The organism is Burkholderia sp. AU30198 (assembly GCF_020419825.1).
Taxonomy (GTDB): Bacteria; Pseudomonadota; Gammaproteobacteria; order Burkholderiales; family Burkholderiaceae; genus Burkholderia.
Window position 1 is genome coordinate 1 of the sequence record NZ_JAIZSA010000026.1, and the last position, 56,812, is coordinate 56,812.

Annotated in this window: 51 protein-coding genes (1 of these 51 cut by a window edge); 24 read left to right on the forward strand and 27 right to left on the reverse strand. The window is 66.0% G+C overall.

Annotated elements, in window-relative coordinates:
- The 3 genes from LGN19_RS35795 to LGN19_RS35805 form a co-directional block, all read right to left on the reverse strand.
- Positions 1–265 (reverse strand): efflux RND transporter permease subunit (locus tag LGN19_RS35795; RefSeq protein WP_226219836.1); only part of this gene is annotated, 265 nt, incomplete at its 3' end.
- Positions 266–280: 15 nt separating this feature from the next.
- Entirely contained in the window at positions 281–1,519 is a 1,239-nt protein-coding gene (locus tag LGN19_RS35800; RefSeq protein ID WP_226219837.1) for an efflux RND transporter periplasmic adaptor subunit, read from the reverse strand.
- Between the two features lie 231 nt (positions 1,520–1,750).
- Entirely contained in the window at positions 1,751–2,635 is an 885-nt protein-coding gene (locus LGN19_RS35805) for a LysR family transcriptional regulator (protein ID WP_226219838.1), read from the reverse strand.
- A 594-nt stretch (positions 2,636–3,229) separates the two neighbouring features.
- Here LGN19_RS35805 and LGN19_RS35810 point away from each other — a divergent pair.
- On the forward strand, positions 3,230–4,198 hold the full coding sequence (locus LGN19_RS35810; RefSeq protein WP_226219839.1) for an AraC family transcriptional regulator: 969 nt from the start codon (positions 3,230–3,232) through the stop codon (positions 4,196–4,198).
- 10 nt (positions 4,199–4,208) lie between these two features.
- On the opposite strand, the gene LGN19_RS35815 is transcribed toward LGN19_RS35810, so the two are convergent.
- From LGN19_RS35815 to LGN19_RS35830, 4 genes are all read right to left on the reverse strand, one after another.
- A complete protein-coding gene (locus LGN19_RS35815; RefSeq protein ID WP_226219840.1) occupies positions 4,209–4,445 on the reverse strand; it encodes a hypothetical protein in 237 nt (78 codons plus the stop codon).
- A 39-nt stretch (positions 4,446–4,484) separates the two neighbouring features.
- The gene (locus LGN19_RS35820) at positions 4,485–5,456 is read right to left on the reverse strand and encodes an aliphatic sulfonate ABC transporter substrate-binding protein (protein ID WP_226219841.1); all 972 of its coding nucleotides are present in this window, start codon (positions 5,454–5,456) and stop codon (positions 4,485–4,487) included.
- 234 nt (positions 5,457–5,690) lie between these two features.
- Positions 5,691–6,632 carry a LysR family transcriptional regulator gene (locus LGN19_RS35825; RefSeq protein WP_226219842.1) on the reverse strand — a complete coding sequence of 314 codons (942 nt, stop codon included), beginning with the start codon at positions 6,630–6,632 and terminating at the stop codon, positions 5,691–5,693.
- A 298-nt stretch (positions 6,633–6,930) separates the two neighbouring features.
- Entirely contained in the window at positions 6,931–8,229 is a 1,299-nt protein-coding gene (locus LGN19_RS35830) for an adenylosuccinate synthase (protein ID WP_226219843.1), read from the reverse strand.
- Between the two features lie 140 nt (positions 8,230–8,369).
- Here LGN19_RS35830 and gcvA point away from each other — a divergent pair, with 140 nt between their 5' ends.
- Positions 8,370–9,275 carry a transcriptional regulator GcvA gene (gene gcvA, locus LGN19_RS35835; protein WP_226219844.1) on the forward strand — a complete coding sequence of 302 codons (906 nt, stop codon included), beginning with the start codon at positions 8,370–8,372 and terminating at the stop codon, positions 9,273–9,275.
- Between the two features lie 181 nt (positions 9,276–9,456).
- Here the strand turns inward: gcvA and LGN19_RS35840 are convergent, their stop codons facing one another.
- Together LGN19_RS35840 and LGN19_RS35845 are read right to left on the reverse strand one after the other, a co-directional pair.
- Positions 9,457–9,765: a DUF4148 domain-containing protein gene (locus LGN19_RS35840; protein ID WP_122950234.1), complete on the reverse strand. Its 309-nt coding sequence runs from the start codon at positions 9,763–9,765 to the stop codon at positions 9,457–9,459.
- A gap of 185 nt (positions 9,766–9,950) precedes the next feature.
- On the reverse strand, positions 9,951–10,196 hold the full coding sequence (locus LGN19_RS35845; RefSeq protein ID WP_164462905.1) for a hypothetical protein: 246 nt from the start codon (positions 10,194–10,196) through the stop codon (positions 9,951–9,953).
- Between the two features lie 2,158 nt (positions 10,197–12,354).
- Between LGN19_RS35845 and LGN19_RS35850 the strand changes: the two genes are divergently transcribed.
- The gene (locus tag LGN19_RS35850; RefSeq protein ID WP_122950233.1) at positions 12,355–13,671 is read left to right on the forward strand and encodes a replication initiation protein; all 1,317 of its coding nucleotides are present in this window, start codon (positions 12,355–12,357) and stop codon (positions 13,669–13,671) included.
- 94 nt (positions 13,672–13,765) lie between these two features.
- Here the strand turns inward: LGN19_RS35850 and LGN19_RS35855 are convergent, their stop codons facing one another.
- The 4 genes from LGN19_RS35855 to LGN19_RS35870 form a co-directional block, all read right to left on the reverse strand.
- A complete protein-coding gene (locus LGN19_RS35855; RefSeq protein WP_226219845.1) occupies positions 13,766–14,797 on the reverse strand; it encodes a ParB/RepB/Spo0J family partition protein in 1,032 nt (343 codons plus the stop codon).
- Complete coding sequence (locus tag LGN19_RS35860; RefSeq protein WP_122950231.1) at positions 14,790–15,485, reverse strand: ParA family protein; 696 nt, start codon at positions 15,483–15,485, stop codon at positions 14,790–14,792. The genes LGN19_RS35855 and LGN19_RS35860 overlap by 8 nt, the downstream gene beginning before the upstream one ends.
- A 1,814-nt stretch (positions 15,486–17,299) precedes the next feature.
- On the reverse strand, positions 17,300–18,295 hold the full coding sequence (locus LGN19_RS35865) for an AraC family transcriptional regulator (RefSeq protein ID WP_226219846.1): 996 nt from the start codon (positions 18,293–18,295) through the stop codon (positions 17,300–17,302).
- A gap of 121 nt (positions 18,296–18,416) precedes the next feature.
- Complete coding sequence (locus LGN19_RS35870; RefSeq protein ID WP_226219847.1) at positions 18,417–19,541, reverse strand: MBL fold metallo-hydrolase; 1,125 nt, start codon at positions 19,539–19,541, stop codon at positions 18,417–18,419.
- An 83-nt stretch (positions 19,542–19,624) separates the two neighbouring features.
- Between LGN19_RS35870 and LGN19_RS35875 the strand changes: the two genes are divergently transcribed.
- From LGN19_RS35875 to LGN19_RS35885, 3 genes are read left to right on the forward strand one after another with little or no spacing between them, the layout of a single operon-like run.
- The gene (locus LGN19_RS35875; RefSeq protein WP_226219848.1) at positions 19,625–20,278 is read left to right on the forward strand and encodes a TetR/AcrR family transcriptional regulator; all 654 of its coding nucleotides are present in this window, start codon (positions 19,625–19,627) and stop codon (positions 20,276–20,278) included.
- A gap of 47 nt (positions 20,279–20,325) precedes the next feature.
- A complete protein-coding gene (locus LGN19_RS35880; RefSeq protein WP_226219849.1) occupies positions 20,326–20,466 on the forward strand; it encodes a hypothetical protein in 141 nt (46 codons plus the stop codon).
- Between the two features lie 6 nt (positions 20,467–20,472).
- Entirely contained in the window at positions 20,473–20,964 is a 492-nt protein-coding gene (locus LGN19_RS35885) for a flavodoxin family protein (RefSeq protein ID WP_174962315.1), read from the forward strand.
- A 127-nt stretch (positions 20,965–21,091) separates the two neighbouring features.
- Here LGN19_RS35885 and LGN19_RS35890 read toward each other — a convergent pair whose 3' ends face one another.
- A complete protein-coding gene (locus LGN19_RS35890; protein ID WP_175223295.1) occupies positions 21,092–21,676 on the reverse strand; it encodes a DUF2889 domain-containing protein in 585 nt (194 codons plus the stop codon).
- A gap of 755 nt (positions 21,677–22,431) precedes the next feature.
- Between LGN19_RS35890 and LGN19_RS35895 the strand changes: the two genes are divergently transcribed.
- Both LGN19_RS35895 and LGN19_RS35900 read left to right on the forward strand, forming a co-directional pair.
- Positions 22,432–23,130, forward strand: a complete 699-nt coding sequence (locus LGN19_RS35895; protein ID WP_226219850.1) for a ProQ/FinO family protein — start codon at positions 22,432–22,434, stop codon at positions 23,128–23,130.
- A 501-nt stretch (positions 23,131–23,631) separates the two neighbouring features.
- Positions 23,632–24,693 (forward strand): DMT family transporter, encoded by a 1,062-nt coding sequence (locus LGN19_RS35900; RefSeq protein WP_122950222.1) that lies wholly within the window; start codon positions 23,632–23,634, stop codon positions 24,691–24,693.
- Between the two features lie 546 nt (positions 24,694–25,239).
- On the opposite strand, the gene LGN19_RS35910 is transcribed toward LGN19_RS35900, so the two are convergent.
- The 7 genes from LGN19_RS35910 to LGN19_RS35940 form a co-directional block, all read right to left on the reverse strand.
- Positions 25,240–25,830, reverse strand: coding sequence for a nitrogen fixation protein NifQ (locus tag LGN19_RS35910; protein WP_122950651.1), 591 nt, complete (start codon positions 25,828–25,830; stop codon positions 25,240–25,242).
- An 84-nt stretch (positions 25,831–25,914) separates the two neighbouring features.
- Positions 25,915–26,340, reverse strand: coding sequence for a TOBE domain-containing protein (locus LGN19_RS35915; protein ID WP_122950221.1), 426 nt, complete (start codon positions 26,338–26,340; stop codon positions 25,915–25,917).
- A 151-nt stretch (positions 26,341–26,491) separates the two neighbouring features.
- A complete protein-coding gene (locus LGN19_RS35920) occupies positions 26,492–28,009 on the reverse strand; it encodes an efflux transporter outer membrane subunit (RefSeq protein ID WP_226219851.1) in 1,518 nt (505 codons plus the stop codon).
- Positions 28,006–29,001, reverse strand: coding sequence for an efflux RND transporter periplasmic adaptor subunit (locus LGN19_RS35925; RefSeq protein WP_226219852.1), 996 nt, complete (start codon positions 28,999–29,001; stop codon positions 28,006–28,008). The genes LGN19_RS35920 and LGN19_RS35925 overlap by 4 nt, the downstream gene beginning before the upstream one ends.
- Before the next feature lies 1 nt (position 29,002).
- A complete protein-coding gene (locus tag LGN19_RS35930; protein ID WP_011350409.1) occupies positions 29,003–29,215 on the reverse strand; it encodes a DUF1656 domain-containing protein in 213 nt (70 codons plus the stop codon).
- A 34-nt stretch (positions 29,216–29,249) separates the two neighbouring features.
- Complete coding sequence (locus tag LGN19_RS35935; protein ID WP_226219853.1) at positions 29,250–31,382, reverse strand: FUSC family protein; 2,133 nt, start codon at positions 31,380–31,382, stop codon at positions 29,250–29,252.
- Positions 31,379–31,858: a MarR family winged helix-turn-helix transcriptional regulator gene (locus tag LGN19_RS35940; protein WP_043185339.1), complete on the reverse strand. Its 480-nt coding sequence runs from the start codon at positions 31,856–31,858 to the stop codon at positions 31,379–31,381. Before LGN19_RS35940 ends, LGN19_RS35935 begins: the two co-directional genes overlap by 4 nt.
- Before the next feature lie 308 nt (positions 31,859–32,166).
- On the opposite strand from LGN19_RS35940, the gene LGN19_RS35945 reads away from it, so the two are divergent.
- From LGN19_RS35945 to LGN19_RS35955, 3 genes are all read left to right on the forward strand, one after another.
- Positions 32,167–33,027, forward strand: a complete 861-nt coding sequence (locus tag LGN19_RS35945) for a MaoC family dehydratase N-terminal domain-containing protein (protein ID WP_226219854.1) — start codon at positions 32,167–32,169, stop codon at positions 33,025–33,027.
- 212 nt (positions 33,028–33,239) lie between these two features.
- The gene (locus tag LGN19_RS35950; RefSeq protein ID WP_226219855.1) at positions 33,240–33,527 is read left to right on the forward strand and encodes a DUF1330 domain-containing protein; all 288 of its coding nucleotides are present in this window, start codon (positions 33,240–33,242) and stop codon (positions 33,525–33,527) included.
- Between the two features lie 58 nt (positions 33,528–33,585).
- Positions 33,586–34,047, forward strand: a complete 462-nt coding sequence (locus tag LGN19_RS35955) for a hypothetical protein (RefSeq protein WP_226219856.1) — start codon at positions 33,586–33,588, stop codon at positions 34,045–34,047.
- A 136-nt stretch (positions 34,048–34,183) separates the two neighbouring features.
- On the opposite strand, the gene LGN19_RS35960 is transcribed toward LGN19_RS35955, so the two are convergent.
- The 3 genes from LGN19_RS35960 to LGN19_RS35970 all read right to left on the reverse strand — a co-directional run bounded on the left by LGN19_RS35960 (position 34,184) and on the right by LGN19_RS35970 (position 38,451).
- Complete coding sequence (locus LGN19_RS35960) at positions 34,184–35,884, reverse strand: dihydroxyacetone kinase family protein (RefSeq protein ID WP_226219857.1); 1,701 nt, start codon at positions 35,882–35,884, stop codon at positions 34,184–34,186.
- 249 nt (positions 35,885–36,133) lie between these two features.
- Positions 36,134–37,222 carry a sigma-54 interaction domain-containing protein gene (locus LGN19_RS35965; RefSeq protein WP_226219858.1) on the reverse strand — a complete coding sequence of 363 codons (1,089 nt, stop codon included), beginning with the start codon at positions 37,220–37,222 and terminating at the stop codon, positions 36,134–36,136.
- A complete protein-coding gene (locus LGN19_RS35970; protein ID WP_226219859.1) occupies positions 37,219–38,451 on the reverse strand; it encodes an acyl-CoA dehydrogenase family protein in 1,233 nt (410 codons plus the stop codon). The genes LGN19_RS35965 and LGN19_RS35970 overlap by 4 nt, the downstream gene beginning before the upstream one ends.
- 45 nt (positions 38,452–38,496) lie before the next feature.
- Here LGN19_RS35970 and LGN19_RS35975 point away from each other — a divergent pair, with 45 nt between their 5' ends.
- The 6 genes from LGN19_RS35975 (at position 38,497) to LGN19_RS36000 (ending at position 43,953) form a co-directional block, all read left to right on the forward strand.
- Positions 38,497–39,021, forward strand: a complete 525-nt coding sequence (locus tag LGN19_RS35975) for a hypothetical protein (protein ID WP_226219860.1) — start codon at positions 38,497–38,499, stop codon at positions 39,019–39,021.
- Positions 39,022–39,067: 46 nt separating this feature from the next.
- Positions 39,068–39,628, forward strand: a complete 561-nt coding sequence (gene msuE, locus LGN19_RS35980; RefSeq protein WP_174959819.1) for an FMN reductase — start codon at positions 39,068–39,070, stop codon at positions 39,626–39,628.
- Positions 39,629–39,665: 37 nt separating this feature from the next.
- A complete protein-coding gene (gene sfnG / locus LGN19_RS35985; RefSeq protein ID WP_175969043.1) occupies positions 39,666–40,769 on the forward strand; it encodes a dimethylsulfone monooxygenase SfnG in 1,104 nt (367 codons plus the stop codon).
- Between the two features lie 174 nt (positions 40,770–40,943).
- Positions 40,944–42,179, forward strand: coding sequence for an SfnB family sulfur acquisition oxidoreductase (locus tag LGN19_RS35990; protein WP_226219861.1), 1,236 nt, complete (start codon positions 40,944–40,946; stop codon positions 42,177–42,179).
- Positions 42,180–42,213: 34 nt separating this feature from the next.
- Complete coding sequence (locus LGN19_RS35995) at positions 42,214–42,492, forward strand: hypothetical protein (protein WP_226219862.1); 279 nt, start codon at positions 42,214–42,216, stop codon at positions 42,490–42,492.
- Between the two features lie 12 nt (positions 42,493–42,504).
- Positions 42,505–43,953, forward strand: coding sequence for an APC family permease (locus tag LGN19_RS36000; protein WP_226219863.1), 1,449 nt, complete (start codon positions 42,505–42,507; stop codon positions 43,951–43,953).
- Between the two features lie 96 nt (positions 43,954–44,049).
- Here the strand turns inward: LGN19_RS36000 and LGN19_RS36005 are convergent, their stop codons facing one another.
- Complete coding sequence (locus LGN19_RS36005; protein ID WP_226219864.1) at positions 44,050–44,697, reverse strand: LysE family translocator; 648 nt, start codon at positions 44,695–44,697, stop codon at positions 44,050–44,052.
- 110 nt (positions 44,698–44,807) lie between these two features.
- On the opposite strand from LGN19_RS36005, the gene LGN19_RS36010 reads away from it, so the two are divergent.
- Positions 44,808–45,659 (forward strand): LysR substrate-binding domain-containing protein, encoded by an 852-nt coding sequence (locus LGN19_RS36010; RefSeq protein ID WP_226219865.1) that lies wholly within the window; start codon positions 44,808–44,810, stop codon positions 45,657–45,659.
- Between the two features lie 22 nt (positions 45,660–45,681).
- Here LGN19_RS36010 and LGN19_RS36015 read toward each other — a convergent pair whose 3' ends face one another.
- Positions 45,682–46,572 (reverse strand): LysR substrate-binding domain-containing protein, encoded by an 891-nt coding sequence (locus LGN19_RS36015; protein WP_122950203.1) that lies wholly within the window; start codon positions 46,570–46,572, stop codon positions 45,682–45,684.
- A gap of 152 nt (positions 46,573–46,724) precedes the next feature.
- Here LGN19_RS36015 and LGN19_RS36020 point away from each other — a divergent pair, with 152 nt between their 5' ends.
- Positions 46,725–49,784, forward strand: coding sequence for an FAD-binding and (Fe-S)-binding domain-containing protein (locus LGN19_RS36020; RefSeq protein WP_226219866.1), 3,060 nt, complete (start codon positions 46,725–46,727; stop codon positions 49,782–49,784).
- A gap of 323 nt (positions 49,785–50,107) precedes the next feature.
- Here LGN19_RS36020 and choX read toward each other — a convergent pair whose 3' ends face one another.
- Positions 50,108–51,055: a choline ABC transporter substrate-binding protein gene (gene choX / locus LGN19_RS36025; protein ID WP_226219867.1), complete on the reverse strand. Its 948-nt coding sequence runs from the start codon at positions 51,053–51,055 to the stop codon at positions 50,108–50,110.
- Between the two features lie 311 nt (positions 51,056–51,366).
- Between choX and LGN19_RS36030 the strand changes: the two genes are divergently transcribed.
- The 5 genes from LGN19_RS36030 to LGN19_RS36050 all read left to right on the forward strand — a co-directional run.
- Positions 51,367–52,509, forward strand: a complete 1,143-nt coding sequence (locus LGN19_RS36030) for an aromatic ring-hydroxylating oxygenase subunit alpha (protein ID WP_226219868.1) — start codon at positions 51,367–51,369, stop codon at positions 52,507–52,509.
- Positions 52,510–52,657: 148 nt separating this feature from the next.
- Positions 52,658–53,587, forward strand: a complete 930-nt coding sequence (locus tag LGN19_RS36035) for a 3-keto-5-aminohexanoate cleavage protein (RefSeq protein ID WP_122950199.1) — start codon at positions 52,658–52,660, stop codon at positions 53,585–53,587.
- A gap of 44 nt (positions 53,588–53,631) precedes the next feature.
- Positions 53,632–55,059 (forward strand): gamma-aminobutyraldehyde dehydrogenase, encoded by a 1,428-nt coding sequence (locus LGN19_RS36040; protein ID WP_226219869.1) that lies wholly within the window; start codon positions 53,632–53,634, stop codon positions 55,057–55,059.
- Between the two features lie 77 nt (positions 55,060–55,136).
- On the forward strand, positions 55,137–56,117 hold the full coding sequence (locus LGN19_RS36045) for a PDR/VanB family oxidoreductase (protein ID WP_226219870.1): 981 nt from the start codon (positions 55,137–55,139) through the stop codon (positions 56,115–56,117).
- A 66-nt stretch (positions 56,118–56,183) separates the two neighbouring features.
- Positions 56,184–56,812 carry the 5' portion of a 3-hydroxyacyl-CoA dehydrogenase NAD-binding domain-containing protein gene (locus tag LGN19_RS36050; RefSeq protein WP_226219871.1) on the forward strand. 373 nt of this gene lie beyond the right edge of the window, so 629 of the gene's 1,002 nt are visible here — the first part of the coding sequence; the start codon lies at positions 56,184–56,186; its stop codon lies beyond the right edge, outside the window.

The following is a 56,812-nucleotide window of genomic DNA, read 5'->3' on the forward strand; positions in this document are numbered from 1 at the left end:
TCGCGTTGCCCGAGTCATCGCTCGTCGACGACATGTACAGGAAGTTGTCGAGACCGCTCATCTGCTGCTCGATCACCTGCGTCACCGTGTCTTCCACCGTCTTCGCGGAAGCGCCCGGGTAGTTCGCCTGGATCTGGATCGTCGGCGGTGCGATCGTCGGATACTGCGCGATCGGCATCTTGAAGATCGATGCGACGCCGGCCAGCATCAGCACGATCGCGATCACCCACGCAAAGATCGGGCGATCGATAAAGAACTTGGCCATGAAACGGACTCCTTGTTATTGCGCGGCCGACGCAGCGGTCGAACGCGCGGCGGCATTGGCGGCGGTGCTCGCCGGCGCGACGCTTGCCGGTGTGCCGGACGCTGCATCCGGCGCCGGCGCGAGCTGCGCCGCGACAGTCTTGACGGTCGCACCCGGGCGCACCTTGTCGACGCCCTGCACGATCACGTGATCGCCCGCTTCCAGACCGCCTTCGACGATCCAGTCCTGACCGTAGGTGCCGGCCGTCGTCAACGGACGCGTCTCGACCTTGTTGGCCGCGTTCACGACCAGTGCGATCGCCTGCCCCTTCTGGTCGTGCGACACCCCGATCTGCGGCACCAGGAACGCGTTCTCGTTCACGCCCTCCTCGATCCGTGCGCGCACGAACATCCCCGGCAACAGCACGCGGCCCGGGTTCGGGAAGATCGCGCGAATCGTCACCGAGCCGGTGGTCTGGTCGACCGTCACGTCCGAGAATTGCAACTTGCCCGGCTCCGAATAGGTCTTGCCGTCTTCCAGGATCAGCGACACTTTTGCCGCGCCCGGGCCGCTCGTCTTCAGCTTGCCGCTCTGTACGTCCTGGCGCAGCTTCAAGCCGTCGAGGCTCGACTGCGTGAGGTCGACATACACCGGGTCGAGTTGCTGCACCGTCGACATCAGCGTTGCCTGGCTCGCCTGCACGTACGCACCCGGCGTCACCTGCGAAATGCCGACGCGGCCCGAAACCGGCGACACGACATCGGTGTAGCCGAGGTTGATCTGTGCGGTATCGACTGCCGCCTTGCCGGCCGCGACGTCCGCCGCGGCCTGGCCTTGCGTGGCCACCGCGTTGTCGTAATCCTGCTTGCTGACCGCGTTCGCGGCCACCAGCACCTTGTAGCGTGCGACCAGCGCGTTCTGCGTGACGAGGTTCGCCTGCGCCCTCGCAAGCGTCGCCTTTGCACTATTCAGCGCAGCGACGTACGGCGCCGGGTCGATCTTGTAGAGACGCTGGCCGGCCTTGACGTCGGTGCCTTCGGTGAATTCACGGCGCAGCACGATGCCGTCGACCCGCGCACGCACCTGTGCAACGAGGAACGCGCTGGTGCGGCCCGGCAGTTCGGTAACCGCGGGCACGGCCTGCGGCTGGACGGTGACGACGCCGACTTCCGGTGTTTGCGGCGGCGGTGCCGATTCTTTTTTTCCGCACGCGGCCAGGAAAACGGCAGCCGTTGCAGCAGTGATTAAGCGGTATGGAACCCGTTCGACGCGCATGGAGCGACCTCTCACAAATAGACGACCTTCAATGGGAATCACCAGATCTCCTCGTGACCTGCACGCGCGGCCGGAATGCTGTCGCTTCCTGTTTGCCGCGGATGCGGTCGCGTATGTCGGGCGTGCGTTGCGCCCTGTGGAGCGTTCGTTCGTCGAACTGCTTCCGTGGAAAAAGAACGATGAGCCCGCGACTCTGGCGGGCCTGCGTTGCTGGGGCGACCAACCGGGCCGCTAGCTCGCGGGCCGGAACGCGGCGCCGGCGAATTCGACGAATGCCCGCGCAGCGGCCGGCAGACGCGCGGTACGCGCATGCGCGAGCTTCAGCGTGACGGGCGCGAGCGGGCGGACCGGTGCAACGCGCACCAGCGTGCCGGCCGCCAGATCGGCGTCGACGAGATACGCGGGCAGCACCGCGGCACCCATGCCGGCCACAGCGAGCCGCCGTGCCATCTCCAGATGGCCGACACCCGTGCTGCCGCCCGGCGTCGCATCGGGTCGAAGCGCAGCCGCATCGTCGTCGCCGGCCGCCGGCAGATCGAGCCGCACGGCCGCGATGTCCGGCCAGTCGCCCGACGCGGCCGCGCCGCCGTGCGCGGCGACATAACCCGGCGCCGCGACGCGCACGGATTCGTATGCGGCCAGCGTGTGCAGCGCGTGTGCACCGGACACCGGCATGCCATCGGTCAGGAACGCGACATCGATGTCTTCGGACGTCAGATCGACATGGGTATCGGTCAGCGTCACGGTCGGCCGCACGTCCGGAAACCGGTGCACGAAACGATCGAGCAACGCACTCAACTGGCTGAGCCCGAACGCGACCGGCGCGGCAATGCGCAGCGCACCTTCCGGCTTGCTGCCCATCGCGACGAAACGGCCGTCGATCTCGTCGATCGCGCCGAGAATCCGCTCGACACGCGCGAGATACAGCTCGCCGATTTCCGTCAGCGACTGGTGGCAGGTGCTGCGTTGAAGCAGACGTGCGCCAAGGCGCGTCTCGAGCGCATCGACCAGCCGGCTCGCCATCGCCGTCGACACGCGCAGCCGGGTTGCCGCCCGGCGAAACCCGCCTTCCCTTGCCACCGTCACGAATGCCCGAATCGATTGAAGTTGGTCCATTTGTCCGGATTCCTCTGCGCGGTCGCCTGCCTTGAAGCCTCCACCCGTCGCCGCGTCGCGACCGACATGCAGCGGCCCGGCCAATGCGGCGGCCCCGACGCCGGCTATGCCGGGTCGGTGCCACGCTCGCGCCAGGCGCGCACCGGCATGCAACGGACGCAAGCCGGCCTCGGCTGGCCCGATGCACGAACAGATGAGTAGCAGTCCTGAGTCTTTTCCAGCGCTTCGCAACGGCAATGCCGGCGGATACCACCGGCCATGCGACGGTCAAACCCGCATCGCCCGTGCGCACTGGAATACGTTTCTTTCAGCAGGTGCAATGGTATGAAAACCGCCGGAAAATCGCTTGCCCGATCCTCCGATTGTTTTGCCTTAATTTCCGAATTTGTGCGCCGCACACCGCGCAACGACGGGCCATGCGGTCGCCGGCCGTGCAGATCCGGATGATCGGGCTAATTTCCGACAGGTTTAGGCAATCGCGTGCACGCGACTCGCCGTACGATGTGACCGCCGTGCCGGCCCCCTGCCGGGACACCCACCGGGAATCGCCGCCGCGTACCTTGCACCGGCCACTCCGCCATCCGCTCACCCAATATGGAAATCGACGCCCGAACGCTGCCGCTACAGCGCATCACGCCCACTCACGCCCCCCGGTCGCCCACGGCCCGGCTCGCTGCGCTGATCGCCGCCTACGCGCCGCACGACGGCACGTTCGAGCTTCCGGTGCGTGGCATGCGCGTCGCGCGCGCGGCCGCGTCGCCGCCGCACTGGAACCATGGCGTGCATCACGCGTGCGTAAGCATCGTCGGGCAAGGCGCGAAATCGATACGGGTCGGCGACGACACCTACGAGATCGACGAATCGCGCATGCTGGTGGCGACGGCCGACGTGCCCGTCACCGGCCGCGTGACGTGCGCGAGCCCGGCCGAGCCGTTCCTTTATATGCAACTGGAACTCGACCCGGCCCGCATCGCGGCACTCACCCCACGCGTGTTTCCGCGCGGACTGCCGAAGGCCGTCGACTGCGGCGCACTCGACACGCACGATGCGCCGCCGGAAATCGTCGACGCCGTCGTGCGGCTGATGCAACTGATCGCGCAACCCGACGACATCGACCTGCTCGCGCCGCTGATCGTCGACGAAATCCTCATTCGGCTGCTACGCGGCCCGTCGGGTGCGCGGGTCGCGCAGGTCGGCCAGGGCGATTCGACGACGCAGCGCATCTCGCGCGCCGTCGCTTGGATTCGCGACCACTACCTCGATCCGATGACGGTCGAATCGCTCGCGCGACAGGTGGACATGAGTCCGTCGACGTTCCATCACCACTTCCGCGCGGTCACGTCGATGAGCCCGTTGCAATGCCAGAAGGTGCTGCGGCTGCAGGAGGCACGCCGCCTGATGTGCCTGTCGGCGATGGATGCGCGGCAGGCGTGCCGCAGCGTCGGCTATGTCAGCGCGTCGCAGTTCAGCCGCGAATACGCACGCCTGTTCGGCGATGCGCCGGGCCGCGATGTCCTGAAGCTGCGCGACGCAGCGGTGCCGCTATCCCGCGTCGCGCCATAGGCCGGTTACCTCACGCGCGCGGCGCACGCGAGCGCGTGCCGCGTTTCGTTCCGACGGCATTCGCATGCTCGGCCTGCACGGCTTCATCGATGCAGCGGAAGAAGTATTCGGCCGACGACGCGAGCACTGTGCTGTCGCGGAACAGCAGACAGAAAGTGCGCGCGGATGGCTGCCCGACGAGATCGAGCAGCGCGGCGGCCGGCCATGCATACGCCTGATTCCGGACGATGTCACGCCGCCGTTCCAACGTTCCGCCGTTGAGCTGTTGCCCCGGCCGGCTGCCCCGTCACGCGAGTGCGGGCGGTGCAGCCTGGCTGACGTCGACGCGTTTCGGCAGAACGCCGGCCTGGTAGAACACGTCGGCGATGCGCTGCTGATAAGCGAGCGTGTCGCGCGTGACGGGCTCGACACCGAAGCGCGCGCGGCGAAATGCGAGCGCCACCGCCGGCTCCGGAATCCCCCAAAGCTTCGAGAACTCGGCCGCGCCCTGCGCGCGGTTCGCATCGAGCCAGCGCTGAACCGCCGTCAATTCCGACACGGCCGCATCCAGCACGTCGGCATTGCGCTGCGCATACGTGCGCGACGCAAAGTAGTAGCCGCGATTCTCGACGAGCCCGGTGCCGTCCGCGACGATGCGCGCGCCGAACGCCTGCTGGACCACCGCGAGAAACGGATCCCAGATGATCCACGCATCGACCGAGCGATTCTCGAACGCGGCCCGCGCATCGGACGGCGACAGCCAGACCGGCGTGATGTCGACATAGTTGAGCTTGGCGGCCTGCAGCAGCCGGACCAGCAGGAAGTGCGTGTTCGATCCCTTCACCAGCGCGATGCGCTTGCCGCGCAGGTCCGCAAAGGTCCTGACCGGCGAATCCTTCGCGACCACCACCGCCTCGGCCGCGGGGCCGGCCGGCGTCTGCGCGTAATAGACGAGCGGCGCGCCAGCCGCGAGCGCAAAGATCGGCGGTGCCTCGCCGACATCGCCGAAGTCGATCGATCCCGCATTCAGCGCCTCGAGCTGCGGCGGCCCCGACGGAAACTCGGTCCACGTGACGGTCACGCCGAGTGTCGCGAGCTTGCTCTGCAACGTGCCGCGCGCCTTGAGCAGGCTGAGCGGCCCTTTCTGATAGCCGATGCGCAACGTCCGCGCGCCGGCCGTGCTCGCGAGCGCGAAGCCCGGATGCGCAGCGGCGCCCGCCGCGATCGCCAGGCCGGCATGCAGAAGCCGGCGGCGGGTTGTGGAGTGTTGGTCTGCCATGTCGTATCGGGTTCGATGAAGGGGATACCGCTTGCGCACGCATGCGATGAAGCCGGTCGAACCGATTCTAGAAGGTTGGCGCCACGTATCGAACCAACGATGTTCGATATGGAAAGCAAGCGCTTTCATAAGGGCACGCAGGCTGCCTGGACATCATTGCCCGGGTCCGACAGGACTCCATACTATTTGTTCGATTGATGCGCAACGTCGTGCTCACCAGCCGACGAGGCGACCTCAGGACTTGCAGGAAGCGTGCAGTTCAGCCTCGTCGATGGCCAGCATTTCGGGCACGCATTCGCGCAGGAAATCGACGAACGTGCGGATCTTCGCATCGAGATACTGACGCGACGCGTACAGCGTGTAGACCGTCAGCTTCTGCAACCGGTAGTCGGGCAGCACGCGCACCAGCGCGCCGCTCGCCAGCGCGGGGAGTGCCGACGACATCGGCAGCGAACCGATGCCGAGGCCGGCGCGCAGTGCGGCGCCGAGCGCATCGGCGATGTTCACCTGGAAATCCGGCGACGGCAGGTCGAACGTCTCGGGACCGTCCGGGCCGTCGAGATGCCAGCGATCGCGTGGAAATACCGGCGTGACGATCTGCAGGCACGCATGGCCGTCGAGCTCGCGCACCGTGCGCGGTGTGCCGCGCTCCTCGAGATACGCGGGCGACGCGCACAGCACGCTGTGTACCTCGCCGAGCCGCTGCGACACGAGCCCCGAATCGGGCAGCTCCGTCGCGCTCAACTGCAGCGACACGTCGTAGCCTTCGTCGATGATGTCGGGCACGTGCTGCGACAGCGTCAGCTCGACCGCGACCGATGGATAGCGTTGCCGGTAGCGCACGACCGCGGGCACCACGTAGGCCTGGCCGAAGCTCGTCGTCGCATGGACATGCAGCCGTCCGGACGGCTTTGCCTGTGCGTCGGCCGCCTCGGCTTCCGCTTCGTCGATATAGCCGAGGATGCGCTGGCAGCGGTCGAGATAACGCTGCCCGGCATCGGTCAGCGCGATGCGGCGCGTGCTGCGGTTGAGCAGACGCGTGCGCAGATGCGTTTCGAGCTGCGCGACCGACCGCGATGCGTAGGCCGTCGTGATGTCCAGGCGCTGGGCCGCGCTCGTGAAGCTGCCCTCCTCCGCCACCCGGACGAAAATGCGCATCATCTGTAACGTGTCCATCGACCTGTCCCCGGGATTGAGATCACGTCGCGCCACCGTGCGGCCATGGTGCCGGCGGCTCCGGCGCAGGCCGGTCTGGCGCGAATTGTGCGGAACAGTACAGCAGCAGTGCGAACGTGTCCAGTTCGCCGTAGCGGCGTGATCCGGATGCCGAACCGTGTCGCCGAGCCGCCGTGCGCGCGGCGTACGGGCCGGGCGCCGACGCGACCGGACGCCCCCGCACGCGAACGGCACCGGATCGGCAAAAACGACCCGGCGACCATGGTGCCGCCTCGCGATTCACGTCACGTATCGCACATTACGCCGTGGCGACCGCATCGAACGGGTTGCGCAACACGATCGTGTCGTCGCGCTCCGCGCCGGTCGTGATCATCGATACCGGTGCGCCCGCGACCGCTTCGATGCGCGCGATGAAATCCTGCGCGGCGCGCGGCAGTGCCGCACGTTCGCGGATCCCCTTCACGGTGCCGCGCCAGCCGTCGAACCGCTCGTACACGGGCTTCGCGCGCGACTGCGCGTCGAGGCTCGCGGGCAGATGATTGACCCGCACGCCATCGAGTTCGTAGCCGACGCACAGCTCGATCGACTCGAAACCGTCGAGCACGTCGAGCTTGGTGAGCGCCAGCGAATCGATGCCCGAGATCCGGACGGCCTGACGCAACTGCGCCGCATCGAGCCATCCGCAGCGGCGCGGCCGGCCGGTGTTCACGCCGAATTCCTGCCCGCGTGCGCGCAGCGTTTCGCCGGTCGCGTCGGACAGCTCGGTGAGGAACGGACCGCCGCCGACCCGCGTCGCATACGCCTTGGTGACGCCCAGTACGTGACCGAGCTTCGACGCGCCGAGCCCCGTACCGGCCGCCGCCGCCGAGGCAACGGTGCCGGACGACGTCACGAACGGGTAGGTACCCCAGTCGATGTCCAGCATCACGGCCTGAGACCCCTCGAACAGGATGCGCTCGCCGCGCTCGGTCGCGTCGTTGAGATCGGCCCAGACGGGGCGCACGAACGGCAGGATCCGCGGCGCGAGGTCGACCAGCGTCGCGAGCATCGCGTCGCGGGAATACTCATCGAGCCCCAGGCCACGGAACCACGCGTTGTGATGGTCGACGAGCACATCCAGTTTGGCGGCGAGCTGGCCCGGTTCCGCGAGATCGCCGACGCGCAGCCCGCGACGCCCGACCTTGTCCTCGTAGGCCGGCCCGATCCCGCGCAGCGTGGTGCCGATGGGCTCGCGGCGCAGGCGCTCCTGCGCCTGGTCGATTGCCCGGTGGATCGGCAGCACCAGCGTCGCGTTCTCGGCAATCGACAGGTTGTCCGGCGTCACCGACAGCCCGAGCTCGGCCATCCGCCCGATTTCCGCGAGCAGCGCTTCCGGATCGAGCGCTACGCCGTTGCCGATCACGCCGCGCTTGCCGCGCACGACACCGCTCGGCAGCAGCGCGAGCTTGTACGTCTTGCCGCCGACGACCAGCGTATGACCCGCGTTGTGGCCGCCGTTGTAGCGTGCAACGAGATCGGCCTGTGCTGCCAGCCAGTCCACGACGCGCCCCTTACCTTCGTCGCCCCATTGGGCGCCCACGACCACCACGTTCGACATGCTCCGCACTCCGTGTGAGAAATTCAGACAATTTTTCGGCCGAGCCGGCCGTTTGTGTGCCATATTGGCGGAGCTTGAGCACCCGATCAAACGATTAAACCTGAACTTTCGTGTGAGTAAATATCACACGAAACGACGCAATGGCCCGACGACTCCCTCCGTTGAATTCGCTGCGCGCGTTCGAAGCCGCCGCGCGCCTCGGCAGCTTCACGCTGGCCGCCGACGAACTATGCGTGACCCACGGCGCGATCAGCCGGCACGTGCAGCAGCTGGAGGCGTGGCTCGGGCGGCCGCTGTTCGAGCGCCATAACCGGCGGGTCGAGCTGACCGACGCCGGCCGCGCGTATCTCGCCGAGGTCGGCGCGTCGTTCGACCGGATCGCGCTCGCCACCGCGCAGCATTTCGGCCATGCGCAGCAGCGCGTGCTGCGCGTGAGCGCACCCGCGACGTTTTCGTTGCGCTGGCTGGTACCGAAGCTGTCGTCATTCCAGGTCGCCCACCCGGCCATCGAGGTGCGGCTGTCGACGTCGAACGAGCCGATCGAAAAGCTGCGCGACAAGGTCGACCTGATCGTTCGCGGCGGCCCGCAGGCCGTCGACGGTTACGTTGCCGAGGAATTCCTGTCCGAAGTCCGGCTGCCGGTGTGTGCGCCGAAGCTGCTGGAGGGGCGCCCGTTGCATACGCCCGCCGATCTCGCCGGCTTCACGCTGCTGCACGCGGCTACCTATCCCGGCATGTGGCCCGAATGGCTCGCGGCAGCCGGACATCCGAATCTCGTGCCGCGACAGTCGCTCACGCTCGAGCATTTCTATCTGACGCTGCAAGGCGCACTCGACGGGCTCGGCATCGCGATGGGGCCGATCGCCCTCGTCGCAGACGACATCGCCGAAGGCCGGCTCGTGCAGCCGTTCAGCGAACCGGCGCTGCCGCCGTGGCGCTACTTCACGTACGTGGCCTCCGCACGCGCGAACGACGACGCGGTGCGGGCGTTCAAGGACTGGTTGAAGGTAACGGGCAACGCGGCTGCGCCGGGCGGGCGGTACTGACTGCGTTTGCGTACCGGTCGTGCGCGTCAAGACATGCAGGAATGCGAATCAAATAACGCAAGCGTATGAACACGTTTGCCGTTGTGGATACCAGATACCAGGAAGGTTGCTTTCGATGTGCGCCGCGGGTCCGCGGCGCACCCGGCAAGCCGCGGACCCGCGGCTTGCCGCCGGACGACGCTTACTGACCAGCGCCGGCGGCTTTCTTCTCCGCGTTTTGCAGGTTCTGCGGATAGTTCGGATCATTGGCCGCCGGCTTGTAACCGGCATCTTCGAGTTTCTTCAGCTCGGCGCTGTTCTTGGCACGCGCAGCCTTGCGCTCGGCCTTGTGTTGGGCCCTGGCCGCCTTGCGTGCCTGGCTCTTGGCCGCCTTGGCGTCCTGTGCGGCGGGCGCGCTGGCGTCGGTCTGCGCAAACACGGGAACTGCCGAGCCGAACAGGAACGCGGCTGCCGTAGCAGCCAGCGTGAGTTTTCTGATCTGGATTCGCATCGCTGAACTCTCTTTTCTGGTTTATCACGGATTGAAAGACCATCGAGATACCGCCCCTGCCCCGATCGGTCGTCATGCCGCAATCGGGACCTGTGCATCATAACCGCGTCTCGAAAAATGTGGCGTCATCGTGGCAGCAGAATTGGGATACACGTATGGGAGAAGATGTGAATATCGCTCGACCGTCACCGGGAGGACAGCTGGAACTGTGTATCGCGCTGTTGCGGTAACAGGAAACGGTCGATGTAGCCACGCTTCCGTGACGCGGATCGGTAATTTACGCACAGCGCGGTGCGGTGCGACGTACCAATGACTGTTTCGTCGGCGGTGTTGCCGGCGGGCTTGTGCTTGACCTGCCCGTCATCCGACCCATCGCGATCACAGCCGCAGCAGTCGACCTGTGCATCACGTTGCCGGTCGCCGCGGTTCAAGCGACGGTTCCCTCCCATAAACGACCACGCATCGGTTTTACGGCGATCGAGGCACGCGCAATCGCATTGCCACAGCGCGCGGCATTCGACCCAGCAACCAATCGATGAACTGTGATGCGCCGGGAGACCTGAGCCGGTACAACGCGCCGCGGTGTGGTGTGGTCCCGTGGTCCGTCTGACAAAAGGCGTGGACGCGTTGCCTGCGGTGAAAACATCCGCCGGAATCATTTCACGACCACGCAGACGGCGCCGCACCGATGTTGCGATGCTCGCCGGGCGAGCGTGGCACGTAGCGTCGAGGTCGCGGGTACGTCTGTGATCCGCCTGATTCTGCTCGGAAACGCATCGCGCAACGTGCGCGAACCACAGGTTTTTGATTGTGCGGCTTTGACCGCCGGCATCCCGACGGGTGTTGCTGCCCGCACAGCGAGCCGATACCGGTGGCCTCGTCTAGTTGGTGAGCTTTTACAGGATTCGGAAGCGTCCGAAGGTGAGAACGTTCGGGATCATCGCTCGCATTCGGTTGCGGTGAGCTTCGTGGGCGCCCGCATTTTCACTTTGGCTCGTGTCGTGCATCAGATCGCTTCAGGAGCCGGCCGCATGTTGCGGACGGCGCCGACCCCCGGTTCATCCCCGGAAGCCGTTCCTGGATGTCTTCTCGCGACCCGGAGGCACAGCATTGCTCTTCGGTTGGCGGGTTCAAAGGTAGAAAGTTGGAAGACTTTGGGGCGGTGAAGTGACGCGTGTCGATTTCCTCTGTGCACAGCTCACAGGCTAAATCTGACGAGAGGCGCGGGCAGGCAGTCGGAAAAACTTGTCTACAGGCAGGGGGCCCATGAGTGCAAAAAAGCCCTTCGCCCGCGATCCCGGAAGATTTCAAACTGCTGTGAACGAAATCGAAGAGATCATCGTTTCCGGTCGCTGATTGGCTTGGCTGCTCGACAAGCGCTGCTCGCGAGGTTGCGGAGCCGGTTTTTTGATCCCATAGACGGGAACCTGTGCCTGTAAAGAACAGTTTTCTTCCCGTTTTTCTCCCATAGGTTTCTACGTTTCCGTTGATGTGAGTATGTACTCACCTCTTCTGGAAGCCTTGTCGGGCCTGGAACCACTGTGGAACGGGGAGCCAGACCATCGTTTACCAAGCCTGAATCGAAGCATCGCAATGCTTGCTGCACCATAGACGGCTACCCATTGGTAGCGGTTTATGGGGCTCGTCTTTTTGTGGAGGCGCACGTGTGTTTACATCTTTTGTAAACCACGTTTACTTCTTTAACTACTTTTAGACGGCTCACAGCCTTATCTGACAAGGGTTTGATGGGTGTTCGGTACCCATTTATGGGAGCACAGGTGGAAGGGTCTGGGGTTTCAGGTCTGTGGATTTGGGGTTTGGGGTACCGCGTTGTGGGGAATCGGGGTTGTGGATATGGGGTAAGCGTACCCGGTTATGGGAAATTGGCCTGGAAACGTGTTGGGTAGTCTTCTATGGGAATCCCTGCAGGTAGCCTTTTATGGGGCACGTTTTTCGATCCGTGAATGGGGAGGTGCACAGCGATTTTCTTGTGGTAGCCGGTTATGGGGCACCTCAAAGGTAGCCGGTTATGGGTGGTATTTGAGGCCGCTCGATTGCATTTCACCGAGATTCCCGGTGGCGGGTTCCCATGGACAGGATCGATGGCGCGAGCAGGTAACCTTTTATGGGGAAAACAACAGGTTGCCGTTTATGGGAGCGTTGTCTGCCTTCCGGGCCAAAATCAACGCCGGCAACGCGGCTGACGTCGCTCGATAGGTACCCTCCTGTGGGAATCGATGAAGGTAGCAAGTTATGGGAAGAAAACGCGACTGTGCTGCAGAGCATCACGAATTTGCCCAGCGATCTCGATTCTGCGCATTTGCTTCCCATGGATGGTTACCTTCCCGAGGGCAAATCTCGTGCCGGGTTTCCGTGTCCGGGTACCAAAGGTAGCGGCTTGTGGGAGGCATTTTTGTCGAAAGGTAGATGGATATGGGGTTCCGCACAGATTGTCCGATTGTGAATTTCCCTTTCGTATCTGCAGGTTAGCCGCGATAGTGCAAGTAAAGCAGCAACCGAGGCGTTGCCCGTTGACGCGAAAAGGTATAAAGTCCGCTCTCAACAAGGTCACCTTATCCGGACATTACGATGCCGCGCAAGCCCGCAAGCAAAGGCTCAGACAAACAGGTTTCGCTGTTTCAGACACCCGAGCCTCCCGACTTGCTGCGCAAGGCGGTCCAGGCGATTCATATCGCGCCCAAGTCCGGAAAGATCGGTCTGCAGCAACGCAAGATGTTCAGCTCGCTGATCAAGAACGCGCTTCGGCAGGAGGCGTTCGAGCCGGGCCGGACGAGCTTCTCGATCTCGATCGCGTCGCTTTCGCACGAGAGCGGGTTGAACAGCAACAACACGAAGTACGTGAAGGACACGGTCAACTCGCTGATCAGTACCGTCGTCAACTGGGACTACCTGGCCGCGGATCGCTCGACGGTCTGGAAAGCGTCGGGCCTGCTCGCCGGCGCGGAGCTCGAGCAATCGGTGCTGAAGTACAGCTTCTCCGACCAGATTCGCAGCGAGTTGCTCAATCCCGAGATCTACGCACTGATCGATATGCGGATCGCCCGCGAGTTCCGGCGGTCACACTCGCTCGCGTTGTGGGAAAACACCGTGCGCTACGAGGGGATCGGCATCACCGCGAAGATCCCGCTGCCGAAATTTCGTGACCTCATTCTCGGTCAGGACAAGGCGTCGCAGTCGTACAAGGAATACAAGCTGTTCAAGAGCAAGGTCCTGGTGCCGTGCATTCAGGAGGTGAACGAAGTATCGGATCACACGCTCGAGTTGATCGAACACAAGTCCGGCCGGAGCGTGGAAGCCGTCCAGTTCAAGGTGACGCGCAAGCAGAGCGCCGATACGGTGGAGGAAGGCGACGTCAAGAACGAAGCGCTGGTCGAGGAGGTCGCCAAGTTCGGCATTCCGCGTTCGGAAGCGCGGCGTCTGATCACGCAGTACGGCGTGCAGCGCATCAAGGCGGCGATTGCCTATACGCTCAATCGGACTACGAAGAAGAATGCGGCGCCGGTCGACAATGTCGCCGCGTATTTCCGCAAGGCGCTGACGCACGGCTACACGCTGGCCGACGGACAGGGAACGGAGGCGGCCGCACCGGCGAAGGAGTCCGCGCAGAGCAAGCAGGAGCAGATTCGCGACAAATATCTGGCGGCGAAGGTCGACGAAGCCGGCGCGTATTTCCGTGAACTGGAGATCGACGACCAGACCAAGCTGATCGATCGTTACAACGAGACGGTGGCAGGCTCGAAGGACCTGACGCTGTCGCCGAAGAAGAAGGCAAGCAAGCTCGCGCAGACCAGCTTCTTCCGATGGCTGGCGCTGGATACGTGGGGCGAACCGACCTCGGACGACTTGCTGGAATTCCTGCTGAAAAGCAGTCTCGCAGGTAACTGAACGAGGCCTCGCAGCCGGGTGTGTATCGCGCGTCGGACATTGTCGTCCGGCTTCGCGATGCAACGCGGATGCGAGGCCTTCTGCTTTTGGCGCGTTACTGTTGCGTGGCCGCTGCCAGTTCGGCAACGTACGCGTCGATGACGGTCTTGAGCTTGTCGGCGAGTGCCTCCTGGTGCGATGCGTCGACGCCCTTGAGCTGCAGATCCAGACGTCCGTCCGGATAGGTCTTCAACTGGCCGATCGCTCGCGATTCGAGCGCGAAGTCGTGACGAACGCTGTAACGCGTGCGTCCCGCTTTCTTGCTGCCGTCGCTCTGTGCACGCAGGAAATTCTCGAGATCACGAACCGATTTTTTCCGGTCGATCACGGCCGTCAGCAGCCGGTCGGCCGTCGGCTCGCCCAGGCGTTCGAAGATCAGCTTCAGGAAGTACGCCGCCTGCAGGCCGACCACGTCGTTCGCGCTGGCCATCCGTTCCAGGAGTGTGTTCGGGAGCGCGTTGAGCGACAGCGTCTTGCTGATCGACGCCTTGTCCTTGCCGATCTTTTCCGCCAGCGTGTTCTGGTCGGAAAAGACCTTCTCGTCGAGGAGACGCTTCCACGCGACCGCATCGTCGAAGATCGTCTGGCGTTCGTGGTCGTGGTTCGCGCGATACGCGATCGTATAGAGCTGCTCGGGCGTGTGGTCGGTGCGGAACGTGGCGTTGATGGATTCATCGCCGTTGATGCTCGTCGCGCGGAGTCGGCGTTGCCCGTCGATCACCACGAGCTTGCCAGGAAACTCCGGGAGCCGCGTCACCTTGATCGGCTCGATCTGCCCTTCCCGTTTCAGCGTCAGGGCGAGCTCGTGCAGGCTCGACTCCGAATAGAACACGCGCGGGTTGAACGGGTTCGGGATGCAATCCTTGACCAACACCTTCTGCGGCGCGCCAAGTTCCGGTGTGCCGGCGGGCGTGGCCGCGGCCGGGGCGCTGGCGGGTGCCGTGTCGACGACAGCATTCGGTGCGGCCGCCGACTCCGGCAGCCGCGTTTCGAGGGCCGCATTTTCCTGCGCGAGTCCGCGCAGCAGGCCGGCTGCGAGATGCAGGTTGCCGGTCGGCTTCTTGTCTTTCGAGGTGTCCTTAGCCATGGGCGGCTCCGGTAGCGCGCGTCGACGCGATGTAGTGGGCCATTTCCGTGACCAGCTTTTCGATTTCCGCACGGGCTTCTTTCAGGCCCTTCAGGTATCGATTGTGATGATGGATCGTGGTGCCGAGCGCAAACGTCTGACGGTAGACCTCGCGTTGCGCGATCTGGCTGTCGAGCAGATGCTCCCCTATTTCTTCAGCCCTTAGAATCTTTAAAATTTCTTCACGCATTTTAGTTTTTCCATTAACACTATTCAGCATTAATGCGGAAGAAAGATTAGGGTTACGGACGGACCGCATCGACTCGATCATGCGGATCATCGCGACGGTGCTGTAGAGATCGGCCGGCGACGGCGACAGCGGTACGAGGCAGAAATCGGCGACTTCGAGTACGGATGCAATGCGCGGATCTTCGAGGTTGCCGGGACAGTCGACGACGATCACGTCGAAGTTCGCGTCCTGCTTCTTGATCTCGCCGCCGATGCCGCGACCGGCAGGGGCCAGTGAGAGGACCGTCATCGGCAGCGTGTTCTCGCCGCTCGTCACCCACCGGACGGATGTGCCTTGAGGGTCGGCATCGATCAGGGCGACCTTGTTGCCGCCGGCCTCGAACGCAGCCGCGATATTGACGGAGATGGTTGTCTTCCCAGTCCCACCTTTTTGATTACTGACGGCGATCTTGAAAGCCATTAAATTTCTCCACGGAGTTTTGCGTAATATATGCAGTTACTATCAAAATGTCCAGAAAAGCCTTCGACACAATGCATGTCTTTGTGATCGATGTGGTTGTCACGTGACAAGTGGGCCGAATGGCTAACGAGTCAGTCATAGCTGGTGTTCGAGTAAAAATAAAATTGTCTGTTACGTTCGAAAAGGACATACGAAGTTCGAGAGAAAATTCGGTGGACTTCAACGTCGATGCCAGAGTTAGCGCATTGAGATTAGTCGCACGATCTCCCTTTGTTCCCGACGGAAATCATTGAGATTCCAGTAACTTGATTACACGGATGCCGTCGGTAGAGCCGGTTGTCACGTGACAAATCGCAGGGTTTGATTCTTCTCGGCACCATCCGACACCAGCAAATCTTTGATTCGATCGCGCTTGTAGATATGACGAGATCATTGCAATACCCGATATCTGTCTTTGGCCTGGCGCGACTGCCGTCAGGGAGGCGAGTTGTCACGTGACAATCGATACGGAGCGAGAGGCGACGTCGGCACTGAGTCGCCTGTCAGGGGAAATTTTGATCGAACTCCGTTGATCGTGAACAGGTAGATCGATAAAGAAGGGATTCGCCACTGCTGGATCGTCACGAAATACCGCTTCCGAGCGGGTTGAGCCGTGAGTTGTCACGTGACAACTGGAGAGTTGTATTGGGGAGCTCGAGTGTCGAGGTGGACATGCACTGCATGTCGGTTGGGACGCACCTTTGCCGAAGCGTCTGAGTCATCAATTGGCCTAGATCCGCTGCGCTCATCGTCGGCTAGCCACATTCAAGTCCCAGAGGAGACGTGCTGGTGGGCTTGATGAACGACACCCCACAATGTGTATTGTGGGCGCATTGATGTGGCCCCATTTATTCGGAGCGCTCGGACTCAACTTCGCCGCATACGCTGGCCGGCAGGGGAGGGCATTGCGTGGTCACGAATACTCAGCATGATGGCCAGCGCAGTCAGGCACTTCTACGCGACAGCGGTTTGTGAGGCTCCGATTGGCGACAAATTCCTGTACTGAAGGCCATGAGACAACTCAAACGGGCCGGATCGTGAAACATTTTCTAGAAATGCGGTGTTCGTGGAAATCGTTGTCTAGCAATGGGTTGTGCCATATTCTTCATGTTGTTTCACGCAAAATCGAAGAGATCACCCCTGTAAATAGGGGCGTATGGTCATTTCGCGATCCGCGCGTGGAAGTTCGCGTGAAAGCACTCAGGATTGTCGTTTTTGATACGTAATATGTGGTATTTGAAACGAATTGTGCGTGGCTAGACGTCGGAGACAAATCGAACTGCCGCAGATCACGTACATTACGGCGCGTTGTCGAGTCTCTGATTGGATGTGCCGCGCCAGTGATCAGCACGAGTTGTCACGTGACAACGCGCGCTCCGGCTACACCATTCGTTGGATTGCAGCGTGCCGCGAGAATCCCGGTACCAGAGAGTTTGTGGCCGAGTGTCCGGAAGACAATAAGGTGACTCGGTCGTTGAAAGTGGGCGAAGTCCTCATCAGTTCACGAGGTCCGTATGAGGCGGCTTGCATGTGGCCGATTGATGCTTGCGAGTTCGGGTACACGTCGACGTCGCGAGGCGCTCACCCACCGCTCGATACTCAATAAGACATTCCCAGCCGGCCGCCGAGCAATCAATCCTGAGTTGGCAAGAAGCGCGCATCCCGCGGCATTCGTCTGACTCACTCGGATCGATCGCTCACGCGTGAAGCCGATCCACCCAATGTGCGGTGATCACCAAAATCGGCATCCCCTATCTCCGGGGCCGTCCCTGCGATCAATAAGTCGCTGCGACCGACAGAACGACGTCCGCCCCGCTCCGCAGGCTATCGATATCTCTCCGCGGTGAATTGCCGAACAACCGGCTGTATTCGCGGTTGAACTGGGTCGGGCTCGCATATCCGACCCTGAACGATGCCGACGTGGCGTCGAGCCGCTCGGACAGCATCAACCGACGTGCTTCATTGAGCCGCATCCATTTCTGGTATTGCAGCGGACTCATGCCGGTGAGCTGACGGAAGTGGTGGTGGAAGGTCGAACTACTCATCTGAACCTGCGCGGCCAGATCGTCGACTCGCAGCGACTCGTCGTAGTGGGTTCGCAACCACTGGATCGCCCGCGACACCCGGTTGCCCTGACTGCCAGCGGACGCGATCTGACGGAGACGGCCACCCTGGTCGCCCGTCAGCAGCCGGTAGTAGATTTCCCGCTCGACATACGGTGCGAGAACCGCAATGGCGTTCGGGTCATCCAGCAATGCCAGCAACCGGTTCACGGCGTCGTAGAGCGGTTCGGTCATATCGCCGACGACGAGGCCGCGGCCTGCGGGAGCTTCCTCGTGATCCGGTGCGACCTGCGTCATCAGTTCGGCCATGACGCGAAAATCAAGCTTGAGCCCAATGCCGAGAAACGGTCTTTCACGGCTGGCCTCGATGACCTGAGTCGATCCGGGCAAGTCGAGCGACGTGATCAGAAAGCGGTTGGCGTCGCACAGATACACATCCCCGCTCTGAATGATCCGCTTCGTGCCTTGAACCACGAGACCGAAGCTCGGCTCGACCATGCAGTCCATCGGTTGCGTTGTCGCCTCCCTTCGATGGAGGCTCAGGTTAGGAATGTCCGTGGTGAGGTGGTCGACGCCTTCTGTCCACCTCGCGACGCGCTCTGCGAGCGTCTGCCGCAGGTCGTTCTCTCGGCTATGGCTGGTTGAGCGGGGGGCTGCAAGGTTGAGCGCAGCGATGGCGGCGTCTGATTGGCCGGGTGCCGGATGCATGACTTCTCTACTCAGGTAATCGGATGTACAGGCAGCCAGCCGACGTGGGGTACGCCGGCAACGCGCCTTCCGGAGTCGCGGTGTGGCCGCGCTCCCGGGAAAAATGCGCCGACCGGTGGGCCTACTTCGTCGCTTGCGACGCGCAAAGCGACCAGCGGCGCGATTTCGTGGCAACAGACGTCGCGCGCTCGTCCACCGTGCGCCACCACCGCTCGCCCCGGTGCGGCTCGTCGAGCGCGAGGCGCTCGCCCATCCTGGGCGTCGACAGGTCGACGCCACGCACGAGCGCCAGCGCCGTGACGCGCTCGAACGGCTCCTGCCAGCGGTGCATCGCGAGATCGAACGTACCGTTGTGGATCGGAACCAGCCAGCGTCCGCGCAGATCGATGTGCGCCTGCACGGTCTCCTCCGGCTGCATGTGCACGTACGGCCATTGCGTGTTGTATGCGCCTGTTTCGATCAGCGTGACGTCGAACGGCCCGAGGCGCTCGCCAATCGTCCGGAAACCGTCGAAGTAGCCCGTGTCGCCGCTGAAAAACACACGCAAGTCGTCGTCGACGATGACCCAGGATGCCCACAGCGTGCTGTTGCCGTCGAACAGGCTGCGCCCGGAAAAGTGCTGGGCAGGTGTCGCGGTCAGCGTCAGGCCGGCCACGTCGACACTCTGCCACCAGTCGAGCTGACGGACTTTCTTCGCGTCGATGCCCCATTCGATCAGGCGGTCGCCGACGCCCAGCGTTGTCACGAACACATCGGTGGTTGCCGCGAGCGCGAGTACGGTGTCGCGGTCAAGATGATCGTAGTGATCATGCGACAGGATTACGCCGCGCAGCGGCGGAAGATCTTCAAGTGCGATCGGCGGCGCATGGAAACGCTTGGGGCCGATGCGTCGAAACGGCGACGCGCGCTCGGCAAACACGGGATCGGTCAGCCAGAATTCGCCGCGCAGCTTGAGCAGCAGCGTCGAATGGCCAAGCCGGTACAGGCTGCGATCGGGCGCCGCATCGAGGTCCGCGCGGGTCAGCGAATCGACGGGCAGCACGCCTGCGGGGACGGTATTGCGTGGCTTGTTGAACAGCATGTTCCAGGCGATCCCGAGCGTCTTGCCCAATCCCTCGGCAGGACGCGGCGCGACATTGCTGAAGCGCTCGCCATTGTGTTGCGGCGAGCCGTCAGACAGCGCGCGGCCGCGTCGGGCGGCCGCAAAACCCAGGATGCGATGAATCAAAACGAGTGGCGATGCCATGTCGGTTCGTCCGGAGAATAAAGTACACTAAACAGTGTAGTTTATTTTTGGGATAAGTAAACTGCCCGGTGTAAAATTTCTGAATGGACACCAGCACTCCCCCTCAGCGCCTGACCGATCGAAAGCGCGCGGCCATCGTCGACGCGGCCATCGAGGAATTTCTCGCATCAGGTTACGACGCGACCAGCATGGACCGCATCGCTGCGCGCGCGGACGTGTCGAAGCGCACGGTCTACAACCATTTCCCCGGCAAGGAAACGTTGTTCGCCGCGATCCTGCAACAATTGTGGGATGCGACCCGAACCGGCGGTTCGCCGACCTATCGTGCCGACGTACCGCTGCGCGAGCAATTGCTCGCGTTGCTGGATCGCAAGATGCGCCTGCTCAGCGACGAGGCCTTTCTCGCGCTCGCACGCGTCGCGATCGGTGCGGCCATCCATTCGCCGGAACGTGCGCGCGACATGGTCGAGCGTCTCGGCGAGCGCGAGGAAGACATGACGGTCTGGGTGCGAACGGCCGCTGCGGCTGGACGCCTGGCCGTCACCGATCCGGTGTTTGCCGCGCATCAGCTGCACGGTGTCGTGAAGGTATTCGCGTTCTGGCCGCAGATAACGATGGGCCAGCCGCCGCTGGAGGCGCAAGAACAACAAAAAGTCGCGGAATCTGCCGCCGACATGTTTCTCGCGTATTACGCGCGACCGGAAGACCGCGACGCATCACGCGCTGCAACGGGCTGATCGTGCATCCGGTCGAACCTGCGCGGATCGTAACCGGCGCGATGCGCATGATCGACGCGCGTCAGGCAGCGACGAGCCGGCAAACCGGCAAACCCGCGGAAGCAAACGCGGAACCGCCCCGCATGAAGGCGGGCCATCCAGTAGAAACCGGCGATGCGGCCGGCGCACCTGAAACCGAACGCGAGTGACGACGAATGAAGACGCTGTTGATCGTCTATCACACGATGACCGGAGGCACGCAACAGATGGCCGAAGCGGCTGCCGGCGCGGCGCGCGAGCAACCCGGCGTCGACGTCAGGCTGCAGCGCGCGGACGCGACCAGCGCAGACGACGTGCTCGCCGCCGACGCCTACCTGTTCGCCACGCCGGAGAATCTCGCGGCAATGTCCGGGTTGATGAAGGATTTCTTCGACCGCAGCTACTACGCGGCGCTCGATCGCGTGAACGGCCGCCCGTATGCGGTGATGATCTGCGCGGGAAGCGACGGACAGAACGCGTTGCGCCAGATCGACCGGATCGCGACCGGATGGCGGTTGAAGAACGTGGCGCCGGGCCTGATCGTCTGTACGCACGCGCAGACGCCGGAGCGCATCCTCGCGGCGAAGACGATCGACGGCGACGACCTCGCGCGCTGCGCCGAACTGGGCGCCGGTCTTGCAGCGGGACTTGCGCTGGGGGTTTTCTGATCGCCGTTTGCGTGACAGCGACGCTCGGCCGGCGCGAGGCCGGGTCGCCGCTCGTGTGTGCACGCAACGCATGCACGCTCGTGCGGCACCGATCCGGCGGGCACAGGGCTGGCCGAAGGCCGGGCCCTTAGCTGCCTTTTGCCGTCGCCGAAGGCCGATGGTATTCGGGCCAAAGACGTTTCACGAGACCGCGCGATGCGCCATAGGCATGGCAGCTGTCGATCTTGAGCGGTTTTCCTTCGCTGTCGCGCTCCTCGAGCGATGACTTCCGCATGCCGACCATCGTCTGGTAGGCCGTGGTGGCGATCGGGCCGAGCAATTCCTTCAGGTGCGTGCACGTATCGCAGGACGGCAGGCGCTTGCGAACCTCGCTGTTCCAGCCGGCACCGATGCTCAGTCCGACGAGCGCCTGCAGCGAGTCGCCGCCGCCCGGGCACTGCGCATATGGATGCGACCGGAGGAACGTCGATACGGCGCGGACGACCATGTCGGCGTCGAAGACCAGCGTCACGCCGAGGTCGTGGATCGGCGACAGCGCAGCGACCGTCCGCGTGCCGCCAGGTGGCGTGAAATCGAAGGTCTTGCGATCCGCGAGGCAGGCCGTTACTTCGAACTGGCCGTCGCTGCGCCGATAGCCGCGCATGTCGATTTGCCGATGGTGAATCTCCTCGCGCGTGATGCCGTCGTGCGGGATGTCGGGTGGGGGAACCATGTCTCTGCTCCGTTTCGTACAACCGGTTCTTTTCGCAGGCAAGCGGGATGTCGACGGCTGGCCTGGCCAGGTGCGCGGCGAAACGGCCGCAGCAGGTTGCCGACGACATCGATCCGGCCATACTACGCACTTTTCGGCATCCTCGTACGCCACGGGATCGGTGCGGACGCAACGAGTCGTGTACGGGCACCGATGTCATCGAAGGAGGGAACCGCACGTCGCGACACTTGCGCCGCTCGATCGCCGCGCGCCTCGCATTGCCGTGATCGTTGAATGGCACGCGGCCGACGGTGTTTTCCGGGATGCCGAGTCGTCCGGGGCCCGGGACGCCCCAAGGTGGCACGATCGCGTTCGACATCCCAAGGCGGAATACCGCGCGTGTGGCGTCGATCGATGCGGCCGGGTCGATTGCCGTGCGCAAGATGGCCCCGATTTCCGCCGAAGTGGATGAACGGCGTGACTTCCGGAAACGTATCCATATAATGCGCAACACGACCGCACGGACGCATTTCCGGTGCCCCGAATCGGGCCAATGCAGACCAGCGAGTCAACCGGCCGTCGCGCGTACCGGTATACTTCCACTCCTGCCTTGTCCGGCATCGTGGCCGGGTGCCTGAAAACAGAGTGGCGTGCGCGATGCGGCCCCGTAGTGTTCCGCATCGGCGGCAGACGGGTCGTCCGCATGGCGGCGAAGCTTTTACGCCGCGCGGCATGGCCGCACGAACCACACCTTATATTCCTGGTGGATTGAATTTATGGGTTTTGAACAACTTGCCGAATTGCGGGCGCAGCTCGCAGCGAAGGCCAAGCAGGAGCGCAACGCGAAGCGGCCGGCAGCGCCGGCGGACACCGGCGCGAAGCCGAAGTCCGGCGACCAGCCGCAGCGTGGCGCCAAGCCGGCTGCGGCCGGCGGCAAAGCACCGCATCGCGCGAAGCCCGCTGCGGCGAAGCCGTCGGCGCCGGTCGATCCGGTCATCGTTGCGATCGGCAAACTGCAGCGTAAGTTTCCGCGTGCGTTCCCGAAGAATCCGGCCCCTAAAGTGCCGCTCAAAGTTGGCATTTGGGACGACCTCGCGCGTGAAGCACAGGCCGTCGGGCTCAACGAAGCCGAACTGCGCGAAGCGATGTCGACGTGGTGCCGTGGTAACCGTTACTGGTCGTGCCTCGTCGAAGACGCGGTGCGGGTCGATCTGCAGGGCAACGAAGCAGGGCGCGTCACGCACGACGACGCAGCGCGAGCGCGCCGGCTGAAGGCGCGCCGCCCCGGCAAGGGCACGGCGCAGTCGACCAAGGGCGCGCAGCAGCAGCCGAAGGCCGAGCAGCAAGCCGAGGCCGCCGCAGCCGAGGCCGCCGCAGTCGAGCCGCAACCGGCGAACGTGGAAGCGCAAACCGACGCAGTGCCGCAAACCGACGCAGCACCGCAGGTCGAGCAGCAAACGGCCGGAAACGAGTAACCGGCACCGCGCCGCTGCATACCGCAGGGCGCTGCCTCGCATGCATATCGCCTGCGGCGAATGACACGACAGGCTGACCTGCCTCGAAAGAGGCAGGTCAGGACTGCTCTCACCGGCGCTCGACGTGCCGGGTCCTCATCCATCCCGCCTCGAACCGACCACGCGATCGAACGAAGAACGTTCGTCGATCGGCGCTGCATGCGCGATGTGTCGACGTTGTCGTATGCGCACGGACGGTACGCCCATTCTTAACGCGGCAACGCTTCATTCAATTAATTCGGTTTCCTAAAATAGAGTCATGCCGGAACCGTCGATTGGCATGTGGGGGTTCGCATCCGGTCGTCGTGACATGATGACGCGCGATAATCTCGACCGGGTCGTCAGGGCGCGCAGCAAGCTGGCCGGTGCGATGCAGCTTGCATTTCGAAAGGTACGGAAAGCCGACTGCGACACGACCCGACGCCACAGCCGGCGCCTTTCAACGTCAATTCAAACCGAATCATGCACTCGAGACATTCCGCGATTCTCGTCGCGCTTACCGCTGCCGCGTTGTTCGGCGCCGCGACACCACTCGCCAAGGCGTTGATCGGCGCGATGTCGCCGTTCATGGTCGCGGGCCTGTTCTATCTCGGCAGCGGCGTCGGGCTCGGTATCGGGATCCTGCTCCGCCGCCTGCACAACCGTCATGCGCCGACCGCAGATGCCGCGCCGCTGCAGCGCGCCGACCTGCCGTGGCTGGCTGGCGCGATCGCGGCGGGCGGCGTGGCCGGCCCGGCTTTGCTGATGCTCGGGCTGTCGAGCACACCAGCAGCGACGAGCGCATTGCTGCTCAATCTCGAAGGCGTGCTGACGGCCGTCATCGCGTGGGTCGTGTTTCGCGAGAACGTGGATACGCAGGTGTTCCTCGGGATGGTCGCGATCGTCGCCGGCGGCACGCTGCTGTCGTGGACGCCGGGCCGGTCCGGTGTACCGGTCGGCGCGTTGCTGATCGTCGGCGCATGCCTGTGCTGGGCGATCGACAACAACCTGACCCGCAAGGTGGCCGCGAACGACGCGATGGTCATCGCGTGCGTGAAGGGGCTGATCGCGGGACCCGTGAACATCGGCATCGCGCTGGCGACCGGTGCGACGCTGCCGGCTGTCCCGGTCACGGCCGCCGCGATGCTGACAGGCCTCGGCGGCTACGGGATCAGCCTCGTGCTGTTCGTCGTCGCGCTGCGCCATCTCGGTAGCGCGCGCACCGGCGCGTATTTCTCGATCGCGCCGCTGTTCGGCGTCGTGCTGTCGCTGCTGATCTGGCCCGCACTGCCGCCCGCGACGTTCTGGATCGCTGCCGCGTTGATGGCGCTCGGCATCTGGCTGCACGTTCGTGAACGCCATGAACACACGCATGCGCACGAGCGGCTCGAGCACACGCACCGGCATCGGCATGACGAACATCATCAGCATGCGCACGATTTTGCGTACGACGGCAACGAACCGCACACGCATCCGCACGTGCATCTGCCGATCACGCACAGCCATGCGCATTTTCCGGACATTCATCACCGGCACCGGCATTGACCGCGTCATGGCCGGCAGGCAATACGGATCGCAAGGTGACCGTTTATGGGGCGTGCGCCGCATCGCGTGCGCATCTGTCTGCCGCGCTGCCCGAGTGCGGCAGCAACCGCGGGCGCGAACCTGGTCTTCGGTCTCGATCAACCGGATCGGCGAACCGTCCTGATCGCTCGGTGCGCCGATCGTGCCGCCCCCGGCTACGCGCGTCGGCCGGTGTGCACGTGGCCAGCCGGTCGCGTGTTCCGGAATGCCGGCTGCGGGCACGTCGTCGAAGAACGTGGCGACGTCCGCAAGCCGGAAGCAGCGACTGAACCGCTCGTCACCGGATCGCGTTCGGGGTGCGGACGGAATGCCAGCAACAGGTCGCCGCGGTTGAGGATCATCCCGCCGTCGTCGCGTCAGGTTTCAGCGAATCCCGGTTTTTCGTAGAAGCACGCGGTGACTTCGGAATCGCGCGTCGGCCGCTTGGGGCTCGCCCTGTCAGTCAACGCGGTGGTTCCGGATGGCGATGCGGTGAATCGCATGGGCGGGCACGGGCCGCCGTGGTGACTATCGCGTGTGAGGAAAGCAGAAGCCGAAATCCTCGCAGCCCGGGCAGCCGGGGGCGGGGCCCGGCGGCACATCGAGCGATGCGGCCACTTCCTGGGCGAGGAATTTCTTCCAGCGCAGGTGAGCGACGTTGCGCGCGGCAAGCGCGGGGAAATAGCGATCGAGCATCGCGGAGACCGCATCGCGCCCGTCGAGCCCGAGATCGCGCCACAGATGATCGGGGCGCAGGCACGCGTGCGCGATGATCGACGCGAGGCAACCGGCGTCGTCGCGGTCGGCGGCGGGATTTGCGTCGTCCATCAGTCGCGAGTGCAGTGTCGCGACGAACGCCGCGTGAGTGGAGGGCAGCAGCGTCACTGCGGCCGTCGACATGAGTGCCGCGGCATCGGCCGCAGGCAGGCGCGGAAACTGTCGCGCCAGCAGGCCGGCCAGCTGTGTGTGAGACAGGCCGAGCAGCCCTAGCTCATTGCGGTGCGCGCGTGCCGCAACGAGTGCGCCGAACAGGCGTGCATCGGGCGTGTCGGCGCTGGCCGCTGCGGACAGCAGCAACGGCAGCGCCCGTTGTTGAGCATGATCGAACGCGGCGGTCATCGCGTGCACCGGCCCGACAGCCGCACCGCGCGATTCGCGTGAATGCGCGGTGCCAAACGGATCGCCATCGCGATCGTCACGCGTTCACTCGACGCCGACGATCACGCTCGATGCCTTGAAGATCGCGGATGCGGCCGTGCCGCTCGCGAGGCCGAGGCGATCGACGCTGTCGTTGGTGACGATCGCGACGATCTCGGCGCCGCCCGCGGCCTTGATCACGACTTCCGAATTGACCGCGCCTTTCACGACCGACGATACGGTGCCCGCGACGCAGTTGCGGGCCGACACCTTGCTGCTGTCGACGTCGACCATCACGATGACCGACGACGCCTTCACGAGTGCGAATGCCTTCGAGCCGGCCGCGAGGCCCAGCGACGCCGCGCTGCCGTGGGTGATCACGGCGACGATGTCGAGGCCGTCCTGCGTGCGGAGCGTGATTTCGTCGTTGACGGCACCGGTCTTGACGGCGCTGACCTGGCCGGCGAAGTGGTTGCGGGCGCTGGTTCGCATGATGGATCTCCGGAAAATGAGCCGCCCGGCGGGCGGTGGGTAAAAGACGGGAAATTGCGGACGAGTTTACCGTCAATGCCGGCGAAATGCGGCTCGGGTTTGCGATGCCCGAGATTCCGGTTGCGAACGGTCGCGGGGTTTCGTCGGCGGGTTACTCGGCTGCGGTGACGGCGGCCGAGGCTGCCGATGCACCGCTTGCCGGCGCCTGCTTCGACATCGGCTTCGACGCGTCGGGCGCCGCATCGTCATCCCACCCGCCGCCGAGCGCGAGGAAGAGCCGCACCTGGTCGGCTGCGACCTGGCCTTCGGCTGCGGCGACCTGCGCCTGCACGCTCGTCAGCGTGCGCGTCGCGTCGAGATCGGAGATGAACGACTCGCGGCCAGCCAGATAGAGGCGATGCGTTTCGTCGGCAGAATTGCGTGCCGATTCGTAGGCCGTGCGCAGCGCTTCCGTGCGCTGCACGTCCGCCGCGTAGGTCGCGAGGCTCGACTGCGTTTCGCGCAGCGCGTTCAGCACGACGCCGTCGAAGTGCGCGAGCGCGCCGCCCGTTGCGGCTTCGGCTTCGCGCACCCGCGCACGCTGGCCGTTGACGGGGAACGACCAGCTGATCAACGGGCCGAACGACCAGCGATTCGTCGTGGACGAGAACAGGTCGGCGGCGACACCGACCGAGCCGGCCGACGCGCCGATGCTGATCGACGGGTACAGCGCGGCGGTCGCCACGCCGATGCGCGCGGTCGAGGCGGCGAGTTGCCGCTCGGCTTCGCGTACGTCGGGGCGGCGGCGCAGCAGCGCGGCGCCGTCGCCGATCGGAATCGGCTGGCGCAGCTTCGGCAGGTGCTCGCATTCGGCGACGGCCTTCGGCAGGTCGGCCGGCGAACGCGCGAGCAGCGCGGCGAGCTGGTATTGCGCGACCTTGCGGCGGCCTTCGAAGCGCGGGATATCGGCGGCGAGGGTGCGCACCTGCGTCACGCCGCGCGTCACGTCGGTCTGGTTGCCGCGTCCGGCGTCGCGCAGCCGCTGTGACAGCGCGACGCGCTGCTTCTGCAGCGCGAGCGACTGCTTCGCGACAGCCAGCTCGTCGCCGGCCGAACACGATTCGACGTACGCGCGCACGACATCGGCGACGACCGTGATGCGCGCCAGGTCGCCGGCAGCCCGGACGGCCTCGCTGTCCGCGCGCGCGGCTTCGACGCCGCGCCGCAGCTTGCCGAACAGGTCGATCTCGTACGATACGTTGATGCCGACCGTGCCTTCGTTGACGACCGGCAGCTTGTTCTCGAGCAGGTATTGCTCGGCCGATTCCTGCGCGCGCTGCACGGCGGCTTCCGCGCCGCCCGAGAAGCCACCCTGCTGGTTCGCGACTTCCAGTGCCGCGCGCGAGCGCGCGAGGTTGGCCGCGGCGACGCGCAGGTCGGTGTTCGACTTCAGGGCATCGCGCACGAGCCCGTTGAGCACGGGGTCGTCGTAGAGTTGCCACCAGTTCCCGGGTACGGCGTCGCGCGACACGAGCGTGCCGTTCGCATCGTCGAGCGCATGGTTCGCGAGCGGTGCATTCACGTACGCCTGCTGCGGCAGCGTGTAATCGGGGCCGACGGATTTGCACGCGCCGAGTGCGAGCGCAAGCGGCGCGAGCGTCGCGGCGAGGCGCAGACCGTGCCGTTTCATTGCGATGCTCCTGCTGCGCCGGCGGCCGTGCCGGAAGCCGTCGATACCGGTGTGACGGCCGATGCCGTGCTGGCGGCCGCCGCCGACGCGCCAGCGGCCGGCTTCGCTTTGTCGTCGCGGCGCGTGTCGGCTTCGCGCATCGAGACCGTCGCAGTGCGGCCCGCGATCATCCGGAAATCCTCCGGCACCTCGTCGAGCACGACACGCACCGGCACGCGCTGCGCGAGCCGCACCCAGCTGAATGCCGGGTTCACGTTCGGCAGCAGGTTCGCACCCTGCGTGCGGTCGCGATCCTCGATCGCGGCGACGATGCTTTGCACATGGCCGCGCAGCGTATGCGGCTCGCCCATCACGATGATGTCGACCGGCTGGCCGATGTGGATGCCGCGCAGCTTGGTTTCCTCGAAGTAGCCGTCGACGCGGAACGAATTGCGGTCGACGACCGACAGCACCGCGCGGCCGGCCGGCACGTATTCGCCGACGCGCGGTGCGCGGTCGTTCAGGTAGCCGTCTACGGGACTGACGATCGTCGTGCGTTGCAGGTTCAGCTTGGCGGTATCGAGCGACACCTGCGCGTCGGCGACGGCGGCTTCACCCTGTTCGACGCGCGTGCGGCTTTCCTCGACCTGCTCGCTCGCGACCAGGTTGCCGAGTTGCAGGTTGCGGGCATATTCGCGCTTCGCCTGGGCGAGCGTCGCGCGGCGTTGCGCGAGCGTGGCTTCGGCGAGCCGTTCCGCAAGCGTGTAGCGGGCCTGGTCGATCACGAACAGCACCTGGCCGCGTTTGACCTCCTGGTTGTCGGCAACCTGCACCGACGTGATGAGGCCTGCGACGTCCGGCGCGACCTGGATCACGTCGGCGCGCACGTGACCGTCGCGGGTCCATGGCGAGAACATGTAGTAGTTGACGATGCGCCACAGCACGATGGCGGCCACGATGACGACGATCAGGGTGAGCAGGATTTGCCCTGCCGAGAGCCAGGTTTTTTTCACGTTAGGTAGCCACGAGATGGTGGGAAACGATCACGACGGCGGCAAACACGAACACGTAGATGCCGAGGTCGAAGATCGAACGGTGCCAGACGAGGCGGTAGAAGCCGACGCGCTCGAGCACGGCGCGCACGACGATGTTGATCAGGTAGGCGATCAGCATCAGCACGAGCGGGGCCGGCACGAATACGCCGAAGATGTCGATTTCGCCGATCATGGTCGCGGTCGGAAAGACGGATGGGAAAGCGGGATCATGCGCGTGCTCCGTCCGACGCCTGCGGCGGCTGTCCCGCCGCGGCCGGATACAGCGACAGGCGCAGGCCGACGAGCGCGTGCAGCGTGTCGCGCAGCCGGCGATGCGTGGCGGGCGTGGCCGGCGCAGCGGGCGCCGCGCCGTTTTCCGCCTGCGTGGCGCCCGGCAGGTTGCGGCCCGCGACGCGTTGCAGTGCATCGTCGATCGTCGCAAGCAGCGCGGGCGGCGCCGGCTGGCGCGCGTTCGCGGCGGCGCAGCGTTCGTAGTGATCGGTGACGCCGGCCAGCACGCGGTCGATCGCATCGGGCATGTCGCCCGACAGCTTGCGGCGCGCGCGGCGCAGGTCGAGCGCGTTCAGTGCGATGCGCAGGTCGCGGAAGCTCTCGATCGACGGATGGCGATGGTCGTCGGACGCGCCGAGGCGCGGCAGCAGATGCGTGACGCGGTCGAGCATGCGCGACGCGTGGTTGCGCTGGTCGTCGAGCGGTTGCGTCGACGCGGAACGCGCGACATCTTCCCAGCCCGAGCGCAGCAGGCGACGCACCGCGAGTTCTGCACCGAACGGCCGCGTCGCACGTGTCCACACATAGGCGAACAGCAGCCCGGCGACGCCCGCGAGGTTGCTGTTCAGGAACACGAAGAAATCGGCGTCGTACGCACCCTGGATGCTGATGAAGGTGGCCGTGTTCACGGCGACGAGCATCGTCACCATGTTGAACTGCGGGCGCGGCAGCAGTGTGCCGATCAGGATGAACGGGCCTGCGAACATCACCACGAGCATCGCGAAATCGTGCACGTGCGGCAGCACGACGAACAGGTACAGGCCGGCGAACACGACGCTTGCGGTCGTCGCGAGGAAGAACTTGAACACCAGCGGCGCCGGCTCGTCGAGCGCGGCGAAGAAGCTGCACGACACGGCCACGAGCGTGACGGCCGCGGCGCCGTCGTGCCACCCGGACGCGATCCACAGCCAGCTCGCGAACACGATCGCGGCGACGACGGTCAGCGTCGAGAACAGCATCATCCCGCGATCGAAGAAGCGCTCGGTGCCGCCGAGCCGCCAGTGCCGGTAGCGCGGCTGCCAGACGCCCGCTTCGTTGCCGATCAGCGCGCGCAGCGAACGGCAGTCCTGCCAGATGTCGATGACCTGGCGCAGCCGCCACAGCGCGTTCGACAGCAGCGCGCCGTCCCAGCTCGCGAGCGCGTCGTCGCCCGGCTGCAGCGCGGCGATGCGTTCGCGCAGGCGTTCCGCGACCGGGTCGTCGGTCAGGTCGCCGTCGCTGCCGGCCCTGACGGCCGGCAGCGGCGCGTCGAACCATTTCGCGGCATCGGCGAGCAGCGCGTCGAGTCCGGCCGGCCGGATGTGCAGGTCGCGCATCAGCGCGATCAACGGATCGGCGAGCGACGACATCAGCGGCAGGAACAGCTGCATGCGGCCCGCGAGCGCCTGTGCGCGCGCGAGGATGCGCGGATGCGCATGGTCGTAGCTCAGCTGGCTCAGCAGGAATTCGAGGCCCGTGATGGTCGCCGCGAGGCGTTGCCGGCACGCGGACAGCGCCTTGCCGGCAATGTGCCCGGACAGCGTTTCGCGGCCATAGAGCGCGGCGTCCTTGAACCACGCGTCGGTGCGCTCGATCAGCGTCGGCGCGAGCCGGTTCGGGAAGATTGCGCTGCCGACCACGCTCGCGCACACGATGCCGAGCACGATCTCCTCGGTACGCGCGATCGCGACGTCGAACACGGTGGACGGATCGGTGACGGTCGGCAGTGCGACGAGCGGCATCGTATAGCCGGCGAGCATGAACACGTAGCTGCGCGCGGTGCGGTCGGAGATCGCGAGGTAGAGCAGCGTGCCGCACCAGGTGGCGACGATGATCGCGAACAGCAGCGGCGTCTCGACGAACGGCGGCACGAAGAAGATCGCGGCGGCCGCACCGAGCGCGGTGCCGAGCGCGCGATACAGCGCCTTCGAGCGCGTCGCGCCGACGAACGGGTTCGACACGATGTAGACGCTCGCCATCGCCCAGTACGGGCGCGGCAACTGGAAATACAGGCCGAGGTACAGCGCCAGCATCGACGCGGCGAACGTCTTGCCCGAGAACAGCCAGTCGCGCAGGCTCGGATAGGTCATGACGTGGCGTTGCCGGTGTGGGACGCGCGCGCGGCGGGCGTGTGCGACTCGGATGCATTGAAGGCGTCGAGCACGCGCAGCGTCGCTTCGAGATCGGCGCGCGTGACACCCTTGAGCACCTGCGCACGCAGCGCGCGCAGGTCTTCTTCCATCTTCGCGGTGACCGCGCGGCCGGCGGCCGTCAGCGAGATCGTCTTCGCGCGGCGGTCGTGCGGATCCTCGTCGCGGCGCGCGAGGCCGGCCGCGCACAGCTGGTCGAGCAGGCGCACGAGCGACGGCCCTTCGATGCCGACGTGTTCGGCGAGCGTGCCTTGCCGCACGCCTTCGCCGAGGCGGCCGGCGATCAGCAGCGGCGTCGCGCAGGCTTCGGACACGTTGTATGCGTTCAGCACGCCGTCACTGGTGCGGCGCCACTTGCGCGCGGACAGCACGAGCAGGCTGCTGACGGCGAGACGGAGGTCGTGCAGATTGGTCATGGGCGAGATGATAGGGGCAAAATAATTCGATAGCAAACTATCGTTTTTGTCACCCTGACGACACGTCGCTCGCGGCGCGGCCGGCTCGTTTGAAGCAATTTAGGCGGCGTGCCGGCGATGGTCAAGCTGTAAGGTGGTCGGCGCGGGAGCGTGCGGCGGCCGCGATCGAATGGTCAGATGAAAGGCATCCGGCAGCGCAACCCGGCAGGTCAGGCAGGCTCGAAGCCGGGGTTCGGGAAATCCGGCTTCGCGAAACGGCGCGCGGCGTGCATATTGGGACCGTTGCAAGCCTCCCGGAGATTCCGCACGTGTCCACTTCATCCTCGCAGCCCCCTGGCCACGCGTCGCTCGACGCGTGGCTCGGCAAGACCGAAACGCTCGGCGACGACATCACCGCGTTCCCGCTGAACGCGCTGGCCGCCACGCTCGACCGTCCGTCGCCCGGCGACGTCGTGCCGCCGATGTGGCACTGGCTCTATTTCCTGCCGGTTGCGCCGCTGGCCGAAGTCGGCCCCGATGGCCACCCGAAGCGCGGCGGCTTCCTGCCGCCGGTGCCGCTGCCGCGCCGCATGTGGGCCGGCGGCCGCCTGACGTTCCATGCGCCGCTGCACACGGGGCGGCGCGCGACGCGCGAATCGACGATCGCGAACCTCGAGGACAAGACGGGCCGCAGCGGCCGGCTCGTCTTCGTGACGGTGCAGCACCGGATCGAGTGTGACGGCGTGCTGTGCGTCGAGGAAGAGCACGACATCGTCTATCGCGATGCGCCTCAGCCGGGCGCACCCGCGCCGAAGCCGATCGCGGCGCCGGCAGGCGAGACGTGGTCACGCACGGTCACGGCCGATGCCGTGATGCTGTTCCGCTATTCGGCGCTGACCTTCAACGGTCACCGTATCCACTATGACCGCAGCTACGTGACGCAGGAGGAGGGCTATCCGGGGCTCGTCGTGCACGGCCCGCTGATCGCGACGCTGCTCGTCGATCTCGTGCATCGCGAACAGCCCGGAGCGACGCTCGCGAGCTTCGCGTTCCGCGCGGTGCGCCCGACGTTCGACGGGGAGCCGTTCACGCTGTGCGGCAAGCCGTCGGACGACGGCAATTCGATCGAGCTGTGGGCGAAGGATCGCGACGGCTGGCTGACGATGCAGGCGACCGCGACCCTGGCGTGACGGGCGCCGTTCCGTTGATCCGCGATGCAGCAAGATCGGTACACGGATGGCCGTTACCGCACGCTGTCGGCGCCCGGGTTGGCACTCGGGCGGGCCCTGACGCTCGTCGGCAATCCCCTGTAATCTGCGAGCAGGTCGCGTGCCGTTCGCCGGACGGCGCGGCGCGCGGCCGGCCCTTCCACTTGCCACGCATCGCATCAGGAGCACGTATCTTGGCCACCTACATTGTGTTTACACGTGAAAGCATGCAGGACCAGCAGGAATTCGACCTCTACCAGAGCAAGGTCGGCGCGACGCTCGCCGGGCATCCGGTGAAAGTGCTCGCGGCCTACGGGCCGCAGGAAACGCTCGAGGGCGACGGCCCGGAAGGTGTCGTGATCGTCGAGTTCCCGTCGAAGGAAGCCGCGCATGCGTGGTATCGCGGCCCCGAATACCAGGCCGTCGTGCAGCACCGGTTCAAGGGCGCGCGCTATCGCGCCGTGCTGGTCGAAGGCGTCTGAACGACCCACGTCGCGCGTTTCCGGCGGCGCGTTGCGACGCCGGGCGCCCGCCCCGCCCATGAATACATCGATCTCCGCCACTGCACCCGTTCGCCCGCCGATGGGCCGCGCCACGATCGTGCTGTTCGCGATCAGCGTGCTGTTCTATCTGGTCGCCATGTTCACCGCGCCGTTCCGCACCGGCGCGCCCGTCCCGCATCCGTGGGCCGACGGCTGGCAAGTGCTGCTGACGGGCTGGATGGGTGTGCTTGGCGGCATCTATGCATGGCTTGCGAATCCGCTCGTGTTCGCTGCCTGGCTGCTGACGGCGAAGCGCTACCGCGCGCAGGCGGTCGTGCTGGCCGGACTGGCGTTGCTGTTCGGGATGAGCTTCCTGACGCAGCACCAGATCGCCGTCAACGAAGCGGGGGACGTCGAGCCGGTGCATCTCGACGCGATCGGCTACTGGTGCTGGCTCGCGAGTTTCGGCGCGGCGGCGGTCGGCGCGGCGTTGTTGCCCGGGCGGACGAAGCCGCGCTGATTGATTGCGGACGGTTCGATGCGGAGTCGACGGAGGCGACGCCGCCCGCATCGCAGCGATCCGCGGCATCGGCACGCGACGCGACATGGCGTCATGCGTGCCGATGCATTGAAGGCACGCGCCGCGCCTTCACCCTTCACCCGATGTGCGTCTGCAATGCACGCAGCCAATACGACACCGCGACCGCGCCGCCGTCCGGCGTGCCGATCGCGCGTTCGCCGAGATAGCTCGCGCGCCCGGCGCGCGGCGTCATGCGTGCCGTTTCCTGCGCGCCGTGCTCGGCGGCTTCGACCGCGGCGGCCCAGGCGCCCGCGGCATCGCGATCGTTGTCGAGCGCACGCTCGAACGCGGCGACGGCCGGCACCAGCGCATCGAGCATCGTCCGGTCGCCGGCGTGCGCGCCACCCAGTTCGCTGATCGAATCCACCGCGCCACGGAACGCCGCGGCCCAGTCGCGCGCCGATGGCTCGGCGATCTCGGCCAGCCGGCGCGACGCGCGCAGCAGCGCGGTTGCATAGAACGGCCCCGAGCTGCCGGCGATCGCGCGGCGCAACGCGGCGCCGAGCGCCGCAAGCGCGCCGGCCGGTGTGCCGTACGCGGTTTCCGGCAGTGCGAGGATCGCCTGGGCGGCACGCAGCATGCTCGCGCCGAGATCGCCGTCGCCGGCCGCCGTGTCGAGATCCGTCAGCGTCTGCTCGTGATCGATCAGTGTTTGCGCGACCGCGTGCAGCGCCGGTTGCAGGCGCGCCGCCCACGCGCGGCCAGCCGCATCGAGCGGCGGCAGCGGAGCTTCCTGCACGGCGGCCGCGGCCACGCGGATCTGCGTATTCACGGCGCCGCCGCCCGGCCATGCGCGCGCCTGCGTCGGCGCGTCGAGCAGCACCGCGCGTTCGTCGTTCAGCCGCAGTACCGAGATCGAGCAGCCGGGCATGTTCAGTGCCGACAGGAACGTGCCGGCCCACGCGCGCGCAACGACGATGCCGCGCCGGTGCAGGTTGTCGTACGCGGCGCGCAGCACGATCGCGAGTTCCATGTCAGGCGTCGCGCCGAGGCCGTTGACGAACAGCGCGACCCGTTCGCCGCGGTCGAGCACGAGATCGGCGACGATGCTCGACAGCAGCGTGTCGACCAGCGCATCGGCCGGCAGCGGCGCGCGGCGTTCGACACCTTTCTCGCCGTGGATGCCGAGGCCGAGTTCGATCTCGTGATCGGCGAGGCTGAAGCCCGACTTGTCGGCGCCCGGGATCGTGCAGCCGTCGAGCGCGACGCCCATCGTGCCGAGCTCGGCCGCCGCGTCGCGCGCGATCGCGGCGACGCGGGCGAGCGGCAGCCCGCGCGCGGCAGCCGCGCCGGCGAGCTTGTGGATCAGCACGGTGCCGGCGATCCCGCGCCGCTGGCCGCGCTCGACGCGGCCGCGCAGCGAGACGTCGTCGGCGACGATGACCGTTTCGACCGGAATGCCTTCGGCCCGCGCGAGCTCGGCGGCGAGCCCGAAATTGAGCCGGTCGCCGGTGTAGTTCTTCACGATCAGCAGTGCGCCGTTCGGGCCGGCGCTGGCACGGATCGCGGCGAGCACGGCGTCGGTGGACGGCGACGTGAACACTTCGCCGCAGACGGCCGCGCTCAGCATCCCTTCGCCGACATAGCCGCCGTGCGCGGGCTCGTGGCCGCTGCCGCCGCCGGAGAGGATGGCGACGGCGCGCTGCGCCGGCTCGGGCAGCGGCTGGCGGACGAGCACGTGCTCGTCGCCGAGGATCGCGACATGCGGTGACTGCCGTGCGATACCTTCCAGCATTTCTCGCACGACATCGGACGGGCGGTTGACAAGCTTTTTCATGGCGACGGGGTTCCGGACGGGTGAACGAGGCTCGGCCGGGCCTGCACGGGCGCCGGACGGCCTTTCGTGTTGCGGAGGATCGTGCGGGCGCCTTGTCGTCGTGGGCAGGCAGCCATGTATGGGATGACCGTATGCAGGGGCGAGACGAGGCGCACGCTTCGCGCCACGATACATCAGGTTCGAACGTTGCTGCACGGATCGCGGCGCGACCCGCGCCGGAGCGGGGCGGCGGCGCGCTCCCATACGTGGCTACTTCATCGCCGCAATTTCCTTCGCGCGAATCAGCCGCGCGCGCAGCACGTTACGGCTGATGCCGAGCAGGCGCGCGGCCTGGATCTGGTTGCGGTGGCTGAATTCGAACGCGACACGCATCACGGTGTCCTCGATGCGTTCGAACAGATTGCCGTGATCCTCGTCGAACAGGTCGCGCAGCGCGCGTTCGAGCGCGGCCTGCGCGCCGGCAGCCGGCTCCGGTGCAGACGTGGCGGCGGTCGGCACGCCCGGCGACGCGAGGTGCAGGTCAGCCTCCTGCAGCGCGTCGTGGCGGCTCACGAGCAGCGCGTGGTGGATCACGTTTTCGAGTTCGCGGATATTGCCGGGCCAGCCATGTGCCTCGAGCCGGCGCTCGGCGCGCGGATCGATGCTGCGCGGCCCGTAGCCGAGGCGGCTCCGGTAGTCGTCGAAGAAGTGGCGCGCGAGCGGCAGGATGTCGCCCGGGCGTTCGCGCAGCGTCGGCACCGCGAGCTGCACGACGTTGAGCCGGTAGAACAGGTCGCCGCGAAACTGTCCGTGCGCGACGGCCTGTTGCAGATCCACGTTGGTCGCGGCGACCACGCGCACGTCGATCGGCACGCCCGTGCGCGACCCGAGCCGTACCACCTCGCGCTCCTGCAGCACGCGCAGCAGCTTGACCTGCATCGACAGCGGCAGGTCACCGATCTCGTCGAGAAACAGCGTGCCGCCGTTCGCGGCTTCGAACCAGCCGGGCTTTGCGCTGAACGCGCCGGTAAACGCGCCTTTCTCGTGGCCGAACAGTTCGCTCTCGACGAGCGTCTCGGAGAACGCGCCGCAGTTCACCGCGACGAACGGCCCGTTGCTGCGGCGGCTGAGGCCGTGCACGTGGCGCGCGATCAGTTCCTTGCCGGTACCGGTCTCGCCGACGATCAGCACGTTCGCGTCGCTCGGCGCGACCAGGCGAATCCGTTCGAGCAGCGCGACCGAGTGCGGATCGACGAACACCTGCGCGCGGGCACGAATGGATGTCGTGAGCGCGGGCCGGTCGGGCAGCGTGAGGACGGGCGCGGCGTCGGGCCACGCATCGGAAGGGGAGTGGTTCACGAGTAGAAGCCCGGCGTTGGATAGGTTCGCTTGAGCGCCCATTCGCCGATCTCGCGAATCTTGTATGCGAGCGGGTCGTGGAGCGTATGGGTGCGCAGGTTGCGCCAGTGCCGGTCGAGCCGCAGCGCGCCGTGCGTCGCGCGTGCCCCGGCGACGTCGAACATGCGCGTACAGAGATCGAGCCCGGTGCGCGCGGCCGACACCTTGGCCGCGGCCGTGGCGAGCGCGACCTGGCCGCGCTCCGCCTGCGTGAGCGCCGCATCGCGCGACCATGCGGCGTCGAGCCGGTCCGCCGCGCGATCGGCGAGTACGCGTGCGGCTTCGAGTCCGATCCAGAATTCACCGTACTGGCCGAGGATGTACGGATCGTCGCCGGTGCTCTCGACCTGTGCGCCGGGCCACGGCCGCGCCTCGTGCAGCGTGTAGTGCCGCGCGTCGTTGAACGCGGCTTCGGCGATGCCGAGATACACGTTTGTCAGCACGAGCTGCGCGACGAGCGGGCGCAGGCACGCGAACGGCGTCGACAGCGGGCCGGGGTCCGTCAGCAGTTCGTGATCCTCGACGCGCACTTTCTCGAACGTGACCGTGCCGCTGTCGGTCTGGCGCTGGCCGATGTTGTTCCAGTCGTCGGCGATCGAGATGCCGCTGCGCTGCGTCGGCACGGCGGCGATCAGGAACGTGCGCGTGTCGGCGTCGTGCGCGGACGCGATCAGCATCTGCGAATCGAGCGCCCCCGAACAGAAGCTCTTCTGGCCGCTGAATTCGTGCCACGCGCCGCGCGAGCGGCTGATCGTGCGCTCGTCGAGCGGATTCAGCGCATTGCCCCAGAACCACTGCTGGCGCGCGGTGCGCTCGAACCACGATTCCCACTGCGCGGGCGCGCCGAACAGCCGCACGGTCGCGAGCATCAGGTGATGGAAGCCGAACACGTGCGCGAGCGAACTGTCGGCGGCCGCGAGCACGCGGACGACGTCGAGCGTCGTGCGCCAGCTCGCGCCGAGGCCGCCGTAGGCGGCCGGGATGCTCAGCGCGAGCAGGCCGCTGTCGCGCAACTGGTCGCGCTCGGCCTTTGGCGTGCCGCCTTGCTGGTCGCGTTCGGCCGCGGTGCGGGCAAAGCCGGCCGCCAGGCGCTCGGCGATTTGCAGCGCGTCAGGGGGCACCGGTTCGACGCGGGACGGCGTGACGACGCGCAGGCTTTCCGCGCGGGGCGATACGGAAATGGATGTCATGGCGATGAATGCGTCGGGTCGCTGCACGAAAACGGTCAGGCCGCGATGGGCGTTGCTGACCGGGTGCTGCGTGATCAGCAGAGTGTTCAACGTTTTGCGCTACGCGGGAAACATCGATTTCTGATAACCAATGCCGGATTGCTGCGGTGGACGCAGTTGCGCGTGGCGAGGCCGTGCGGCGCAGCGATCGGCGGCACGCCAAGTGACGATGCAGCAGTCATGTCGACGCTACTACAAGAGTGGTACGAGTCGCGCCGGCGCATGAACACGAAAAGCTGGCGCCAATGCAACCCGACGGACGCCGCACGCCTGCCGGAATCCGTGTCGAAACGGAAAAACGTGCTTGGCGGGCACAGCGCTGCTGATCACGCAGCAGCGCATCAGCAGCGCTGTTTCCTCCGGTTCATCGCGCTGCGGAATATGGATGTGATGCCGCGTCTGGCAGGCTTATCGACGTGCTGCAATCGACGGGAGGGCTGCGACAGGCCGTCGATCGCGATGCATTTCGTCATGCAGACGATCGATTTTCATCGAGACCGTCGAAATGGCACGCTCCTTGCTGACCGATGACGTGATGGGTGCGTCGGCACCCGACTCGACAATGGGAAGGCAACCGATGAGCAATGCAATCAACGTGGTCGCGATATCGGGCGGCCTGCAACGGCCGTCGCGCACGCTGGCGCTGACCGACGCGATCGTCGCGGCACTCGGCGCCGCGCTGCCGATCGACACGCGGCTGATCGAACTCGGCGAGATCGGCGGCCGGCTGGCCGGCGCGCTGACGCGCAAGCAGGTACCGGCCGACCTCGACGCGCAGATTCGCGCGATCGAGACGGCCGATGCGCTCGTCGTCGCGAGCCCCGTGTATCGCGCGTCATACACGGGACTCTTCAAGCACCTGTTCGACCTCGTGCATCACGAAGCGCTGATCGACGTGCCCGTGCTGCTCGCGGCCACCGGCGGCAGCGAGCGTCATGCGCTCGTGATCGACCACCAGCTCCGCCCGCTGTTCAGCTTCTTCCAGGCACGCACGTTGCCGATCGGCGTGTACGCATCCGAAAGCGATTTCGACCAGTACCAGATCGCGAACCCGGCATTGCGCGCGCGCATCGCGCTCGCCGTCGATCGCGCGGTGCCGCAACTGCGCCCGCATGCGCTTTCCGTCGCGGCCGCGTAGGCCGCCTGCGATTTTTTCTCTCGACCAGGACACACTCATGAGCCATACCGATCCTTCCGCCGACGGCGTCAAGTTCGCCTACTGGGTGCCGAACGTCAGCGGCGGCCTCGTCGTCAGCACGATCGAGCAGCGCACCGACTGGAGCCTCGAATACAACCAGCAGCTCGCGCGCACGGCCGAGGCGGCCGGCTTCGAGTATGCGCTGAGCCAGATCCGCTTCACGGCCGGCTACGGCGCCGAATACCAGCACGAGTCGGTGTCGTTCAGCCAGGCGCTGCTGCACGCGACGACGAAGCTCAAGGTGCTCGCCGCGATCCTGCCGGGGCCGTGGCATCCGGCCGTGGTCGCGAAGCAGCTCGCGACGATCGACCACATCTCGAACGGGCGCATCGCGATCAATGTCGTGAGCGGCTGGTTCAAGGGCGAATTCACCGCAATCGGCGAGCCGTGGCTCGAGCACGACGAACGCTATCGGCGCTCGAAGGAATTCATCCAGGCGCTGAAGGGCATCTGGACGCAGGACAACTTCACGTTCAAGGGCGACTTCTACCGCTTCAACGACTACACGCTGAGCCCGAAGCCGGTGCAGAAGCCGCATCCGGAGATCTTCCAGGGCGGCAGCTCGCGGGCGGCGCGCGACAACGCGGCGAGCGTGTCGGACTGGTACTTCACGAACGGCAATACGCCGGAGAACCTGAAGGCGCAGATCGACGACATCCGCGCGAAGGCGGCCGCGAACAACCATCGCGTGCGGATCGGCGTCAACGCGTTCGTGATCGCGCGCGATACCGAGGAAGAGGCGAAGGCGGTGCTCGACGACATCATCCGGCACGCGCACGTCGAGGCCGTGCATGCGTTCGGCGATGCGGTGAAGCAGGCCGGCAGCGCGTCGCCGGAGGGCGAGGGCAACTGGGCGAAGTCGACGTTCGAGGATCTCGTGCAGTACAACGACGGCTTCCGCACGAACCTGATCGGCACGCCGCAGCAGATCGCCGAGCGGATCGTCGCGCTGAAGGCGATCGGCGTCGATCTCGTGCTCGCGGGGTTCCTGCACTTCATCGAGGAAGTCGAGTACTTCGGCAAGCGCGTACTGCCGCTCGTGCGCGAGCTCGAGGCGCAGCGGCAGGCGGTTGCCGCGTGATGCGGAGGCCGGTGCGCGGCGGGCGCTCACGCGTGCCGCGCGCAGGCCGATCGAAGGGGCGACACCGCTGGTTCTTGCGGGTCGACCCGGTTTGACGTTTCGGATATCGAAACAGGAGGTTGGCGGTTGCTTCACGACACCGCCGGCCGGTTCATGAGCTTTGCCGGAATTGACATGTCTACGGAAATCATCGAAGAAAACGTGCAATCGCAAGCGGGCGCCACGCACGCTCCCGTTCCCGTCATCGGCTCGGATGCCGAGGCACTCGACGTCGCGCACCAGGTCGCGGCGCAACTGGCCGAGCACGCCGCGCTGCGTGACCGCGAGCGCAAGCTGCCGTTCGACGAGATCGAGCTGTTCTCGTCGAGCGGCCTGTGGGGCATCACCGTGCCGCGCGAATACGGCGGCGCGGAAGTGTCGAACGTGACGCTCGCGGAAGTGATCGCGATCGTTTCGCAGGCGGACCCGTCGCTCGGCCAGATTCCGCAGAACCACTATTGCCTGATCGAGGACATTCGCCTCGAAGGCAGCGATGCGCAGAAGCGCTTCTTCTTCGACCTCGTCCTGAAGGGTACGCGCTATGGGAACGCGTTCTCCGAAGCGGGCGGCAAGAACGTGCTCGATATCCAGACGCGTGTGCGCCGCGACGGCGACGCGTTCGTGCTGAACGGCCGCAAGTTCTATTCGACCGGCACGCTGTTCGCGCACTGGATTCCGGTGCTCGCGCTCGACGAGTCGGACCAGGCCGTGCTCGCGTTCGTGCGGCAGGGTGCGCCGGGGCTGACCGTCGTGGACGACTGGAGCGGCTTCGGGCAGCGCACGACCGCGAGCGGCACGGTGATCGTCGAGAACGTGCGCGTGAGCCCGTTCGAAATCTTCCACACGCAGCGTTCGTACGACCGCCCGACCTTCGCGGGCCCGTTCGCGCAGATCACGACCGCCGCGATCGACCTCGGCATCGCGCGCGCCGCGCTGCAGGACACGATCGCATTCGTGCAGCAGCATGCGCGACCGTGGATCGACAGCGGGGTCGAACGCGCGAGCGAGGATCCGCTGACGGTCGCGCAGATCGGCGACATCGCGTACCGCGTGCACGCGGCCGAGGCGCTGCTCGCGCGCTCGGGACGCTTCGTCGACGCGGCGAAGCGCGAGCCGAGCGAGGAAACGGTCGCGCAGGCCGCGATCGCGGTCGGCGAGGCGAAGATCGCGACGACCGAGGTGTCGCTGCTGGCCGCGAGCAAGCTGTTCGAGCTCGGCGGCAGCAAGTCGACGCTCGCGAAATACAACTTCGACCGCCACTGGCGCAACGCACGCGTGCATACGCTGCATGACCCGGTGCGGTGGAAGTATCACGCGATCGGCAACTACTACCTCAATGGCGTGAAGCCCGCGCGCCATTCCTGGAACTGACCGGCTCGCGCCGGCGCATTCACCGCAACGAATCATGGGCAAGGAAATCGCGCTGAACGCCTTCTCGATCGATCGACGGTCCGGGTTGCCTGCCCGCAGGCTTGGGGCGGTATTCGGGCGATCAATCACGTCGCTATCCCACCAGCGGTATCGGCTCGCGTTCGCGACGACGTTCACGCGCGAGCTGTTCGACGGCCCGTTCATTGCCGATGTGCCCGGCGTGTACGCCGTCTACCACGTGCGCTTTCGCGCGTCTGCACCGGCAGCCGCCACCGCTGCCGATATGGCGCACGCGGCGCCGCTTCATTCCTGACGAGGTAAATCGATGAGTCATCCAGCAAGCACCGCGCAGGCACTGCCTGCGCAGCATGCCGTGCCGCAGGCGAGCGGCCTGCGGCGCAACTACCTGAGCCTGCCTGAACTGATCGCGCAATCGATCGGCCTCGTCGGCGTGTCGGGCGGGATCGGCGTGCTGATCCCCGCCGTCTTCGCGACGGCCGGCAACGGCACGTGGCTCGCGTACCTGTTCGCGATCGTCGCGCTGTTGTTCGCGTCGTGGAGCATCTCGGTGTTCGCGCGCGACTCGGCGTCGCCGGGTGCGTTGTATGCGTACGTGTCGGCCGGCATCGGGCCGGTCTGGGGCGCGATCTGCGGCTGGTCGCTGCTGATCGCGTATGCGGTGGCCGCCGCGGGCATCCTGGAGGGGACGATCAACACCTTTCTCGTGCTGGGCCGCGAGACCGGGCTGCTCGGCAGCGCGACGCCGCTCGGCGCGGTGCTCGGGCTCACGGTCGTCACCGCGTTCGCCGCGTGGTACATCGCGTTTCGCGACATCCGGCTGTCCACGCGCTTCACGCTGTTCGTCGAACTCGCGACGCTGCTGCTGATTGCCATCGTCGTGATCGGCACGATCGCGTTCGGCGGGCATCCGGTCGACCGCGCGCAATTGACGCTCGAAGGCGTGAAGCCGACGCAGCTGCAGCTCGGCATGGTGCTCGCGTTTTTCAGCTTCACGGGGTTCGAAAGCGCGACCGTGCTCGGCGCCGAGGCGCGCGACCCGTTCCGCGCGATTCCGCGCGCGGTGCTGATCAGCGTCGTCGGGCCGGCGATCCTGTTCGTGATCGGCGCGTACGGGATGGTGAGCGCGTTTCACGGGCAGACGCCGTCGCTCGATCAGGTCGACGGCCCGCTCGCGGTGCTCGCGCATCGGCTCGGGGCCGGCTGGGTCGGCGTGCTGATCGACGCGGGCGTGGCATTGAGTTTCTTCGCGGCGTTCTTCTCGTCGATCAATGCGGCGGCGCGGATCGTCTATACGTTCGGGCGGCAGGGCGTGCTGCATGCGTCGACGGGCCAAGCGCACGAGCGGAATGCGACACCGCACGTCGCGGTGGCGCTGATCACGGTGCTGGCGCTGGCCACGGCGCTGGTGTTCACTGCGCGCGGCACCGCGTTGCTCGATTCGTATGGCTATCTCAGCTCGATCGCGACGTATGGCTGGCTGCTTGCGTACGTGCTGGTGGCGATCGGCGCGCCGCTTTATCTGCGCCGGCAGCGCCGGCTGCGCGCACGGCACGTGGCGATCAGCGTCGTTGCGGTCGTGCTGCTCGCGATTCCGCTGGCCGGCAGCGTGTATCCGGTGCCGGCGGGCGTCTATGCGTGGCTGCCTTATGTGTTCGTCGCGCTGCTGGCGATCGGGCTCGGGTGGTTCCTGGTGCTGCGCGTCCGGTTTCCGGAGCGGTTGCGCGAGCTGGAGGCCGAGCTGCTGACGAAGTGACGGTACCGTGCTGACGGCGGGTTGCTCGCGTTCCGGCCGGTCGGCGACGTTGCCGGCCGGCCAGCCGCCTCTGCTTCAGGGGCTCGCTCGCGGCCGTTACGCGACCCCGGCCATCTTCGACGCATCGACCACCATCTGCACGCCGAGTCCACCCAGAATGAGCCCCATCGCCCAGCGCTGTGCGAGCAGCAGCGTCGGGCGCCCGTGCAGGAACTTCGCGATGCTGCTCGAACAGATCGCCACCAGCCCGTTCGCGGAAGCGAACGCGGCGATCAGCAGCGAACCGAGAAACAGCGATTGCCCGAGCACGCTGCCGTTCCCGTAGTCGATGAATTGCGGCAGCAAGGAAATGAACAGCATCGCGAGCTTCGGGTTCAGCACGCTGGTCGTCGCGCCCATCGCGAGCAGCCGAAGCGGCCGCTCGCTCGGCAACGCCTGCACTTCGAACGGCGAACGGCCGCCGGGCCTGACGGCCTGCCACGCCAGATAAAACAGGTACGCCGCGCCGACGACAGCCAGCCCGCTGCCCGCATAGGGCACGCTCATGAACAGCGTCGTGATGCCGAACGCCGCGCCGAACATGTAGAACAAGTACCCGATCATCACGCCACCGAGTGAAATGAGCCCCGCCGTGCGTCCTTGCGCGATCGAGCGCGACATCACATAGACCATGTTCGGCCCGGGCGTGACCGCGAGCATGCCGCCGATGACGAGAAATCCGTAGAGCGATCCGGAGGTGTGCATATCTGATGATTCCTGCAACGAGTGAGGGCTGACGGGAATCATTGTCCGACCGTGGAGGGGAACAGTAAAACGGGATAAACTGAATTGATTGATCAGTTTTTCTGAAGACGATGAAAAAGCTCGACCTCGATGTACTCGCGATGGTGGTGGCCGTTGCCGAATCCGGATCGTTCGCGCAGGGCGCGCAGGTGGTGCACCGGTCGCCGTCGGCGGTGAGCATGCAGATCAAGGCGCTGGAGGATGCGCTCGGCAAGCCGCTGTTCATCCGCGATACGCGCAACGTGACGCCGACCGACGACGGCACGATGCTCGCCGAGTACGGCCGCCGGATGCTGGCGATGCGCGACGAGGCATGGGCGTCGGTCGTGCGTCCGGAGATCCGCGGCCGCGTGACGATCGGCGTGCCCGACGATTACATTTCGTCGCTGCTGCCGCAGGTGCTCGGCAAGTTCGCCGCGATGCATCCGCGCGTGGAAGTGCGCGTGATCGGCCAGCCGAGCAGCGCGCTGGTGCCGATGCTGAAGGACAACACGGTCGACCTCGCCTGCCTCACGCGGATCAAGGGTGTGACCGGCGAGCTGATCCGGCTCGAACCGCTCGTCTGGACCGGGTCGTCGAAACGTAACGTATGGGAGGAACGGCCGCTGCCGGTGGCGTTTTTCACGTACGGCGGCAGCATGGCGCGCGATCGGGCGGTCAAGGCGCTGAACCGGCGGAAGATCCCGTACCGGATGTCATACGAAAGCCCGAGCCACCTCGGCCTCCTCAGCATGGTGGAGGCCGGGCTCGCGGTTGCGCCGCTGGCGCGCTGCTGCGTTCCGGATCATCTCGTGCAGCTGTCGGAAAGCCACGGGCTGCCACCGCTCGGTGAAATGGAGGTCGTGCTCGCGCGCAGCGCGCAGTCCGCGCGCCCGCCGTGCGACTACCTGGCCGAGCAGATTCTCGGCGAATGGCGCACCTGAGCGGCCCGCCGGCGGCCGCGTTTCAGCACGACTTCAGCAGCCATTCGCGGAACGCGACGAGCGACGGCAGCGTCTCGTTCCCCGGCGGGTAGACGAGATAGTAGCTGCGCTGGCTGGTGATCGCGTCGCCGATCGACACGAGCTCGTTGCGGCTCAGCTCGTCTTCCACCAGCACTTTCGGCACCAGCCCGATTCCCATGCCGGCCCGCACGGCCTGGATCAGGTGCGACGTCAGCTCGAAGCTCGGGCCGATGCGCATCTGGCGATGGTCGAGACGATAGTGCGAGAACCATTCCGCCCACGCCTGCTGGTTGCTCGTCACGCCGAGCAGCGTCTGCTTCGCGGCCCACGCCGGCGAATGCGCGTCGGCCTTGCGGCGGCTGCCGGTCTCCGGGGGCGCGATCGCGATCAGGAACTCGTTGTACAGCCGGTGCGCGTGCAGGCCCGGCCAGTCGCCCGCGCCGACGGTAATGGCCGCATCGAGGTCGTCGTTGAGGAAATCGATGGCGCCGATCCGCGAGTGAAGGTGCACGGTCACGCCCGGATGCGCGGCGTAGAAGTCGTGCAGGTGCGGCAGCAGCCATTTCGAGCCGAACGTCGGCAGCGTCGCGAGCCGCAGCGTGCCGGCGCCCGCCTGGTGGGACATCGCCTGCAGCGTCGCGCCGCGGATGCGCCCCAGTGCGCCGCTCAGCTCGGTGAAGTAGCGCCGCCCGACTTCGGTCAGCTTGACCGAGCGGCCCTCGCGCCGGAACAGCGGCACGCCGAGCTGGTCCTCCAGCGTCTGGACTTGCCGGCTGATCGCGCTCTGGCTCAGCGACAGCTCTTCGGCCGCGCGCGTGTAACTTTCGTGCCGCGCGGCGGCCTCGAACACGAGCAGCAGCGACATCGACGGGGTGAGGCGACGGTAATTCATGAGTTTTATGCAATATTCGCCGGATGAGAATTCGTTTGTTTCTCATGGAAGTTCCAAAGATACTGGAATTCCCGGTCGCGTGGAAACTTGCTAAAAAATCATGTTTCGGCCACGCGAACCGGCCGGCTCCACCCACACTGCGCTTTTACCCCATGTCGATCGCCTCGTTGCCCCGTCCCGCCAGCCCGCCCGCGCATGCGTACCGTGACTTTCTCGCCGCGCTGCAGGCCGCCGGATTCGCCGGGGAAATCCGCGCCGACCATGCGAACCGGACGGTGCAGGCCACCGACAACTCGATCTACCAGCGTCTGCCGCAAGCGGTGATCTGTCCCGCGCATGCGGACGATGTCCGGCTGCTGGCGCGGCTGCTCGCCGAGCCCGCGCATCGCGACGTCGCGGTGGCCGCGCGCGGCGGCGGCACGGGCACCAACGGGCAGTCGCTGACCGACGGCGTGGTCGTCGACCTGTCGCGCAACATGAACCGGATCCTCGAAATCGACGTCGAGCAGCGCTGGGTGCGCGTGCAGGCGGGCGTCGTCAAGGATCAGCTCAATGCGGCGCTGAAGCCGCACGGGCTGTTTTTCGCGCCGGAACTGTCGACGTCGAACCGCGCGACCGTCGGCGGGATGATCAACACCGACGCGAGCGGGCAGGGCAGCTGCACGTACGGCAAGACGCGTGACCACGTGCTCGAGCTCGATTTCGTGCTGATGGGCGGCGAGCATCTGCACAGCGACGCGCTCGCGAGCGACGAGCTGGAGCGCCGCTGCGCGCGCCAGGACCGCATCGGCAAGGTCTACCGTACCGCGCGGCGCATCAGCGACGACAAGGCGGCGCTGATCGAGGCGAAGTTTCCGAAGCTCAATCGCTGCCTGACCGGCTATGACCTCGCGCACCTGCGCGAACCCGACGGCCGCTTCAACCTGAACAGCGTGCTGTGCGGCGCGGAAGGCTCGCTCGGCTTCGTCGTCGAGGCGAAGCTCAACGTGCTGCCGATCCCGAAGTATTCGGTGCTGGTCAACGTGCGCTACGCGGGCTTCATGGACGCGCTGCGCGACGCGCGCGCGCTGCTCGCGCTCGAGCCGCTGTCGATCGAGACGGTCGACTCGAAGGTGCTGATGCTGGCGATGAAGGACTTCGTGTGGAGCAGCGTGGCCGAGTATTTTCCGCAGGACGACGCTCGGCCGACGCTCGGCATCAACCTGATCGAATTCAGCGGCGACGACGCGGATGACGTCGACGCGCGCGTGCGCGCGTTCGTCGACCATCTGCGCAACGATACGAGCGTGGAGCGCCTGGGCCACACGCTCGCGGCCGGCGACGACGCGGTGAAGCGCGTGTATGCGATGCGCAAGCGCGCGGTCGGCCTGCTCGGCAACGTGCAGGGCGAGGCGCGCCCGCAGCCGTTCGTCGAGGACACCGCGGTGCCGCCGGAGAACCTCGCCGCGTACATCGCCGAATTCCGCGCGCTGCTCGACGGCCACGGGCTGCAATATGGGATGTTCGGGCACGTCGATGCGGGCGTGCTGCACGTGCGGCCGGCGCTCGACATGAAGGACCCGAAGCAGGCGGCGTTGGTGCGGCCCGTGTCGGATGCGGTGGCCGAGCTCACGCAGCGCCACGGCGGCCTGTTGTGGGGCGAGCACGGCAAGGGCGTGCGCTCCGAATATGCGCCGGCGTTTTTTGGCGAGCTGTATCCGTCGCTGCAGCAACTGAAGGCCGCGTTCGATCCGCACAACCAGTTCAACCCGGGCAAGATCGCGACGCCGCCGGACACCACGATGCGGCTGCTGAAGATCGACGAAGTGCCGACGCGCGGCGATCACGACCGGCAGATCGACGAGCGCGTGTGGCAGAGCTACGGCACCGCGATGCACTGCAACGGCAACGGCGCGTGCTACAACTTCGATCCGGACGACGCGATGTGCCCGTCGTGGAAGGCGACGCGCGAGCGCGTGCAATCGCCGAAGGGGCGGGCGTCGCTGATGCGCGAATGGTTGCGCCTGCAAGGTCAGGCCGGCGTCGACGTCGTCGCGGCGGCGCGCGCGCGGCAGCCGTTCCTGAGTGGTCTTGCCACGCGCTGGCGCAACAGCCGCGCAGCGCGCAACGGCGAAGCCGACTTCTCGCACGAGGTGTACGACGCGATGGCCGGGTGCCTCGCGTGCAAGTCGTGTGCGGGGCAGTGCCCGGTGAAGGTGAACGTGCCGGAGTTCCGCTCGCGCTTCCTCGAGCTGTATCACCAGCGCTACCTGCGGCCGTTGCGCGATTACCTGATCGGCTCGCTCGAATTCACGATGCCGTGGATGGCGCGGGTGCCGGCGCTGTACAACGGGCTGATGCGCTCGGGATGGGTGCGCACGGTGCTGGAGCGGCATGTCGGCATGGTCGACAGCCCGCTGCTGAGCCGCTTCGATCTCGCGGCCGTGATTCGTCAATGGCGCGTGAAGCCGGCCGACCCGCAGGCGCTCGCCGCGCTGAGCGACGCGCAGCGCGCACGCAGCGTTGTCATCGTGCAGGACACGTTCACGCGCTATTTCGATACCGAACAACTGGCGACGTTGATCGAGCTGGCGGCGCGCACGGGCTTTCAGGTGTGGCTCGCGCCGCTCGCGCCGAACGGCAAGGCGCTGCACGTGCAGGGCTTTCTGCGCGCGTTCGAGCAGGCGGCGATCCGCAATGCGACGCAACTGGCCGCGCTGGCGCGCTCGGGTGTTTCGCTGGTCGGCCTCGATCCGGCGATGACGCTCACGTATCGGCAGGAATACCTGAAGGTGACGGGGCTCGCCGATGTGCCGAAGGTCGCGCTGCCGCAGGAATGGCTGCTGCACGCGCTGCCGGAAGCGGGTACGGCAGAGAGGGCTGGCGGCGTGCCGGCGTCGTACCGGTTGCTGCCGCACTGCACCGAGAAGACCAATGCACCCGACAGCGGCAAGCAATGGGCGCAGGTGTTCGCGCGACGCGGGCTGCGTTTGCAGGTTCAGGCGACCGGGTGCTGCGGGATGTCGGGCACCTACGGGCACGAGGCGCGCAATCTCGAGACGTCGAAGACGATCTATGCGCAGTCGTGGGCCGCGCAGGTCGATGCGGCGGACGCGGAAGGCGAGGCGCTGGCGACCGGGTATTCGTGCCGCAGCCAGGTGAAGCGGATGTCATCGAAGCAGGTGCGCCACCCGTTGCAGGCGCTGCTCGATCACGTGCGGGCCGCGGGGTGACGATCGGGTGGGTCGTCCGGCGTCGCCGGCATGCGGCTGCGGGCCGGCGGCGCATTCACGTCGGGCCTTGATTTTCCGGCGTCTGCGGGAGGGGGAACGTTCGCCACGGCTTCGGACGCCGCCCCGCGTCGGCCGGCCACCTCATCGCCGGTTCCTCGCATCGTCCACCATCGAGCACCATCGCTCCAGCGGATGCCGGGCGAGCAGCGCTGCGCAATGAATCGCAAGCGCCGGCAGGCGGAGCAGGAAACCCTTCCATCGATCGGCCATCGTGTTCTCCGGTGTCCGTATGCGAAGCGGGCGACGTCGGTCGCCCGCACCCTCTATAGCCCGAGCGCCGTCCGCACGGTAGCCAGCCCGTTCCTCCCGTCGAAACTCGTGACACCGTCGAGCCAGCCATCCAGCACGTCGGGATGCTGCCGGAGGTACGCCCTTGCCGCGTCGTCCGGCCGCGTCTTGTTCATCACGTCGAGCATCAAGCGGTTTTCCATGTCGGTCGTAAAGCGCAGGTTCGAGACCAGCCGCCCGGCATTCGGACAGCGTTGCGCGAAGCCGTTGGCCGTCAGCGTATACACCCTCGCTTCCCCATAGTTCGGGCCGAACGACGCGTCGCCACCGGCGAGATACTGGATCGGCACCTGGATGTTCATCGGGTGCGGCGCCCAGCCGATGAATACCACCCACTTCCTTTCGCGGACCGCGCGCTGGACGGTGACCAGCATGCCGGCTTCGCTCGATTCGACGAGCTTGAACCCGCGCAGGCCGTGCTCGTTGTTGTCGATCATCCGCTGAATCGTGGCGTTCGCGCTGCTGCCCGGTTCGATGCCATAGATCTTGCCGTCGAGTTCGGCGCGATGTTTCGCGATGTCGTCGAACGACCGGAGCCCGCCCTGGTACGCGTAGTCGACCGTGGCGAGCGTTTCTTTCGCGCCGGACAGGTTCGGCGGTTCGAGCTTGACGAACGCATGCGAATCGAGGAACGGCTGGATCTGCTTGTCCTGAATGGGCCACCAGTAGCCGAGCGACACGTCGATCTGCCGGCTTTTCAGTCCGGCGAACGAGATCGGCACGGACGACAGCGTCGTCGTCGGACGATAGCCGAGGCTCTCGAACAGCAGCGACGCGAGTGCCGTGGTGACCGTGATGTCGGTCCAGCCGATGTTCGAGAGCCGCACCGGTCGACACGCTGCGTCGTCTTGCGCGGAAGCCATGCCGGGCAGCGACGACGCGATGACCAGTGTTGTCAGCATGCGAGCCATTCTGGATTTCATGATCGGGCCGGGAGAAAGGGGTGAGGGGGCAAGGGTTTCGAAAGGCACCCAGGTTCACGCGTGAAAAGTGGAACCACGCATGCACACCATGCTAGCGAAGCCGCCGCAACGGGAAACCGGCAATTGCGACATCAAGTTATGAAAATCGGCCGGCTCGTGACGCTGCCGCGCATGCGGTGGTCCAGCCAAAGTTTTTTTGGGGCAAATGGCTTTTTTTTCATCGTTTGCGAAGGCCATGGCCGATGCGTAACTTCAGTACCGAAGCGCAACTTGCCGAATCGAAAATCCCGTCCCCCTTTCAGGAGCATGCAATGAGCGAATGTCTCGCGCAGCAGGACCTCGAGATCGCCGGCCGTGCATTCAATGCGAAGGACGTCGCCGCCTCGTCGACGCTGAATGCGAAGTGCTACACGGACCCGAAGTACTTTGACGCGGAAATGGACGCCGTTTTCCGCCGGTCGTGGCAGTGGGTGTGTCATGCGGAAAAGGTGCGCGAGCCGGGCGCCTACTACGTGGCGGACGTGGCGGGCCGGAGCATCGCCGTGGTGCGCGACCGGGCCGGCGGCCTGCGCGCGTTCTACAACGTCTGCAAGCACCGCGCGCATCACCTGCTTGCCGGCGAAGGCAAGGCACGCGTGATCACGTGCCCGTATCACGCGTGGAGCTACAACCTCGATGGCGGCTTGCGCCAGGCGCCGATGACGGAGTCGCTGGTCGACTTCAGGAAAGAGGAGATCTGCCTGTCGCAAGTGCAGGTCGAGGAATTCTGCGGGTTCGTGTACGTGAACATGGACCCGGCTGCCGCATCGCTCGCGTCGCAAAGCGGGGAGCTGAAAGCCGAGATCGACCGGTTCGCGCCGGACGTCGGCACGCTGACGTTTGCGCGCCGTCTGCAGTTCGATATCCGGTCGAACTGGAAGAACGTCGTCGACAACTTCCTCGAGTGCTACCACTGCCCGACCGCCCACAAGGATTTCGTGAGCCTGCTCCAGTTCGACACCTACAAGGTGACGACGCACGGGATCTACTCGAGCCACATGGCGAAAGGCGGAAATACCGGCAACACGGCCTACAGCGTGGAAGGCGCGACCTGCGACGATCACGCGGTGTGGTGGGTCTGGCCCAACACGTGCCTGCTGCGCTATCCGGGCCGCGCGAATTTCCTCGTGCTGAACATCATCCCGGTGGCGCCCGATCGCACGATCGAGACCTACGACTTCTACTTCGAATCCGCCGAGCCGACGCCACAGGAGATCGAAGCGATCAACTATATCCGCGACGTGCTGCAGCAGGAGGACATCGACCTGGTCGAGAGCGTGCAGCGCGGCATGAGCACGCCCGCGTTCGAAAGCGGCCGGATCGTGAGCGATCCGCTGCAATCGGGCATGAGCGAGCACGCGCTTCATCACTTCCACGGGCTGGTGCTGAAGGCCTATCGGGATGCACTGAAGTAACGCGTTCGCGCCATGCCGTCGCGCGCCGGCGCATCGCCGGACCGATGGCGGCGCGCTCGAATCGTCTTGCGAACACCGGTGTGTCGCGGCACACGCGAACGCGATGGCGGCGCCACCGGCCAACCTGCACAGAATCAAGGTCATCTCCATGTCGAACAGCATCATCATCACGTGCGCGGTAACGGGCGGCATCCACACGCCCACCATGTCGCCCCACCTGCCCATCACGCCCGCGCAGATCGCGGCGGAATCGATCGCGGCGGCCGAAGCCGGCGCATCGATCATCCATCTGCATGCGCGTGACCCGGAAACCGGGCGGCCGACGCCCGACCCGAAAGTGTTCATGCAGTTCCTGCCCGTCATCAAGGCGAACAGCGACGCGATCATCAACGTGTCGACCGGCGGCGGCCTCGGCATGACGCTCGAGCAGCGTCTCGAAGCGGCACTCGTCGCGAAGCCCGAGATGGCGTCGCTCAACTGCGGGTCGCTCAATTTCGGCATCTTCCCGATGCTGCAGAAACACGCCGAATGGCAGCACGACTGGGAGCCCGCGTTCCTCGACATGACGCGCGATTTCGTGTTCAAGAACACGTTCAAGGACATCGAATACACGCTGCGCGAACTCGGCGAGACGCACGGGACGCGTTTCGAGTTCGAGTGCTACGACCTCGGCCACCTGTACAACCTCGCGTATTTCGTCGACCAGGGGCTGCTGAAGCCGCCGTTCTTCATCCAGATGATCTTCGGGATCCTCGGCGGGATGGGGGCCGATACGGACAACCTGAGCCATCTGCACAGCATCGCGCAACGCCTGTTCGGCGACGGTTTCGAGTGGTCCGTCCTCGCGGCCGGGCGTAACCAGATGAAATTCGCGACGCAGTCGGCCGTCATGGGCGGGAACGTGCGCGTCGGGCTCGAGGACAACCTGTACATCGATCGCGGCCAGCTGGCGGCGTCGAACGCCGACCAAGTGCGCAAGATCCGGCGCATCGTCGAGGAACTCGGCTTCAAGGTCGCGACGCCCGCCGAAGCGCGCGCGCGGCTGGGCCTGAAGGGCCGCGACCAGGTCGGGTTCTGACCGCGGTCGAACATCTTTCCGGATCTCAAACAGGTCGATTAGTCATGCAAACGATGAACCTGATCAATGGTGAGCGGGTAGCGGGCGACGGGGAAGCGTTTCCGGTCGTCAACCCGGCGACGGGCGACACCGTCGTCACGATGCGCGACGCGTCGGCCGAGCAGGTCGATGCGGCCGTCGCGGCGGCGGCCGCGGCATTCCCGTCGTGGTCCGCGACGCCGCCGGGCGTGCGCGCGGCAGGCCTGCTCGCGCTGGCGGATGCGATCGAGGAACGCGCGGACGAGTTCGCGGCGCTCGAATCGCTGAACTGCGGCAAGCCGTTGCACGCGGTGAAGGCGGACGAGCTTCCGTTGACCGTCGACGTGTTTCGGTTCATGGCCGGCGCGGCGCGGTGCGTGTCGGCATCCAGCGCGGGCGAGTACGTGGCCGGGTTCACGTCGATGATCCGGCGCGACGCCGTCGGCGTGGTGGGATCGATCGCACCTTGGAACTATCCGCTGATGATGGCGGCGTGGAAGCTGGCGCCGGCGCTGGCAGCCGGTTGTCCGGTCGTGCTGAAGCCGTCGGAGCTCACGCCGCTGACGTCGCTGCGTGTCGCGGAACTCGCGGCTGACATCTTTCCGCGCGGTGTCGTCAACGTGGTCGTCGGCCGCGGCGCGACGACGGGCGATGCGCTGATCAACCATCGTCAGCTCGATCTCGTGTCGCTGACCGGCGGCCCCGCAACGGCGAGCCGGATTCTCGAGGCATCGTCGCGCAAGCTGATGCATACGCACATGGAGCTGGGCGGGAAGGCGCCGGTCATCGTGTTCGACGACGCGAACCTGGACGCGGCCGTCGAAGGCATACGCGGCGCGGCGTTCTTCAATGCCGGGCAGGACTGCGCGCAGCCTTGCCGGCTCTATGTCGAGGACAAGATCTACGACACCTTCGTCGCGGATCTGGCGAATCGGGTCGCGTCGATCCGGCTCGGCGCACCGGACGATTCGCGTACCGAAATGGGGCCGGTGATCTCCGAAAGCCATCGCCGTCGCATTGCCGGCTTCGTGGACCGCGCGCGTGACCTGCGCCACGTGGAGATCGTGACCGGGGGGCGTGAAGTCGCCGGCGGCGGCTACTTCTACGAGCCGACGATCATCGCGCATGCACGGCAGGACGACGAGATCGTCCAGCGCGAGGTGTTCGGCCCGGTCATTTCCATCACGCGGTTCAGCGGCGCGGAACAGGCGATTCATCACGCGAACGACAGCCCGTATGGCCTGGCGTCGTCGATCTGGACGCGCGATGTGGGAAAGGCGATGACGGTCGCATCACGCCTGCGTTGCGGCATCACGTGGATCAACGCGCATGGCGTGGCCACCGCCGAAATGCCGCACGGCGGCATGAAGGCTTCCGGATACGGGAGCGACATGTCCGTCTACGCACTCGAGAACTACACGACGGTGCGGCACGTACAGATCGCACACGTATAGCGGACGATTTTCGGCGAGCGGGTATCGCTAGGTCGACGGACCGGCGACTACCCGGCATCCACTCTGCAGAGGCAACGATGATGCAACATCAAAGCGGTGCGCTGGACCGGCAGGTGCTGATCGTGCGGGCGGTGGCCGACGAGGCCAACGGTATCCGCAGCTACGAACTGGCCAGGAAAGACGATGCGGACCTGCCGGCCTACGAACCGGGCGCGCATGTGGCCATCCACCTCGAAAACGGCATCACCCGACAGTATTCGCTTTACGAAGAAGCCGGGGTCCGGAACACCTACCGGATCGCCGTACTGAAGGATCCGGCAAGCCGTGGCGGCTCGCGCTTTCTCCATGACCAGGTGAGCGTCGGTGCGCAGATGCGGATCAGCGGGCCGTTCAACCATTTTCCGATGGTGGCCGGCGCGACGTCCTCGCTGCTGATCGCTGGCGGCATCGGGATCACGCCGATCCTGTCGATGGCGTATCGCCTGTTCAGCGAAGGGCAGCCGTTCGCGCTGCACTACTGCGCGCGGCGCGAGCAGGACGCGGCGTTCGTCGATCTCCTGCGGCGCGATGTGCCGTTCGCGGCGCACGTCCACCTGCATTTCGACGGCGGTGTTCCGGGCAAGGGGCTCGACGTCCGGTCGCTCCTGTCCGACGTGACCGAAGGTCGCCATCTCTATTGCTGCGGCCCCGGCGGCCTGATGAACGCGGTGGAAGCCGCGGCATCGCACTGGCCGGCGGGCACCGTGCATTTCGAGCGTTTTGCGGCCGAGACGGTCGACACGGCCGAGAACACGGCGTTCCGGATCCATCTGTGCAAAGCCGGCCTGGACCTGGAGGTGCCCGCCGACAAGAGCGTGCTGCAGGTGTTGAAGCAGGCCGGATTCGACATCAGCACGGTCTGTGAACAGGGCGTGTGCGGCGCATGCCTGACCGACGTGGTCGACGGCGTGCCGGAGCACCGCGATTGCATCCTGACCGATGAAGAGAAGCGCGCGAACGACGTGATGGCGGTGTGTTGTTCCCGGTCGAAATCGCCTCGACTGGTGCTGGACCTGTAATGACTCCCGGCGGGCGGAGATCGACCGCCCGTCTCCCGATACTCGAATTCTGGATGGAAGAGCACGATGAGCACGCTGCATGACATGCCTCATGGCATCGAAGTCGTTGGCATTCTCGGCGCCGGCACGATCGGCGCAAGCTGGACCGCGCTGTTTCTGGCGGCCGGGCTGGAGGTCGACGTATACGATCCTTCGCCGGAAGGCGAGGCGTTCGTTCGCGACTATGTGCGTCACGCGTGGCCGAGCCTGGAGCGGCTGGGGTTGGCCCGGCGGGGCGATCCGGGACGGCTGCGCTTCGCGGCGACACCCGAGGAAGCCGTGGCCCGCGCGCAGTTCGTGCAGGAAAGCGTGCCCGAGCGGATCGACGTCAAGCACGCGCTGTACCGGCGCATCGAGGATCATCTCGATCCTCGCGCGATCGTCTGTTCCAGCGCATCGGGCCTGCTGGTAAAGGAAATGCAGGCGGGCTGGAAAAACCCGGGCCGTTTCATCCTCGGGCACCCGTTCAATCCGCCCCATCTGATTCCGCTGGTCGAACTGCTGGGCAACGAGAAGACCGAGCCCGGCGTGCTGGAGCTCGCCGAGCAGTTCTATGCCGCATGCGGAAAGATCACGATCCGGGTCAACAAGGAAGTGCCGGGCCACGTCGCGAACCGGCTGCAGGCGGCACTGTGGCGGGAGGCGATTCATCTGGT

Excerpts from the sequence above, each read along its gene's own strand:
- LGN19_RS35830 (WP_226219843.1), bottom strand. The coding sequence starts at position 8,229 with ATGTCGAACGTGGTGGTCGTGGGCGCCCAATGGGGCGACGAAGGTAAG.
- LGN19_RS35885 (WP_174962315.1), top strand. The coding sequence starts at position 20,473 with ATGAAGACGCTGTTGATCGTCTATCACACGATGACCGGAGGCACGCAA.
- LGN19_RS35855 (WP_226219845.1), bottom strand. The coding sequence starts at position 14,797 with ATGGCTAAGGACACCTCGAAAGACAAGAAGCCGACCGGCAACCTGCAT.
- msuE (WP_174959819.1), top strand. The coding sequence starts at position 39,068 with ATGAGCAATGCAATCAACGTGGTCGCGATATCGGGCGGCCTGCAACGG.
- LGN19_RS35850 (WP_122950233.1), top strand. The coding sequence starts at position 12,355 with ATGCCGCGCAAGCCCGCAAGCAAAGGCTCAGACAAACAGGTTTCGCTG.
- LGN19_RS36005 (WP_226219864.1), bottom strand. The coding sequence starts at position 44,697 with ATGCACACCTCCGGATCGCTCTACGGATTTCTCGTCATCGGCGGCATG.
- LGN19_RS35940 (WP_043185339.1), bottom strand. The coding sequence starts at position 31,858 with ATGACCAATCTGCACGACCTCCGTCTCGCCGTCAGCAGCCTGCTCGTG.
- LGN19_RS35820 (WP_226219841.1), bottom strand. The coding sequence starts at position 5,456 with ATGGCAGACCAACACTCCACAACCCGCCGCCGGCTTCTGCATGCCGGC.
- LGN19_RS36015 (WP_122950203.1), bottom strand. The coding sequence starts at position 46,572 with ATGAATTACCGTCGCCTCACCCCGTCGATGTCGCTGCTGCTCGTGTTC.
- LGN19_RS36000 (WP_226219863.1), top strand. The coding sequence starts at position 42,505 with ATGAGTCATCCAGCAAGCACCGCGCAGGCACTGCCTGCGCAGCATGCC.
- LGN19_RS35930 (WP_011350409.1), bottom strand. The coding sequence starts at position 29,215 with ATGATCGGCGAAATCGACATCTTCGGCGTATTCGTGCCGGCCCCGCTC.
- LGN19_RS35895 (WP_226219850.1), top strand. The coding sequence starts at position 22,432 with ATGGGTTTTGAACAACTTGCCGAATTGCGGGCGCAGCTCGCAGCGAAG.
- LGN19_RS35810 (WP_226219839.1), top strand. The coding sequence starts at position 3,230 with ATGGAAATCGACGCCCGAACGCTGCCGCTACAGCGCATCACGCCCACT.
- LGN19_RS36040 (WP_226219869.1), top strand. The coding sequence starts at position 53,632 with ATGCAAACGATGAACCTGATCAATGGTGAGCGGGTAGCGGGCGACGGG.
- LGN19_RS36030 (WP_226219868.1), top strand. The coding sequence starts at position 51,367 with ATGAGCGAATGTCTCGCGCAGCAGGACCTCGAGATCGCCGGCCGTGCA.
- LGN19_RS35970 (WP_226219859.1), bottom strand. The coding sequence starts at position 38,451 with ATGACATCCATTTCCGTATCGCCCCGCGCGGAAAGCCTGCGCGTCGTC.
- LGN19_RS35825 (WP_226219842.1), bottom strand. The coding sequence starts at position 6,632 with ATGGACACGTTACAGATGATGCGCATTTTCGTCCGGGTGGCGGAGGAG.
- LGN19_RS35920 (WP_226219851.1), bottom strand. The coding sequence starts at position 28,009 with ATGAAACGGCACGGTCTGCGCCTCGCCGCGACGCTCGCGCCGCTTGCG.
- LGN19_RS35990 (WP_226219861.1), top strand. The coding sequence starts at position 40,944 with ATGTCTACGGAAATCATCGAAGAAAACGTGCAATCGCAAGCGGGCGCC.
- LGN19_RS35995 (WP_226219862.1), top strand. The coding sequence starts at position 42,214 with ATGGGCAAGGAAATCGCGCTGAACGCCTTCTCGATCGATCGACGGTCC.
- LGN19_RS35880 (WP_226219849.1), top strand. The coding sequence starts at position 20,326 with ATGATCGACGCGCGTCAGGCAGCGACGAGCCGGCAAACCGGCAAACCC.
- LGN19_RS35975 (WP_226219860.1), top strand. The coding sequence starts at position 38,497 with ATGGGCGTTGCTGACCGGGTGCTGCGTGATCAGCAGAGTGTTCAACGT.
- LGN19_RS35935 (WP_226219853.1), bottom strand. The coding sequence starts at position 31,382 with ATGACCTATCCGAGCCTGCGCGACTGGCTGTTCTCGGGCAAGACGTTC.
- LGN19_RS36045 (WP_226219870.1), top strand. The coding sequence starts at position 55,137 with ATGATGCAACATCAAAGCGGTGCGCTGGACCGGCAGGTGCTGATCGTG.
- LGN19_RS35860 (WP_122950231.1), bottom strand. The coding sequence starts at position 15,485 with ATGGCTTTCAAGATCGCCGTCAGTAATCAAAAAGGTGGGACTGGGAAG.
- LGN19_RS36020 (WP_226219866.1), top strand. The coding sequence starts at position 46,725 with ATGTCGATCGCCTCGTTGCCCCGTCCCGCCAGCCCGCCCGCGCATGCG.
- LGN19_RS36035 (WP_122950199.1), top strand. The coding sequence starts at position 52,658 with ATGTCGAACAGCATCATCATCACGTGCGCGGTAACGGGCGGCATCCAC.
- LGN19_RS35915 (WP_122950221.1), bottom strand. The coding sequence starts at position 26,340 with ATGCGAACCAGCGCCCGCAACCACTTCGCCGGCCAGGTCAGCGCCGTC.
- LGN19_RS35805 (WP_226219838.1), bottom strand. The coding sequence starts at position 2,635 with ATGGACCAACTTCAATCGATTCGGGCATTCGTGACGGTGGCAAGGGAA.
- LGN19_RS36010 (WP_226219865.1), top strand. The coding sequence starts at position 44,808 with ATGAAAAAGCTCGACCTCGATGTACTCGCGATGGTGGTGGCCGTTGCC.
- LGN19_RS35960 (WP_226219857.1), bottom strand. The coding sequence starts at position 35,884 with ATGAAAAAGCTTGTCAACCGCCCGTCCGATGTCGTGCGAGAAATGCTG.
- LGN19_RS35840 (WP_122950234.1), bottom strand. The coding sequence starts at position 9,765 with ATGCGAATCCAGATCAGAAAACTCACGCTGGCTGCTACGGCAGCCGCG.
- LGN19_RS35910 (WP_122950651.1), bottom strand. The coding sequence starts at position 25,830 with ATGACCGCCGCGTTCGATCATGCTCAACAACGGGCGCTGCCGTTGCTG.
- choX (WP_226219867.1), bottom strand. The coding sequence starts at position 51,055 with ATGAAATCCAGAATGGCTCGCATGCTGACAACACTGGTCATCGCGTCG.
- sfnG (WP_175969043.1), top strand. The coding sequence starts at position 39,666 with ATGAGCCATACCGATCCTTCCGCCGACGGCGTCAAGTTCGCCTACTGG.
- LGN19_RS35890 (WP_175223295.1), bottom strand. The coding sequence starts at position 21,676 with ATGGTTCCCCCACCCGACATCCCGCACGACGGCATCACGCGCGAGGAG.
- LGN19_RS35875 (WP_226219848.1), top strand. The coding sequence starts at position 19,625 with ATGGACACCAGCACTCCCCCTCAGCGCCTGACCGATCGAAAGCGCGCG.
- LGN19_RS35865 (WP_226219846.1), bottom strand. The coding sequence starts at position 18,295 with ATGCATCCGGCACCCGGCCAATCAGACGCCGCCATCGCTGCGCTCAAC.
- LGN19_RS35955 (WP_226219856.1), top strand. The coding sequence starts at position 33,586 with ATGAATACATCGATCTCCGCCACTGCACCCGTTCGCCCGCCGATGGGC.
- LGN19_RS35900 (WP_122950222.1), top strand. The coding sequence starts at position 23,632 with ATGCACTCGAGACATTCCGCGATTCTCGTCGCGCTTACCGCTGCCGCG.
- gcvA (WP_226219844.1), top strand. The coding sequence starts at position 8,370 with ATGGCCCGACGACTCCCTCCGTTGAATTCGCTGCGCGCGTTCGAAGCC.
- LGN19_RS35800 (WP_226219837.1), bottom strand. The coding sequence starts at position 1,519 with ATGCGCGTCGAACGGGTTCCATACCGCTTAATCACTGCTGCAACGGCT.
- LGN19_RS35870 (WP_226219847.1), bottom strand. The coding sequence starts at position 19,541 with ATGGCATCGCCACTCGTTTTGATTCATCGCATCCTGGGTTTTGCGGCC.